The sequence below is a fragment of the Halosimplex marinum genome (genome assembly GCF_051414075.1).
GTDB lineage: Archaea > Halobacteriota > Halobacteria > Halobacteriales > Haloarculaceae > Halosimplex > Halosimplex marinum.
In genome coordinates this window covers 109,918-161,622 of the sequence record NZ_JBLKNY010000008.1, presented here as the reverse complement: position 1 = coordinate 161,622, position 51,705 = coordinate 109,918, and the positions used below count along the sequence as shown (strand labels likewise).

Annotated in this window: 44 protein-coding genes and 1 pseudogene (1 of these 45 only partly in view); 15 read left to right on the top strand and 30 right to left on the bottom strand. The window is 68.9% G+C overall.

Annotated features, from left to right (window positions below):
* Positions 1 to 107 (top strand): annotated as a pseudogene (locus tag ACMGFI_RS20590) (IS630 family transposase); the annotation flags it as partial.
* On the opposite strand, the gene ACMGFI_RS20585 reads toward ACMGFI_RS20590, so the two are convergent.
* The gene (locus ACMGFI_RS20585; protein WP_436912188.1) at positions 104 to 367 is read right to left on the bottom strand and encodes an MTH865 family protein; all 264 of its coding nucleotides are present in this window, start codon (positions 365 to 367) and stop codon (positions 104 to 106) included. The pseudogene ACMGFI_RS20590 and the gene ACMGFI_RS20585 overlap by 4 nt on opposite strands.
* Positions 368 to 516: 149 nt before the next feature.
* Here ACMGFI_RS20585 and ACMGFI_RS20580 point away from each other — a divergent pair, with 149 nt between their 5' ends.
* Entirely contained in the window at positions 517 to 2,007 is a 1,491-nt protein-coding gene (locus ACMGFI_RS20580) for a PQQ-dependent sugar dehydrogenase (protein WP_436912186.1), read from the top strand.
* Positions 2,008 to 2,092: 85 nt separating this feature from the next.
* Here ACMGFI_RS20580 and ACMGFI_RS20575 read toward each other — a convergent pair whose 3' ends face one another.
* From ACMGFI_RS20575 to ACMGFI_RS20505, 15 genes are all read right to left on the bottom strand, one after another.
* Positions 2,093 to 2,677, bottom strand: a complete 585-nt coding sequence (locus tag ACMGFI_RS20575; RefSeq protein ID WP_436912185.1) for a DJ-1/PfpI family protein — start codon at positions 2,675 to 2,677, stop codon at positions 2,093 to 2,095.
* Positions 2,678 to 2,797: 120 nt separating this feature from the next.
* On the bottom strand, positions 2,798 to 3,607 hold the full coding sequence (locus ACMGFI_RS20570) for an HAD-IIA family hydrolase (RefSeq protein WP_436912184.1): 810 nt from the start codon (positions 3,605 to 3,607) through the stop codon (positions 2,798 to 2,800).
* A gap of 101 nt (positions 3,608 to 3,708) precedes the next feature.
* Positions 3,709 to 5,178: a hypothetical protein gene (locus ACMGFI_RS20565; protein WP_436912183.1), complete on the bottom strand. Its 1,470-nt coding sequence runs from the start codon at positions 5,176 to 5,178 to the stop codon at positions 3,709 to 3,711.
* Complete coding sequence (locus ACMGFI_RS20560; protein ID WP_436912181.1) at positions 5,175 to 5,969, bottom strand: ABC transporter ATP-binding protein; 795 nt, start codon at positions 5,967 to 5,969, stop codon at positions 5,175 to 5,177. Before ACMGFI_RS20560 ends, ACMGFI_RS20565 begins: the two co-directional genes overlap by 4 nt.
* 203 nt (positions 5,970 to 6,172) lie before the next feature.
* A complete protein-coding gene (locus ACMGFI_RS20555; RefSeq protein ID WP_436912180.1) occupies positions 6,173 to 7,096 on the bottom strand; it encodes an NAD-dependent epimerase/dehydratase family protein in 924 nt (307 codons plus the stop codon).
* Between the two features lie 48 nt (positions 7,097 to 7,144).
* On the bottom strand, positions 7,145 to 8,887 hold the full coding sequence (locus tag ACMGFI_RS20550; RefSeq protein ID WP_436912179.1) for a PH domain-containing protein: 1,743 nt from the start codon (positions 8,885 to 8,887) through the stop codon (positions 7,145 to 7,147).
* 3 nt (positions 8,888 to 8,890) lie between these two features.
* Positions 8,891 to 9,574: a PH domain-containing protein gene (locus tag ACMGFI_RS20545; protein WP_436912178.1), complete on the bottom strand. Its 684-nt coding sequence runs from the start codon at positions 9,572 to 9,574 to the stop codon at positions 8,891 to 8,893.
* A gap of 114 nt (positions 9,575 to 9,688) precedes the next feature.
* Positions 9,689 to 10,663: an aldo/keto reductase gene (locus tag ACMGFI_RS20540; RefSeq protein WP_436912175.1), complete on the bottom strand. Its 975-nt coding sequence runs from the start codon at positions 10,661 to 10,663 to the stop codon at positions 9,689 to 9,691.
* A 94-nt stretch (positions 10,664 to 10,757) separates the two neighbouring features.
* Positions 10,758 to 11,810, bottom strand: coding sequence for an ABC transporter permease (locus ACMGFI_RS20535; protein ID WP_436912191.1), 1,053 nt, complete (start codon positions 11,808 to 11,810; stop codon positions 10,758 to 10,760).
* Positions 11,811 to 11,910: 100 nt separating this feature from the next.
* Positions 11,911 to 13,941 carry an ABC transporter permease subunit gene (locus ACMGFI_RS20530; RefSeq protein ID WP_436912174.1) on the bottom strand — a complete coding sequence of 677 codons (2,031 nt, stop codon included), beginning with the start codon at positions 13,939 to 13,941 and terminating at the stop codon, positions 11,911 to 11,913.
* Entirely contained in the window at positions 13,938 to 14,837 is a 900-nt protein-coding gene (locus ACMGFI_RS20525) for an ABC transporter ATP-binding protein (RefSeq protein ID WP_436912173.1), read from the bottom strand. The genes ACMGFI_RS20530 and ACMGFI_RS20525 overlap by 4 nt, the downstream gene beginning before the upstream one ends.
* A 155-nt stretch (positions 14,838 to 14,992) precedes the next feature.
* Complete coding sequence (locus ACMGFI_RS20520; protein ID WP_436912171.1) at positions 14,993 to 15,979, bottom strand: DUF4129 domain-containing protein; 987 nt, start codon at positions 15,977 to 15,979, stop codon at positions 14,993 to 14,995.
* 74 nt (positions 15,980 to 16,053) lie between these two features.
* Positions 16,054 to 16,788, bottom strand: coding sequence for a DUF7979 domain-containing protein (locus tag ACMGFI_RS20515; protein ID WP_436912170.1), 735 nt, complete (start codon positions 16,786 to 16,788; stop codon positions 16,054 to 16,056).
* A 131-nt stretch (positions 16,789 to 16,919) separates the two neighbouring features.
* The gene (locus ACMGFI_RS20510; protein ID WP_436912168.1) at positions 16,920 to 17,378 is read right to left on the bottom strand and encodes a VOC family protein; all 459 of its coding nucleotides are present in this window, start codon (positions 17,376 to 17,378) and stop codon (positions 16,920 to 16,922) included.
* 285 nt (positions 17,379 to 17,663) lie between these two features.
* Positions 17,664 to 18,395, bottom strand: coding sequence for an ATP-grasp domain-containing protein (locus tag ACMGFI_RS20505; RefSeq protein ID WP_436912166.1), 732 nt, complete (start codon positions 18,393 to 18,395; stop codon positions 17,664 to 17,666).
* A gap of 206 nt (positions 18,396 to 18,601) precedes the next feature.
* Between ACMGFI_RS20505 and ACMGFI_RS20500 the strand changes: the two genes are divergently transcribed.
* Positions 18,602 to 19,216, top strand: a complete 615-nt coding sequence (locus ACMGFI_RS20500; RefSeq protein ID WP_436912165.1) for an RDD family protein — start codon at positions 18,602 to 18,604, stop codon at positions 19,214 to 19,216.
* Between the two features lie 296 nt (positions 19,217 to 19,512).
* Here ACMGFI_RS20500 and ACMGFI_RS20495 read toward each other — a convergent pair whose 3' ends face one another.
* Complete coding sequence (locus ACMGFI_RS20495; RefSeq protein ID WP_436912163.1) at positions 19,513 to 20,676, bottom strand: NAD(P)/FAD-dependent oxidoreductase; 1,164 nt, start codon at positions 20,674 to 20,676, stop codon at positions 19,513 to 19,515.
* A gap of 183 nt (positions 20,677 to 20,859) precedes the next feature.
* Positions 20,860 to 21,393, bottom strand: a complete 534-nt coding sequence (locus tag ACMGFI_RS20490; protein ID WP_436912161.1) for an HTH domain-containing protein — start codon at positions 21,391 to 21,393, stop codon at positions 20,860 to 20,862.
* A 238-nt stretch (positions 21,394 to 21,631) separates the two neighbouring features.
* Between ACMGFI_RS20490 and rocF the strand changes: the two genes are divergently transcribed.
* Positions 21,632 to 22,546, top strand: coding sequence for an arginase (rocF, locus tag ACMGFI_RS20485; RefSeq protein ID WP_436912160.1), 915 nt, complete (start codon positions 21,632 to 21,634; stop codon positions 22,544 to 22,546).
* 46 nt (positions 22,547 to 22,592) lie between these two features.
* Here the strand turns inward: rocF and ACMGFI_RS20480 are convergent, their stop codons facing one another.
* From ACMGFI_RS20480 to gyrB, 3 genes are all read right to left on the bottom strand, one after another.
* On the bottom strand, positions 22,593 to 24,773 hold the full coding sequence (locus ACMGFI_RS20480; RefSeq protein WP_436912159.1) for a DUF7282 domain-containing protein: 2,181 nt from the start codon (positions 24,771 to 24,773) through the stop codon (positions 22,593 to 22,595).
* Positions 24,774 to 24,965: 192 nt separating this feature from the next.
* The gene (gene gyrA / locus ACMGFI_RS20475) at positions 24,966 to 27,512 is read right to left on the bottom strand and encodes a DNA gyrase subunit A (protein WP_436912157.1); all 2,547 of its coding nucleotides are present in this window, start codon (positions 27,510 to 27,512) and stop codon (positions 24,966 to 24,968) included.
* A gap of 112 nt (positions 27,513 to 27,624) precedes the next feature.
* Positions 27,625 to 29,541 (bottom strand): DNA topoisomerase (ATP-hydrolyzing) subunit B, encoded by a 1,917-nt coding sequence (gene gyrB / locus ACMGFI_RS20470; protein ID WP_436912155.1) that lies wholly within the window; start codon positions 29,539 to 29,541, stop codon positions 27,625 to 27,627.
* A 225-nt stretch (positions 29,542 to 29,766) separates the two neighbouring features.
* Here gyrB and ACMGFI_RS20465 point away from each other — a divergent pair, with 225 nt between their 5' ends.
* Together ACMGFI_RS20465 and ACMGFI_RS20460 are read left to right on the top strand one after the other, a co-directional pair.
* Entirely contained in the window at positions 29,767 to 32,205 is a 2,439-nt protein-coding gene (locus tag ACMGFI_RS20465; RefSeq protein WP_436912154.1) for a DNA topoisomerase VI subunit B, read from the top strand.
* Positions 32,206 to 32,207: 2 nt separating this feature from the next.
* On the top strand, positions 32,208 to 33,305 hold the full coding sequence (locus ACMGFI_RS20460) for a DNA topoisomerase IV subunit A (RefSeq protein WP_436912152.1): 1,098 nt from the start codon (positions 32,208 to 32,210) through the stop codon (positions 33,303 to 33,305).
* A gap of 99 nt (positions 33,306 to 33,404) precedes the next feature.
* Here ACMGFI_RS20460 and ACMGFI_RS20455 read toward each other — a convergent pair whose 3' ends face one another.
* Together ACMGFI_RS20455 and ACMGFI_RS20450 are read right to left on the bottom strand one after the other, a co-directional pair.
* On the bottom strand, positions 33,405 to 34,454 hold the full coding sequence (locus ACMGFI_RS20455) for a hypothetical protein (protein WP_436912151.1): 1,050 nt from the start codon (positions 34,452 to 34,454) through the stop codon (positions 33,405 to 33,407).
* A gap of 161 nt (positions 34,455 to 34,615) precedes the next feature.
* Positions 34,616 to 35,362, bottom strand: coding sequence for an MBL fold metallo-hydrolase (locus tag ACMGFI_RS20450; RefSeq protein ID WP_436912150.1), 747 nt, complete (start codon positions 35,360 to 35,362; stop codon positions 34,616 to 34,618).
* 133 nt (positions 35,363 to 35,495) lie between these two features.
* Between ACMGFI_RS20450 and ACMGFI_RS20445 the strand changes: the two genes are divergently transcribed.
* Both ACMGFI_RS20445 and ACMGFI_RS20440 read left to right on the top strand, forming a co-directional pair.
* Complete coding sequence (locus ACMGFI_RS20445) at positions 35,496 to 35,759, top strand: AbrB/MazE/SpoVT family DNA-binding domain-containing protein (RefSeq protein ID WP_436912148.1); 264 nt, start codon at positions 35,496 to 35,498, stop codon at positions 35,757 to 35,759.
* Complete coding sequence (locus tag ACMGFI_RS20440) at positions 35,756 to 36,169, top strand: putative toxin-antitoxin system toxin component, PIN family (protein ID WP_436912147.1); 414 nt, start codon at positions 35,756 to 35,758, stop codon at positions 36,167 to 36,169. Before ACMGFI_RS20445 ends, ACMGFI_RS20440 begins: the two co-directional genes overlap by 4 nt.
* A 9-nt stretch (positions 36,170 to 36,178) precedes the next feature.
* Here the strand turns inward: ACMGFI_RS20440 and ligA are convergent, their stop codons facing one another.
* Genes ligA through ACMGFI_RS20425 form a run of 3 tightly spaced genes read right to left on the bottom strand, consistent with a single transcriptional unit; the run spans position 36,179 to position 42,216 of the window.
* Positions 36,179 to 37,891: an ATP-dependent DNA ligase LigA gene (gene ligA / locus ACMGFI_RS20435; protein ID WP_436912146.1), complete on the bottom strand. Its 1,713-nt coding sequence runs from the start codon at positions 37,889 to 37,891 to the stop codon at positions 36,179 to 36,181.
* Positions 37,892 to 37,918: 27 nt separating this feature from the next.
* Positions 37,919 to 40,492 carry a type II secretion system F family protein gene (locus ACMGFI_RS20430; protein ID WP_436912145.1) on the bottom strand — a complete coding sequence of 858 codons (2,574 nt, stop codon included), beginning with the start codon at positions 40,490 to 40,492 and terminating at the stop codon, positions 37,919 to 37,921.
* Positions 40,489 to 42,216 (bottom strand): type II/IV secretion system ATPase subunit, encoded by a 1,728-nt coding sequence (locus tag ACMGFI_RS20425; protein WP_436912144.1) that lies wholly within the window; start codon positions 42,214 to 42,216, stop codon positions 40,489 to 40,491. Before ACMGFI_RS20425 ends, ACMGFI_RS20430 begins: the two co-directional genes overlap by 4 nt.
* A gap of 218 nt (positions 42,217 to 42,434) precedes the next feature.
* Here ACMGFI_RS20425 and mntA point away from each other — a divergent pair, with 218 nt between their 5' ends.
* Positions 42,435 to 42,854 (top strand): type VII toxin-antitoxin system MntA family adenylyltransferase antitoxin, encoded by a 420-nt coding sequence (gene mntA / locus ACMGFI_RS20420; RefSeq protein ID WP_436912143.1) that lies wholly within the window; start codon positions 42,435 to 42,437, stop codon positions 42,852 to 42,854.
* Between the two features lie 11 nt (positions 42,855 to 42,865).
* Here mntA and ACMGFI_RS20415 read toward each other — a convergent pair whose 3' ends face one another.
* Positions 42,866 to 43,150, bottom strand: a complete 285-nt coding sequence (locus ACMGFI_RS20415; RefSeq protein ID WP_436912141.1) for a DUF357 domain-containing protein — start codon at positions 43,148 to 43,150, stop codon at positions 42,866 to 42,868.
* A 158-nt stretch (positions 43,151 to 43,308) separates the two neighbouring features.
* Here ACMGFI_RS20415 and ACMGFI_RS20410 point away from each other — a divergent pair, with 158 nt between their 5' ends.
* From ACMGFI_RS20410 to ACMGFI_RS20400, 3 genes are all read left to right on the top strand, one after another.
* Positions 43,309 to 44,013 carry a DUF2270 domain-containing protein gene (locus ACMGFI_RS20410; protein WP_436912139.1) on the top strand — a complete coding sequence of 235 codons (705 nt, stop codon included), beginning with the start codon at positions 43,309 to 43,311 and terminating at the stop codon, positions 44,011 to 44,013.
* Positions 44,014 to 44,124: 111 nt separating this feature from the next.
* Positions 44,125 to 45,171, top strand: a complete 1,047-nt coding sequence (locus ACMGFI_RS20405) for an NAD(P)/FAD-dependent oxidoreductase (protein ID WP_436912138.1) — start codon at positions 44,125 to 44,127, stop codon at positions 45,169 to 45,171.
* 88 nt (positions 45,172 to 45,259) lie between these two features.
* Positions 45,260 to 45,550, top strand: a complete 291-nt coding sequence (locus ACMGFI_RS20400; protein ID WP_436912136.1) for a DUF7545 family protein — start codon at positions 45,260 to 45,262, stop codon at positions 45,548 to 45,550.
* Positions 45,551 to 45,687: 137 nt separating this feature from the next.
* Here the strand turns inward: ACMGFI_RS20400 and ACMGFI_RS20395 are convergent, their stop codons facing one another.
* On the bottom strand, positions 45,688 to 46,350 hold the full coding sequence (locus tag ACMGFI_RS20395; RefSeq protein WP_436912135.1) for a 2,5-diamino-6-(ribosylamino)-4(3H)-pyrimidinone 5'-phosphate reductase: 663 nt from the start codon (positions 46,348 to 46,350) through the stop codon (positions 45,688 to 45,690).
* A gap of 98 nt (positions 46,351 to 46,448) precedes the next feature.
* Positions 46,449 to 46,904 (bottom strand): hypothetical protein, encoded by a 456-nt coding sequence (locus ACMGFI_RS20390; RefSeq protein ID WP_436912134.1) that lies wholly within the window; start codon positions 46,902 to 46,904, stop codon positions 46,449 to 46,451.
* A gap of 171 nt (positions 46,905 to 47,075) precedes the next feature.
* Here ACMGFI_RS20390 and ACMGFI_RS20385 point away from each other — a divergent pair, with 171 nt between their 5' ends.
* From ACMGFI_RS20385 to ACMGFI_RS20375, 3 genes are read left to right on the top strand one after another with little or no spacing between them, the layout of a single operon-like run.
* On the top strand, positions 47,076 to 48,344 hold the full coding sequence (locus tag ACMGFI_RS20385) for a Single-stranded DNA binding protein (protein ID WP_436912133.1): 1,269 nt from the start codon (positions 47,076 to 47,078) through the stop codon (positions 48,342 to 48,344).
* Positions 48,341 to 50,128: an RPA family protein gene (locus ACMGFI_RS20380; protein WP_436912132.1), complete on the top strand. Its 1,788-nt coding sequence runs from the start codon at positions 48,341 to 48,343 to the stop codon at positions 50,126 to 50,128. The genes ACMGFI_RS20385 and ACMGFI_RS20380 overlap by 4 nt, the downstream gene beginning before the upstream one ends.
* Positions 50,128 to 50,880, top strand: a complete 753-nt coding sequence (locus ACMGFI_RS20375) for a metallophosphoesterase (RefSeq protein WP_436912131.1) — start codon at positions 50,128 to 50,130, stop codon at positions 50,878 to 50,880. The genes ACMGFI_RS20380 and ACMGFI_RS20375 overlap by 1 nt, the downstream gene beginning before the upstream one ends.
* Before the next feature lie 347 nt (positions 50,881 to 51,227).
* Here ACMGFI_RS20375 and ACMGFI_RS20370 read toward each other — a convergent pair whose 3' ends face one another.
* Positions 51,228 to 51,705, bottom strand: the 3' portion of a protein-coding gene (locus ACMGFI_RS20370) for a GNAT family N-acetyltransferase (RefSeq protein ID WP_436912129.1). It continues 74 nt past the right edge of the window; the window shows 478 of its 552 coding nt (coding positions 75-552); its start codon lies beyond the right edge, outside the window; it ends in the stop codon at positions 51,228 to 51,230.

Sequence of the window (51,705 nt, the reverse complement as noted above, 5' to 3'; positions counted from 1 at the left end):
AAAACGCTCTCAGCAACCGGTTCTTCGACTCGCTTGAGCAACTGACCACCGCGATCGATACTGCTCTCGACCAACTCTCGCTTCCAACAGTGAGCAATTATTTCTAACGACTACTATAGAGAAGGTCCTGCTCGTCGAGCTGCTCCATGATGTCGTCGACGAACGCGTCGACGTTGTCGTACGGGAAGTTGCCGCTCCCGAGCTTCGTGTTGAGCTCCATCGCTGTCATGGAGAAGTCGCCGGACTCGAACTTCGTGCCCGGGCCGTTCGGCAACGCCGGCACCAGGTCCATCGGGCTGGAGATCGGGTAGTCCGCGCCCTCGAACGCCTCGGTGAACTGTTCGCGGAGGTCTTGCCTGTCAACCATACGCGTACCATGTCCGTTTGACCGTAAAAAAGGTTCGAGATTCACATTTTCAAACCAGTTGCTCGTTTATCGCTCCGTCGGTCTGCTGCCCGTTCTCCACCTCTCCATCCGAACCCAAGATACCTATCACTGGGGGACAAATTCGGCCCATGGCCGACGACGACAGACTGACACGGCGACGCGCACTCGCGGTGAGCGGGCTGGCGCTGACCGGCGGGCTCGCCGGGTGCGGGAGCGACTCGAACGGCGGCGGTCCGGGAGACGAAGCGTCGAGCCCCGACGATACAGCGACCGAAGACCCGGACGACGACACCACCGGCGACACGGACGGCTCGACGGACCCCGGCGGATCGGAGACGGACGGCGACGACTCGACCGGGACATCAGACTTCGGGGACCTGACTGTCCGGGCCGAGCGCGTCGCCTCGGGGTTCACCTCGCCGCTGGCGCTCGCCATCCCCGAGCCGGGGCGACGCTTCGTCGTCGACCAGAGCGGGCAGGTCTACCTGCAGGAGGACGGGACCCTCCGCGAGGAGCCGTTCCTGGACGTGTCCGACCGGATGGTCGACGTGAGCGGCTACACCGAACAGGGGCTGCTCGGCGTCGCCTTCCACCCCGACTTTTCGGACAACGGGCGGTTGTTCGTCCGGTACAGCGCACCGGCCCGCGAATGGGTGCCCGACGACTACTCGCACACGTTCGTCCTCTCGGAGTTCCGCGCCGACCCCGGCGCGGCGACCGCCGACCCCGACTCCGAGCGGGTCGTCATGGAGATCGCCGAACCCCAGTGGAACCACAACGCCGGCGCCGTCGCGTTCGGCCCGGACGGCTACCTCTACGTCGCAACGGGCGACGGCGGCGGAGGCAACGACCAGGGCGCCGGCCACGTCGACGACTGGTACGACGCCGTCGACGGCGGCAACGGGCAGGACATCACCGAGAACCTCCTCGGGAGCATGCTGCGGATCGACGTGGACGGCGAGGGATCGACGGCGGGGACGCCGACGGGCGACGGTGGGGGCGGCGCGGACTCCGACGGCCCGGCCCGGAACTACGCGGTCCCCGACGACAACCCGCTCGTGGGGAGCGAGGGGCTCGACGAGCACTACGCCTGGGGGTTCCGGAACCCCTGGCGGTTCTCCTTCGGCCCGGACGGCCGTCTGTTCGTCGGCGACGTGGGTCAGAGCGCCTGGGAGGAGGTGTCGGTCGTCGAACGCGGCGGCAACTACGGCTGGAACGTCAAAGAGGGGACCCACTGCTTCCGGGCCGACGACTGTCCGTCGGAGAGCCCGCGCGGCCGACCCCTGCGCGATCCGGTGATCGAGTACCCCCACGGCGGTGCTGACGTGAGCGGTATCGCCGTCATCGGCGGGTACCGCTACGACGGCGACGCGATGCCCGACCTCCAGGGCCACTACCTGTTCGCTGACTGGCGGGCGGGCGGGCAACTGTACGCCGCCCGCGAGACCGACGAGGAGCTGTGGCCGACGACGACAGTCTCCGTCGACGCGGACGAACAATTCGGCCCGATGGTCCTCTCGTTCGGGCGCAACCCCGACGGCGAACTGTTCGTCTGTACGACGGCGCAGGGACAGGTGTCCGGCGACAGCGGCGCGGTGTTCCGACTGACGGATGCGTGACGGAGTTCCGGCTGGCGGAAGTGTGGCGGAGTTCCGGCTGGCGGAGGCGTAGCGGTCGAAGAAACGGTGGGTGACGGGGCCGCGGTCAGTCCGCGGTGACGGGCTGGCCGTGCTGGATATCGGTGCCGAGCACGTCGAGGAACGCGGCGATCCACTCGGGGTGGTCGGGCCAGGCCTGCGCGGTGACGAGGTTGCCGTCGGTGACGACACCTTCGGCCCACTCGCCACCCGCGGCGCGCACGTCGGCCTCAAGTGCCGGGTAGGCTGTACAGGTCCGTCCCTCGACGGCGTCCGCGGCGACGAGGATCTGCATCGCGTGGCAGATGGCCGCGACCGGCTTGTCTTCCGCGAAGAAGTGCTCGACGGCGTCGATGACGGCGTCGTAGTTGCGGATGTACTCCGGCGCGCGGCCGCCCGGGAGGACGAGCCCGTCGTAGTCGGCGGGGTCGACCTCCGACAGGGTCGCCGTCAGCTCGAAGTCGTGACCGCGCTCCTCCAGGTAGGTCTGGTCGCCGCGGAAGTCGTGGACCGCGGTCTTGACCGTCTCGCCCGCCTCCCTGTCCGGGCAGACGGCGTCGACCTCGTGGCCGACCGCCTGCAGCGCCTGGAACGGTACCATTACCTCGTAGTCCTCCCCGAAGTCGCCGGTGATGAGCAGTAGCTTCGCCATGGTTGTGAACCCCCTCGGAGTCCACGTAGTGGTTAGTCTCCCGACAGCATAAGCGTATCTCGACCTGTCGGGATCCGGACCCGAGCGCCGTCGGTCCGGGGACGAGAGCGGTTCTCTCGGTCAATCGAGCACGGCGGGCAGGTCGGCCAGCGAGTCGAGGACGGCGTCGGGGTCGACCGCGCCCTCCGCGGCGTCGCCCCGGGTCGAGACGCCGGTGAGCACCAGGGCCGTGGCCATCCCGTGGTCGGCGCCCATCCGGAGGTCCGTGTCGAGGCGGTCGCCGACGACCAGGCAGTGCTCGGCGGGCACGCCCAGGCGTGCGAGCGCGTCCTCGGCGGTTTCGGGCGAGGGTTTGCCGAGCACCCGGTCCGGTTCCCGTCCCACCGTGCGGGCGACGGCGCCGATGATCGCCCCCGACCCGGGGACGAACCCGTCTTCGGCGGGGATCGTCCGGTCGGGGTCGGTCCCGAGGAAGGCGGTGTCGTCGTCGATGGCGGCGAGCGCGTCGCGCATATCGCCGTAGCCGAACCGCTCGTCCCACGAGGCGACGAACACCGAGGCCGCCCGCGGGTCGTCGACGAGGTGCTGACCCGACTCACGGAGGTACGCTGCGAGCGAGTCCGACCCGAGGAGGTAGGTCGGTTCCTCCGGGTGGTGGTCGCGGAGGTAGTCCCGCGTGACCGTCGACGCGGGGAGGATCTCCGACTCGTCGGCGTCGATCCCCATCCCAGCGAGGCGGTCGACGTACTCCGCGGGCGTCTTCGTCGGGTTGTTCGAGCAGAAGCAGACCGAGATACCGCGCTCCCGGAGCGCGGCGACCGCCTCGGCCGCGCCGGGGACGGCCCCCTCGCCGCGGTAGACCGTCCCGTCGAGGTCGAGGACGACGCCGCGTACGTCGTCGAAAGTCTCGGAGTCGGACGTGGTGGACATTCGGTAGCTCGGCCGGCGGTTGGGACCGTCGCGGCAAAAGGGGGCCGGTCGGGGGCCGACACCGCGCGACGATCGGCGGTCAGCGGTCGGTCACGGCCGCCTCACCGCAGTTTCCGGCCCCAGCGCGGCCCGGCGCGCCGCGAGAGTCCGACGCCGACGGCGGCGGCGACGCCCGAGACACCCACGGAGACCCCGACGGCGACGGTCGGCGCCTCGGTGTAGGCGAGCGCGGCGACGACCAGCGGGACGGCGACCGCCGCCAGCGCCGCGCCGAAGGCGACGAACAGCGGCGTGTCGAAGAGTAGCTCGTTCGGCGAAAAGCCCGTGACGTAGGCCGTCACGCCGAAAACGTAGACCGCGACGAGCGGGAAGACGACCGCGCCGACCGCGACCTGGACCGGGGAGAGCCAGGCCAGCGACCCGAGGAGGTAGACCAGCCCGGCGGGCACCGAGAGGACGAGGAACGCGGTCCGCTTGCCGGCGAACGCGGCCGACAGCGAGAGCGGCAGGCGCAGGTACTCCTCGGCGGAGTCGAACTGCGTGACCCAGCTGTAAGTCGTGAACGCGCCCAGTCCGAGCAGGGTCCCGACTGCGATGCCGTAGGACGGCGCGAGCGTCGTCGCCCGTGCGACCTCCCGGACGAGCAGGACCGTGACGCCGAACAGCACGCCCATCGAGAAGAGGACTTTCCAGACCGACCCCGACGAGCGGACGACCTCCAGCAGCGTCCGCGTGGCGACCCCGTCGCGGTCGCGGATGGCCGACCGGACCCGCTCGTACCGCTCGGGCGCAGACCGCGCGCCGCCGCTCTCGACCGGCTCGAACGCCAGCGGCCCGGCGACCGCCAGCGCGAGGGCGGGGCCGAACCCGGTGACCGCCGACCGGAACGACGGATCCAGGTAGAAGCCGTAGGGGGACAGCGCGACGGCGTCGAGTCGGCCGGTAAATATGCCGGCGGCGACCGCGAGGACGAGCGCGAGCACTGCCGCTCTACTCCGGGTTCCGACGCCGGTGAGCGTCAGACTAGTCCCGACGCCGAGCCCGAACGCGCCGGTCGTCGTCAGCCACAGCAACGCGACGCGGGCGGCCGGCTCGCCCGCCGAGAGCGCGACGGCCGCGTAGCCGACCGACAGCGGCGCGAGGAACAGCGCCGAGTAGTACAGCAGGTCCTTGACCACGAAGACCGCGAGTAGCCGCCGCCAGGTGACCGGGAGCGTCCGCGCCGAGAACACGAGGAGGGTCACGTCGCCCAGCACGTCCCGCAGCGCGTCACGCCCGACGAGGCCGATGGTGCCGGTCTGGAGCCCGAAGAAGAAGACCAGGCCGTGTAGCCCCGCCGCGACAGCGTCGATGGAGGTGCCCGCCACCGTCAGCAACCAGACCCCGAGGCCGCCGAAGACGGCGATCACGAACGGGAACGCGGCGAACCGGTCGCCGAACAGCTCGGCCTGGAGGCGCCACTCCTCGCGGATCATCCGCACGAGCAGGCGGGTCGACAGCCCGCCGCGGCGGTTCGGCGCCGATGAGTCCGTCGCCCCCGGGTCCGCTGTCGGAGAATCCGCGCCGCTCATGGCTCGGACTCGCCGGAGGCCCCCCCGGCCGAAGTCGCCGCCGGTCCGGCGGTTGCGCCGCGGTCGGCCCGTTTCTCGTCCGCGCCGGATTCGACCTCTCGACGGAAGTAGTCGAGCAGTTGCTCCCCGTTGTCGAGGTCGCGGGGGTCGCGCTCGGCGACGAGTTCGCCGTCGCGGACGATGCCGACGGAGGTACACAGCTCCTCGGCGACTTCGAGGAAGTGCGTCGAGAGAAAGAGGGTGTTGCCCCGCTCGCAGTAGTCGCGCATGTGGTCTTTGACCTCGGCCTGCATGATCGGGTCGAGGTTGACCAGGGGCTCGTCGATGAACACGAGGTCGGGCTCGTGGATGAACGTCTGGGCGAGCATCACGCGCTGGCGCTCGCCCTCCGAGAGGTCCGTCGAGATGGTGTCGAGCGTGTCGGCGAAGCCCAGCCGGTCGGCCCACTCGGCGATGCGGTCGTCGACGGCCGACAGGTCGCGCACGTCGCCGACGAACTGGAGGTACTCCCGCGGCGTGAGGAAACTCGGCGGATCCTCGCGCTCGGGGAGAATCCCGACCGCCTCGCGGACGGCCAGCGGGTCGTCGACGGGGTCGTGGCCCAGCACGCTCGCGGTCCCCCCGGTGGGGTCGAGCTGTCCCGTGAGTATCTCGATGGTCGTCGTCTTGCCCGAGCCGTTGGGGCCGAGCAGGCCGAACAGTTCGCCCTCGGGGACCGACAGCGACAGCCCCTCCAGCGCCGTCACGTCCCCGTATCGCTTCGTCAGTCCGTCCGTCTCGATTGCGCCCATAGTGGTGTCCTCCGGCCGCTCGACGGCGCGCCCGCCGGGCGGTCCCTGCGTCTGACGTACCTCTCGCGGCCGCCCCCTTAGTGGTTCTGTCGGCGCTATCGCCGACGAGACCCGGAGGCGGACCGTCGAACGCCGACTGCGTGACGCCGACGGCGGCCGACCGGGGACATCGACCGCGGGACGCCGACCGCGTATCTCCGTCTTCAGCGCCAGTCGATCCCGGGAGACGGCGACTCGTCGGCCTCACGCCAGGAGTAGGCCGGCTCCCAGCCGAGTCGCGCTTTCGCCTTCGCGTTCGAGAGGGCGGCCTGCTGGCCCTCCAGGTCGCACTCCTCGGGGAGTTCGCCCGCGACGGCCTCGATGATCTCGGCGGTGGGCTGGCCGAGGTAGTTCTCGTCGGCGACGCAGTGGTAGACCTCGTGGCCCCGCTCGTCGGCCGCCAACGCCGCCTCGACCATCCGGGCCACGTCCCGCACGTCGACGTACGACCAGAGGTTCCCGCTCAGTTCGCCCTCCTCCAGGTCGAACCCCTCGCGCTGCGGGCGGGCGCGCTCGGCCTCGGGCCCGTAGACGCTCGCCGGCCTGATCGTCGTGACCGGCACGTCGTAGCGCCGGGCGACCGTCCCGGCGACCACCTCGCCGCAGTACTTCGAGGCGCCGTAGGGGTCCTCCGGGCGTCGCTCGTGGCCCTCCGTTATCGGCAGCGAGTCGGGCAGCCACGGCTCCTCGGCGAACAGCATCCCGTAAGCTGCCTGCGAGGAGGTCCAGACCACCTCGGCGTCGGCCCGCCCGGCCGCGACGAGCGTGTTGTACGTGCTCGTCGTGTTGTTCTCGAAGACGCGCGTCCCGGGGTCGTCCAGCGGACCGGAGATGGCCGCCGCGTGGACGACCGCGTCCGGGTCGACCTCGTGGACCGTCTCCCATGTCTCGCCCATGTCGGTCAGATCGACCGCGCGGAACTGCGCGTTGGGCCTGTCGCCCTCGGGGCGCTCCAGGTCGACGCCGACGACTTCGACGCCGTCGTCTGCCAGTCTGTCGACGATCCACGCCCCGACGCCGCCGAGCGCACCGGTCACGACCGCGCGGTCGACGCCGTGGTCGAACTCGCCTGGCCCTGCGTGTGCCATGCGGTACCGTGGAACGCCCACCTCCGAAACCCTTTGGCCGAACGGGGGTCAGTCGTCCGCCGGCGTCCCGCCCGGGTCCAGTTCGCCGGAACGACTGTCGGAGCCGGGGTCGGGACCGCGCCCGTGATCCCCGCGCCGGCGGCGTGCGAGCGCCCCGTAGAGTTCGTCGGAGACTTCCTCGCGGATCTCCTCGGCCCGCTCCGCGTCGATGTCGACGGCCTTCGCGTCCTGGCCGGTGAGGCTCTGGGACCCGGCGGTGTCGACGGTGACCGTCGCGAGGTCGCGCCGCCGCTGGAAGATCGTCTGGGAGCTGAAGACCGTCTGGACGCGGTGGTAGGGGACCACTTTCTGCCGGCGGACCCAGAAGCCGTTGCGCGTGATCACGTGCTCGTCGCCGAGCGCGTAGCCGCGATTCTTCCACTTGTAGTGGGCGGCGACGGGCACGAGCGGCGCGGCGACGAGCGGGACGTACCAGTACAGCTGGAACTCGGTGAGCACGGACCCGGCGTACAGCAGGGCGACGATGATTGCCAGGCCGATCGCGTAGCGGAAGCCGTAGCGCAGGCGCGCCCGTTTCGGCGGCCGTTCGAGCGCCGAGTCGTCGAACGCCTCCAGCGAGCGGGCCAGCGAGACGACGCGGTCGCGCTCGGCGACCGGGATCGCCGACTGGGAGCCGTTCGACTCGCCGCTCGTCGGCGTGTACCCCGCCGTCTCGATGGTCAGCGCGGCGTACCCCAGCGCCCGCGCGAGGACGTTCTCCTCCAGCGTCAGCGTCTGGACCTTCGAGAGGGGGATCGTCCCGCGGAACTTCTGGAGCAGTCCCCGCTCGTAGCGCAGTTCCTCCTCGCCGCGGTCCAGGCGGAACCCGTAGTAGCGGGCGGCGTTGAGCACCCCCGAGACGAGCGCGAGCAGAGCGATAGCCCCCAGCGCGGCCAGCGGCCCCAGGAACGCGCCGACGAGGCTGTCCAGTCCGACCCCGTACTCCCACCAGTTGTCCGGTTCGGCCATCGAGACCGCCGACGGCGCGAAGATCGACGCGCCGAAAAAGAGGAACGAGGCGATCCGGAGGTCGACGGAGATCAGCGCGAGGATCCCGAGCTCGCGCTCGGTGATCGAGAACACCGTCTCGAAGCGCTCCTCGTCGGTCGCGGTCGTCTCGCCGTCCTCGGCCTTCGCGGCGCGGCTCAGCCGGCTGATCTCCGACTGGAGCCGCTCGGCGTCGTCGACGCCGACGTACTGCAGTTGCGCTTCCGTCCCACCGCCGCCGGCTGTCTCAAGGCCGACCTCGGCGATCCCGAGGACGCGCTGGACGACGTTCTGACTGATGTCGACGTTCTGGATGCGCCGCAGCGGGATCTCCCGCTTGCGCCGCGAGAGCACACCCGAGCGGATGTCGAAGGTATCGGCGGTGAGTTCGTACTCGAAGCGGCGGTAGCGGGCGACGAAGTAGCCGACGAACGCCGCGATCCCGAGGACGACGGCGACGATCGCGCCGATCGCTAGCAGGCTCCGTCCCGAGCCGAACAGCGCCGAGGCGCCGCCCCCGCCGAAGACGAAGATGGCGATGACGATGCTGATCCCCTGCTGGGCGATCTGGTAGGGGACCGTCAGCACGTTCAGTTTCTGCGGCCCCTCGATGCGGGGCGTCGCCGCCGAGGGACCGGCGCTCTCGGCCTCCTCGGCGGCCGCCTCGCTGACCGTCTCGCGGTCCGTAACGTCAGCTTGCGAGTCGTCGGTCGGTTGGTCGTCGGGGTTCGACGCCGGGTCGTCCCCCGTGGAGTCGTCGCTCATTGGCTACACCGCGTCTTCGTCCTCGGAGGCGATCGCGAGCCGTTCGAGCCGGGACTGGAGGTCCTCGGCCGTGTCGGGCGTGAGTCCGGGGACCGTCACGTCGGCGCCGCGGGAGCCGGCGGTGTAGACGACCAGCGTCGAGAGGCCGAGCACCCGCTCGAACGCCGAGCGGCGCGTGTCGATGTGCTGGACCCGGACGTAGGGCACCACGGTCTGGACTTTGGTGAGGACGCCGCGGGTGAGATACAGCGACTCCTCGCGGACGACGTAGCGCCACGACCGATAGAGGAAGACGGCGCGGACGGCGCCGTACACCGCGAACAGGAGGAACAACCCTGCACCGACGGCGACCGCGCTCGTCGTCCGGTCGACGGGGAAGTACTCGAAGACGACCGCCCAGGTGATGAACCCGGCGACGGCCGCCGTCAGGAGCGCGCCGACGAGCGGGCCGACGATCCACTCGACCCGGACCTTCGGGTCGAGCGTCCGCGGTTCGCCCGGCGTCTCGACCGACTCCGCGACCGGCCGGTCCGTCCCGTCGGCCGCAGGTTCCTCGGCGGGGCTTTGGGGGTCGTCCGACGGCGACCGATCGGCGCCGGCCGCCGGGTCGCCGGCCGACTCCGCGTCGGCAGCGACGCCTTCTGTGGACGGGTCGGCCCCGTCGCCGTCGTCGCGGGGATCTGTCATCGCCTCAGTCGTGGGCCGGGCGCGGTTTAGTGGTATCGCCACCGCACGCGGACGCGGGTCGCCCCGGCCGACCGGTCCGGGTCCCAACTCGTCCGGACGGCCGGGCCGCGGTTCTCACTCGTGGCCCGACACTTGGACCGGCTCGTACGGCTCTTCGAGGTACTCGGTGTCTGAGTCCGACAGCGAGATGTCCAGCGCCTCGACGGCCTGTTCGAGGTGTTCGACGCTCGTCGTGCCGACGATGGGGGCATCGACCCACTTCTTGTCGAGCAGCCACGCCAGCCCGATCTGGGCCATCGTCGCGCCGTACTCGTCGGCCAGTTCCTCGACCCGTTCGTTGATCTCGCGGCCGCCGCCCTCGAAGTAGGGGTGTTCCCGGGCGTAGTCGTCGGTCTCGCCGCGGGTCGTCGCGTCGTACTCCTCGTGCGGACGGGTGAGGTAGCCACGCGCCAGGGGACTCCAGGGGATGACCCCGACGTTCTCCTGCTGGCAGTAGGGTAGCATCTCCCGCTCCTCCTCGCGGTAGAGGAGGTTGTAGTGGTTCTGCATCGTCTGAAACCGTTCGAGGCCCAGTCGCTCGCTCGTGTGCAGCGCGTCCGCGAACTGCCGGGTCCACATCGACGAGGCGCCGACGTACCGGACCTTCTCCCGGCGGACGGCGTCGTCGAGCGCCCGCAGGGTCTCCTCGATGGGCGTGTCGTAGTCCCAGCGGTGGATCTGGTACAGATCGACGGTGTCCATGCCCAGCCGTTCGAGTGAGTTGTCCAGTTCCTGCTCGATGGCCTTCCGCGAGAGGCCCCCCGAGTTCGGGTCGTCGTCGTCCATCTGGAAGAACCCCTTCGTCGCGACGACGCTCTCCTCGCGGTGGCCCTCCAGCGCCGTCCCGAGGACGCGTTCGGACTCGCCCCGCGAGTACATGTTCGCGGTGTCGAAGAAGTTGATCCCCAGGTCGCGGGCTCGCTCGACGAGTTCGATCCCCTCCTCCTCGTCCAGGACCCACTCGCGCCAGTCCGACGAGCCGAAGCTCATGCACCCGAGGCAGATGCGGCTGACCTCGACGCCGGTCGATCCCAGTGTGGTGTACTCCATACGCTCGCGAGGGTCGCGCGGCGCAAAAAGGTGGGTTCCCCGGGTGCTGTCGCCGGCTCTCGGGCTGTGACCGGGAATCGGCCACTTCAGCGACTCAGAGCCCCTCGGGGTCGGTCCGGGCGACGAGCCGCCGGGCGCCGACGAACAGGGCGACCGCGGCGACGGCGTAGGCGGCGACGTGCAACGTCGTCGTCGTGGTCGGGCTGTCGACGGCGAGTTTCGCGACGGTCGTCGCCGGGTGTTCCGGCACGAAGGTCAGCAGGCCGAACCCGAAGATCACAAGCACCGAGTACAGCAACTGCGCCTGTCGGCGCTTTGCGGTCAGGACGCCCAGCGAGAGTCCGAGCGTAACGACCAGCGTCGTCAGCGCGGTCACGACGAGCAGGATCCCCGGGACGTTCGAGACGGCGATGCCGTTGAACCCGAGCAGGCCGATCCACAGCGCGGCCTGGGCGGGCGCGATGAGGACCATCGCCAGCGCCTTCCCGTCGACGATGTCGACCAGCGACAGCGGCGCGACCCGCAGGAGATCGAGCGTGCCGCGCTCGATCTCCTCGGTCAGCGCGTCGACGGCGACGGAACCGCTGATGAACGGGGGGAGGAAGAGCAACAGCGGGACCAGCACCGTGTAGGTGAACCCGAAGTAGGGGCTTGCGTCCACGTCGTCGGGCAGCGGCACCGGCGAGCGGTCCAGCGAGTCCGCGCGGGCGATCCGCTCGGTGCGCTCGACCGACTCCAGCAGTGTGCGCACCTGGTCGACGATCAGCGTCGTCTCGATGCTCTCCTGGGGCGCGATCACCTCCACGTCGATCCGGTTCCCCGAATCCCCGGCCAGCAGCGTCGCGTGGACGTTCCCGTCGTGGTAGGCCTCGCGGGCGGCCTCGGCGTTCGGATAGACGATCGTGCGGACCCCTTCCTGGTCCTCGGCCGCGCGGACCAGCGCGTCCTCGTGCTCGCCGGCGACGCCGAGGACGACCTCGCCGGCCGAGACGGAGCCGGGACTGTACAGCGAGGTGAGCCCGACGACGAGGAACGACGAGAACGCGGCGACGAACAGCTGGATCAGCAGCGCGAGGACGATCGTCTTCTCGCGGCTGAGCGACGCCAGGTCCCGCTTCGCGACGGTGAGTCGCGGGTCCGAGAGCAGCGACCGCGCCGCGGAGTCGTCACCGCCGCTCGGTCCGCCGCCTCTCGACTCGTCGCCCGATTCGGCGGCCGTCGACCCCGGTTGCGGGGCGGGCGCGTCCTCACCGGACAAGGGTACTCACCACCGTGAGGTTGTAGGCGACGTGAACGACGACTGCGACCGCGAGCGCTATCGCGTACGAGCGCGGCCCTCGTCGCGCGCCGAGCGCGGAGATCGACGCCGTGACGACGTGCAGCGCCAGCGGCGCCAGCAACAGCGCCGCGACGAGTATCGGAATCGGGACCCCCGTCGCCACGAGCGCCTGTTCGCCCATCGCGGCCTGGCCGACGGGGAGCGTCTGCAGGTCCGCCAGCCGGACGATCAGCGTCAGCTTCTCCGCGAGGAAGAACCCGAGGCCGCTGAAGGCGCCGACGACCAGCGCCGTCCGCAGCCGGTCGTCGAACAGCGCGTGGGCGTAGCCGGCGTAGACGTGCAGGCTCTTGGCGAGTTCCTCGACGACGGCGATGCCGGCGAGCAGCGCGATGACGATGATCCCGACCGGGAGGTCCGCCTGCCAGAGCGGGTAGGCGAACGCGACGACGACGAGTTCCGCCACGAGGACGAACGGCAGCAGGACCGCGGTCACGAGCGCGACGCTCCGGCGGCGCTCGATCGGCCCGGCCAGCGCGTCGAGCACCTTGTAGGGGATCGGCCGCTGGGTGAACATGTCCTCCTCGCGGTAGAGGCCGGCGCCGAGGCCGAAACAGACCAGCGCCGTCAGCGTCGGCGGCAGCGTCGAGAAGACGAACTGGCCGAGGCCGATGGCCTGGCCCTGCAGGTCCCGGACGACGAGCGTCAGCGGCGAGATGAGCGCGATGGGCGTCACGTCCGTGAAGATCGCCGGCACGAACGCGTAGGAGGTGAGCGTGACGGTGATCGTCACGGTGACGAAGGTCAGCTCCTTGAACGACCGGGCGAACATCGCGCCGAGGAAGGTCGCGGCGAGAAAGAGGAGCGCCAGCGGGACGATGGCGAGCACGGAGACGACCGAGCCGGCCAGCCCGAGGCCCGCCTGCAGCGCGACGGTGATCGCCGCCGCGACGCCGACGGCCGCTGCGAAGTACGGCAGTGTCTTCCCGACGATGATGTCACCGCGGGAGACGGGCGCGACCAGCAGGAGTTCGCCCCGGCGGTTGATCCGCTCGCTGAGGATCGTCGACCCGTAGGCCTGGATGACGAAGTTCAGCGGCAGGACGAACACGAACGCGAGCACGAGCGACCGGAAGGGGAACGGGGGCGTGATGTCGGAGGGCGCACCGGTAGAACTCCCGCCGGTCAGCCGCGCGCCGATGCTCGACCCGGCGACGTTGGAGCCGTCGCTGGGTCGGCTCACGTCCGAGGAGCCGTCGCCGCCGCTCCCGCCGTCGTCCGACCCGTCGCTCGCGGCTCCGTCGGTCCCGTCGCCCGCGGACCCGTCACCGGCCTCGTCGCTACCGTCCCCGCCGTCACTGGCCGTTCCGTCGCCGCCCCCGGCCTCGTCGCCGTCGTCGCTCTCGATCGGGATCGTCCGCGTCTGCGAGGCCGTGACCCGGGTTGACTCGCGGTCGACGTAGGTCAGGTTCACCACGACCGGGAACGCCGCCGACTGGTTGTCCTCCAGGTCCATGATCCCGTCGTTGTACCGCTTGACGGTCGACCGCAACTCGGAGACCGCGGCCCGGCCCTTCGTCGAGTCGGCGTACTCGCGGACCTGGGGGCCGACGATCCTGATCTCCTGATAGCCCGCCTCCACGGCGGCCGAACTCGGGTCCTGTACCCGGAAGGTCGGGTCGAGGTAGGCGGGGTCGTAGAGGGGGTCCTCCTGGACGACGCCGACCCGGTAGATCCCCTGGTCGAGCGCGACGCCCTGGCTGACGGCCACCGGGGCCATCGCGCCCAGCCCGAGCACCGCCAGCAGCGCGATGGCGGCCGTCCGCCGGTCGACGCCGCCGGCGTTTTTCGTCACCTCCCAGCGGGCGATCCGGGCGACGTTCTCGACGCGCGTGCGGAGCCAGCGGGCGAATCGACGGCCGCGGGACCCGCCGTCGGTGCCGCCCGCACCCGGCTTGCTCCGGGAGCCGTCGTCGCCGTCGACCGGCGGTTGGCCGCTCACGGCCGCGGCCCCGAGGTCCGCTCGGCCTCGGGGTCGGACTCGGCCACGTTGAGAAACACCTCTTCGAGACTCGACTCCTCGGTCCGGATGTCGACGACCTCGCCGCCGGCCTCGCGGGCCGCCTCCCGCGTCTCGTCGACCGCGTCCATGCTCTCGACGACGCGCCGGTAGTGGCCGTTCTCGCGGGCGCTGTCGGGCACCTCGACGGTCGTGTAGACGTGGTACTCCGTCCGGCCGTACTCGGCCTGGAGTTCGTCCAGGTCGCCCTTGGCGACGACGCGGCCCTCGTTCATGATGGCGACGCGGTCGCAGATGCTCTCGACGTGGTAGAGATTGTGGGCGCTGAAGACGATGGTCTTGCCCTGTTCGCCCAGCTCGCGCGTGAAGTCGATGATGTAGTTGGTCGTCAGCGGGTCGAGGCCGCTACCGGGTTCGTCGTAGACCAGCACGTCGGGGTCGTTGATGAGCGACCGGGCGATTGCGACCTTCCGTTTCATCCCCTTGGACATATCGCCCAGCGGGCGGTCGCGGTGGTCGAGTTCCAGCCGTTCGAGCGTGTCGTGGATGCGCCGGTCGGCGACTCCCTCCGGGACGTCGTAGAGGTCCGCGAAGAAGTGCAGATATGAGACGGGCGTCATCTCCTCGTACAGCGGCGACTCCTCGGGGAGAAAGCCGAGGCGTTTCCGCATCTCGGTCTCGCCGGCGTCGTAGCCGGCGACCGAGACCTCGCCGTCGGTCGGTTCGACGAGGCCCGCGAGCATCTTCAGCGTCGTCGTCTTCCCCGCGCCGTTGGGGCCGATGATGCCGAAGACCTCCCCCTCCTCGACCGTGAACGTGCTCCCCTCCACCGCGACGAAGCCGCCGTACTCCTTTCGCAGGTCGCGGGCCGTGATCATTCGACCGACCCTTGCGGGTGGGGGATTGTATAGGTTCGTCCCCGGTTATCGTATCTGGAGACGGCCCGACCGTCGACCGGCGGGCTCCCAGTGGGACCGACGACTGAAACGGTTCCGGCGCAGTGGTATCCCCGGCTACTCCGAAGTCGACCTGGCTAGCGGTCCTCGCCGTCGGAATCGTCGGTTCGCTCCCCGTAGGCGTGCTCGATGGAGCGGAACACCGAGAGGGCGACCTTCTCGCGGCTGGCCGGGTCGCGCTGGCCGTAGCGGACCTCCTCGAACAGCCGGGTGAGCTCGGCCACGTCGTCCTCGGCCATGCCGGCGGCGACGGCGGCGTCGGCGAACTCCCCGGGCGTCGCGGTGTCGGGGTCGGGCACGTCGAGCATGCTCGTCATCTCCCACCACGCGCGGTAGACCTCGTTGTCCACGTCGGCGTTGTGGTCCTCGAGCCGGTCGGCGGCGCGGCCGGCCGCGGCCGCGAGATCCCGCGGCGTGAACGGGTCGGCGTCGTCCGCCTTTGCGTCGCGCTCCTCGATGTTCGAGATGGTGTCGCCGCCCGACGCGCGGTACAGCGCCGCCGCGGTCCCGACGAGGACGACGCCGAAGACGCCCAGCACCGCCTCCGCCGGGAGGTTCGTGACCAGCGGGTCGCCGCCGTTGCCGGGGAAGGTATCGCCGGTGACGTTCCCCGGTCCGATGCCCGGGCTGTCGTAGCTCGGACAGTCCGTCGAGAGGAAATAGGAGAGCAGCGCGGGCGGCGCGAGCGCGTACAGGCCAAGGAACGAGGCGCCGAACGAGTAGCGGCGCTTGATCATCCCGACGGCCGCCGCGAGCGCGCCGAAGTAGGCGAGCCCGCCCCACCACGTCGTCAGCGGCTGGACGCACCGGGTCAGTTCGAGCGGCTCACCCTCCGGTTCCTCGGGGTATCCCGGGTCGTCCGGCGGCCCCTCGTTCGGATCCGACGGCGTCTCCAACGGCGGGTCACCGGTCACCTCGGGCGGTTCCTCGTCCGGAGCGTCGGCTACCGGCGTCCCGGCGTCCAGGGCCGACGCCACGGTCGCCGCGCCGACGGCGACCGCCGCCATCGCCACGACGCCGACCACGACCACTCGCAACGACGTCCGGTCGAAGTAGTCGTCCATGGGTGTGTCATTGGCTACCGATTGTAAATGTCTTTCGTACACATAGACTACCTAACACGACAGTCAGGACGGAGCTACGCCGTCGAATCGACCCGCTCGACTGTCAGCGTCTCCGCCCAGTAGTCCCCCACCGCGTAACTCAGTCGGTAGGCCTCTCCGTCGTATCGGACGTGTGAGGTTTCCTGGAGTTCCTCGGGAAGCGAGTCCCACTTGCCCATCGGCACGTCGTGCGAGCCGTTCTCGACGGCCCACCGGACCTCGTCGCGGACCTCGGTCGAGAGGTTTCCGTAGGCGGTCACGGTGGCGTTCTCGTCGGGCGAGGCCCGGTCGGCGTAGATGCTGTAGGAGGCGTACAGTCGCCCGTCCATGGCCGTGTCGATCCGGTAGAGGTGGTCGCCCTTGCGGACGAACGCGTGGCCGCGGAACGGCCCCGCCGCCTCGACGGTGTGGTTGCCCTCGACGTACGGCGAGTCGGGGACGAAGGAGATCTCGCCGTCGAGCGCGTCGTCAAAGGCGGCCTGCGACGCGGGCGGCAGTGCGGAGTAGTCGACCGTGTTCGCGTCCGTCGGTTCGCTCGGCGTCGGCGACGCGCTCGGCGGCGCCGGCGTCGGCGTGTCAGTCGACGCGGCCGGATCTGTCGTCCCGGTCGGCGACGAATCGGTCGGCGTGGCGGTCGGCGACCCCGCGGGCGCGTCGGTCGGGTCGGCGGAGTCGGTCGCCGTCCCGCCGTCGCCGGGGCCGGGCGCGGCGAGACAGCCGCCGACGGCCACCAGGGCGAGCAACGCGGCGATCAATCGGATCCGTTCCATACCCGGAGGGCGGTCCCAGACGGGAAAGGGCCTTGTCGTGGCTCAAAGGGGCCTTTGATCGGTCGGCGGCGGGGGCGGTCCGGGACTGGTCCGGCCGGTCGGTCCCGACCCGGTTCGGCCCGGTCGCGTCCTCACTCGGACGCCATCCCCTTCGCAGCGAGTTCGTCGAGCGCTGCGTCGGTCTTGTCCAAGTCGAGGTCCATCCCGTCGAGGACGCCCTCGGCCTTGGTGAACTGCACCGTGTCGTACTGGACGACCTGGATCCGGTTGCCCCACGGGTCGCGGAAGTCCAGCCCGCCCTGATCGAGCCGTTCGACCCCCTCCTCGGCGAGACGCCGCTCGACGAGTTCGGCGTCGTCGACGACGAGCCCGAAGTGGCGGTGCCCGTCGGTCGTCTCCCCGGCGTCGTCGTCCTCCGAGAGCGCGAGGAACTGGTCGCCCATGTCGAGGAACACGGCCGAATCGGTCTCGCCGCGGACCGGGAAGTCGAATATCGACCCGTAGAACTCGCGGGCCGCCGCAGCGTCGCCGACCGACAGGGCGACGTGGTTGATCCCCACCATCCGGGCGCGGTCGCTGTCGTCACTCATACCTGGCCGTTTGAGCGCCCGTCAAATCAACTGTCGGGGACGAAGCGGCGCTGTTCGGTCTTTGTGCGTATTGACCACTGTGAGTTCTTCCAGTTCAGCGAGGTATTTCGACACCCGTGCGAGATACAGGGCGCGTCTATAGCACAACCACGTCGATCGCCTCGGCCCGGACCAGGCAATACTGAGCGGTAGGGCAGACTGCTTTGGTGAAATCCTCAAAAAGAAACAACTCCAGCCAGTCATTCAACGAGGTGGGGTCCCTCCTGATGTCGGAGTTACCCCTTCTCACTCGCTTGGCAGACTCTCGATAATCGATTCGGTGAGAGCCGGCTCTAGTCCCGTGTCCCGGTATCCAGCCGCGAGGTTGACATCGACAGCCCAATACTGGCCTTCGTCATCCTTGACCAAGTCCACCCCCACACCCCTGAGGTCGAACCGTTCAACAAGTGCTCGGAGCGACGCCGCAAGCGCTGGCTGAATCTCTATCTGGCCGAGGAACTGCTTCTCCATATAGAGCTTCGAGGTGACGCGCCTCCCCGCGACGTGTATTTGTGACCCGTCGTTGACGGCGTAATACTTGTAATCGACTGGCTCCGTCGGGATCAGTTCTTGATAAAAATCTCCCTCGCCGTTGAGTTCGGGTTCGTCGTTCCAGATATAGCAACCTTTTGCGACGTACTCACCATCGGGTTTCTCGAAGGTGACTTCAGGTGTACGAAATCCCATCTCCGAGAGTGCGCGAAGCCCGACCAGCCGTGAACTGAACAAAATCGTCGCCTGAATGTTGTTCCACAGTGGTGTCCCCGTCCGTCGAGCATGCCTGAGAGTGGGGAACGCACTCGGGAGTGTCTTCTTGTTAACGATCAACGAGAGATCGGCGATGTGATCTGGTGAGAACGTAGATTGAGGATGAAAGAATCGAACCTGAATGCCTGCGTTCTGAAGACGCTCGGCTACGTCGCTAAACACTGGCTTATTCCTTTTGCACAGGATACCGATACTGCGATCACTTCCCATCAGGATCTACGTTGGTGTTCGAGCGTGAGTCTGAATAGCATTCTGGTGTCTGGTTGAACAAGTTCGGTAACCCGTAAAGAGTGTCGCGGAGAGTGGGAGATGGCCCGACGGATGTGACACACACTGAACAGTCCCCTGTACTCAATATGGCTGGCGAACTGGACAGTACCCAAAGATAGATAACAACCCACTGAAGGTGTTATATAGTGCAAAAATCGGTTTCTGGATATCTCGGAACACAACATGACGTAATTGGGGGCCGAGTTATCGCATTCATCATTGATCACATATTATCGCTCATCCTCGCAACTGTGCCCGGATTCGTTGCAGCAGTCGCAACCGAATCGACGTTCATTATCTACCCTGTATTTTTCGCAACCGTGTTTGGGTACTTTACTATCTTGGAAGGGTTGTATGGACAAACAGCCGGAAAGCGTTTGGTAGGTGTTATTGTTGTGAGCAGCGATGGGAGTCCGGTTACCTTTCGTCAAGCTCTATCCAGAAATCTTTGGCGACTAATTGATGGGTTGTTCAGTTATGCTGTCGGATTAGTTGTAATGCTGGTGAGCGAAGATCGGCAGCGAATTGGAGATCACGCTGCAGGGACACTCGTCGTTCGAAGGAAACGTGAGGGACACGATACGGACAATCAGCAAAATCAATTCGGAGATAGCGAGGGTACTACTGGACAGAATAGTGGATCCAGGCGAAAAGATCCAAGTCATGTCTGTCAGTCTTGTGGCGAGAAGTATTACAGTGATCCACTGTCTGAAATCAGCACATGTAGAAATTGCGGTGGTATTAAAGTTGAAAAACAATGATGTGATGAGTACTCGTTTAAGCCACTACCCCGATATTTGCACCTACTATACTGAGCATCCTCGCGAACGCAGTGAGCGGGATCCACTGGCAGGACAGAGCTCTGCCGAGCCCACGTCGTTCGCGGTGCTCACTCCTTCGGATAGCGGGATCTCGCTTCCTCGATTCCGGCCTCTTTCCCCGAGTTTTTCGCGGAGGGCTACCCGCAGGAAGCGTGCGAGGTCAATCGAAGGGAGACCTGACGCGAACGGCGAAGCCGTGAGCGTCGCGACCGATGACACCTCTCGCGAGAAAGTGGTTACATGTCGGGCCAGGCATCGATGGCGTTGCCGACCGAGGACACGTCGGCGATCCAGCGGGCGGCGATGCCCTTCTTGAGGAGCTCGGCGGCCTTGCCGCCGAAGGTGGAGACGGGGAGGAACTTCACGTCGTGGGCGACGGCCTCGTCGCCGACGGAGACGACGGTGCCCTTGTCGTCGTAGGTCCACTCGCGGAGCGGCTGGCCCTTGACGCGCCGGGCGAGGTTCTCGCCGGCGACCTCGGCGGCCTGCCAGGCGGCCTGGGCGGTCGGCGGCGCGGGGTCGTCGCCGGGCTGGTCGACCAGGGCGGCGTCGCCGATGGCGAACACGCGGTCGTCGTCGGTCTCGAAGGTCATGTCGGCGAAGATGCGGTTGGAGCGGTCGTCCTTGTCGACGTTCGCGTCGGCGACGGCCTCGCGGCCGGTGATGCCGCCGGTCCAGACCAGCACGTCGTAGTCCATCTCCTGGTCGTCGCCGATGTAGACGGTCTCGGCGTCGACCTCGCCGATGAACTCGCCGGTGTGGATGTTCACGTCGGCGGCTTCGAGGCGCTTGCGGAGCGCCCCCTGCAGTTCGGGGTCGCTGTTGGGGAGCACCCGGTCGAGCCCCTCGACGAGTTCGATATCGACGTTGGCGCCGTAGTCGTCGCGGTACTCGGCGATCTCGCCGGCCGTCTGGATGCCCGAGAGGCCGGCGCCGCCGACGACGACCGTCGCGGGGTCGTCCCGGGTTGCGGCCGCGGCGGCCTCGGAGACCGCGTCGTGGATCGAGAGGGCGTCGTCGAGGCTCTTGAGCGTGTGGGCGTGCTCGCGGAGGCCCTCGATGCCGAAGAAGGCGGTGCGCGAGCCGATGCCGACGAGGAGGTAGTCGTAGGCCACCTCGTCGCCGTCCGCGAGTTCGACGACGCGCTGGTCGGTGTCGACGCCCTCCACGGTGGCCTGGCGGAACGTCGTCGACGGGGACTTGACCTCCTCGACCGGGATGGTGACCTTCTCCCGGACGCTGGGGTCGCGGATACAGCGGTGGGACTCGTGGAGCACGAGGTGGTAGTCCACGTCGGAGATCCAGGTCACGTTGGCCCGCCCGTCGAGGTGGGATTCGAGGCTCTTGACGGCACCCGCGCCCGCGTAGCCGGACCCGAGCACGACGACGTTGTCGCTCATGCCGACGACTCGGGAGGCGGGTGATACAAACCCTACGAATCCGTCCCGCGGATCCGCCGCTTCGACGGTTGTCCTTCACGAAAATACAGGATCGACGCCCGCTATCGAGTCAGCCGAGGGGAACGACGGGCGGGAGTCCGGGCGGATCCGCGCCGCGGGTAGGTGGGCGGGAGTCCGGGCGGATCAGTGCTCGGGCTCGCCGGCCGGCGCGCGCATGTCGTCGATGGTGAGGATGAGCTTGTTGTTAGTGTCGTCCTTGCCCTCGAGCGTGCCGATGATCTGGAGCTTCGAGAGCGGCGTCGGGCCGACGGTGATGGTGTCGCCCTCGTGGAAGTCGGCGATCGACCCCTGGAGCTTGATCTCGGCGCGGCACTCCTCGGGGTGGTGGACGCTGGTGAGGTCGATCTCCTCGACGTTGGCGTCCTCGATGTCGGACCCCTCGTGGGCCAGGGGCACGTCGGCGGCCTGGTCCATGTCCTGGATCTGGAGGGCGTCGTAGGCGGTCGCGGTCGGTTTGTACCCGCCTTTCGGACCCGGGACGCCTTCGACCAGCTGGAGGGCCTTGAGACTCTGCATCTGGTTGCGGATCGTCCCGGGGTTGCGGTCGACCTTCTCGGCGATGTCCTCCCCCTTCACCGCGCTCTCGGACTCCCGGTAGAGATTCACGAGCTCCTGCAGGATGTTTTTCTGACTGGGCGTCAACTCGATTGATGACATACACAGGTTTTGGTCATAGATTTTATTAAAGCCGGCGGTGGCCGGCCGCCCCGGCGGCAATTTCCGCCGCCACCCGCTCCGAAGTCGCGGCAGTCAGTCCCTCACACGACCGATCCGGTGGCCGGCCGGCGGTCGGTTCGGGACGGCCCGGTCATCGCGCGTGGCGCCCGGCCACCGAGTGGTCGGGCGATCGGTCGCCGCCCCCGACGGTTTTGTCGACCGGGGACGAACCGCGGGTATGGACCGACCAGTGCGCGTGTTCGGCGTCCCGATGGACCTGGGCGCGGACAGGCGCGGCGTCGACATGGGACCGTCGGCCATCCGCTACGCGGGCCTGGCCGACGAACTGGCGTCGCTGGGGATCGACTGCGACGACGGCGGCAACGTCGCCGTCCCGAGCCCCGAGCGGACCGAAGCGGACGCCGGCCGCCCGCCGGAGGGCCGAGCGAAGTACCTCGCCGCGACCGAGCGGGTGTGTCGCGACCTCGCCGACGAGGTGGCCGCGGCCGTCGCCGACGGGGCGGTCCCGCTCGTCCTCGGCGGCGACCACTCCATCGCCATCGGGACGGTGGGCGGCGTCGCCCGCGACCGCGACCTGGGGATCGTCTGGTTCGACGCCCACGGCGACTTCAACACCCCGACGACCACGCCCAGCGGGAACGTCCACGGGATGTCGCTGGCCGCCGTCCTCGGCCGCGGCGCGTTCGCCGACAGCGACTGGGCGGCGGCCCCCACGGTCGACCCCGAGAACGTCGCGATGGTCGGACTCCGCGACCTGGACGACGAGGAACGCGACGCCCTCCGCGAGAGCGACGTGACGACGTTCTCCATGACCGACGTCGACCAGCGGGGGCTCCCGGCCGTGACGCGCGAGGCCGTCGAGACCGCGACCGACGGGGCCGACGGCGTCCACGTCAGCCTCGACATGGACTTCCTCGACCCGACCGAGGCCCCCGGCGTCGGCACGCCCGTCCGCGGCGGTGCCTCCTACCGGGAGGGCCACACCGCGATGGAACTCGTCTCCCGAACTGCGGGGGCCGACCTCGCCTCGCTGGAGATCGTCGAGGTCAACCCCATCCTCGACGACCACAACAGGACCGCGGAACTCGCCGTCGAACTCGCGGCGAGCGCGCTCGGCAAGCGGATCATCTGACGCGGGTCGACGCCCGAGCGGGCGCGTCGACCTCGATCCCGGGCCGCTACTCCCGACGCGACAGCGCGACCGCGCCGAACAGGACGACGGCCACGACGACCGCGGTCACTCCGAACCCGGGACCGAACCCGTCCGTCGCACCGTCGGTGACCGTCGCGGTCCCGTTCGCGGCCGTGCCGTTCGGCCCGACGGTGCCGTTCGCGGCGGTCGGCGCGGCGGTCCCGTTCGAGGCGGTCGCCCCGGCGGGCGTCTCGGTCGGGGTGGCCGTGTCGCGCAGCGTCGGCGGCGGGAGGTCCGTCGTCGCGACCGGCCCGCCCGACCCCGTCGCGGTCGGCGTCGGCGACGGGGTCGCGGTCGGCGTCGGTCCCTCGGTGGCCGTCGGCTCGTCGGTCGGCGTCGCCGTCGGGACCGGCGTTCCCGTGATCTCCTCGGCCGGCGGGAGCCGCACGCCGAGGTACTGCGGCCTCCGCGGCGGGTTCGACCCGCCGTCCGCGAGGAGGACTCGGCCCACGCCGTAGACGGGGTCGCCGCCGATCCGGTAGGGGCTGTCGTCGGCCGGGTAGTCGAAGCGACCGTCGCCGTCGTCGTCGCGGTGGGCCGCGAGGACGACGTTCCCGCTCTCGGTCAGCGGCCGGTCGAGCGACACCGTCGGGTCGTGGACGCCGGGCTGGAGGTACTCCGAGCGGCCGATCAGGTCCTCGCGGGTCACCTGCTCGTCCGGCGGCACGAGGTAGACCGCGAGGAAGCCGCCGTCTTCGAGCGCGACGCGGGCGTCCTCGACCCGGTCGGCCTCGCTCGAACTCGCCGACTCGTACTCCTCGAAGAGGACGGCGGTCGCCTCGGCCGACCCCGTCGTCAGCAGCGTCTGCGAGTCGTCGATCTGGGCGATCGAGGCGGTGAACCGGCTCCCGTTGGGCGCGTCGCTCAGGTCGAGGTCGACGCCGAAGCTCCCGTCGTCGTCGACTGTCGTCCGCGCCCGCGTCTCGTAGTCGCTGTCGAGGCCCGTGACGGTGACCGTCAGGTTCGTCCCCGGCGCCAGGTTCGTCTCGCCGGCGACCCGCTGGCCGGGTTCGGCCGCCCGGACGAGGATCCCGTCGTCGGCGTCGTAGCTGTACTCCCTGTCGGCGACCGCGTACTCGACGGCCGTCGTCGCGTTCGACTCGACGACGTGGCTCGCTCCCGCGAAGGCGTACGTCGCTCGTCCCGGCCCGAGGAACCCGCGGTCGAGCCCCTCGCGGACGGCCACGCGGCGCAAGTCGGCGGTCACGTACAGCGTCTCGTTGGTCGCGTCGGGGATCACGCGCGCGCTCCCGTCCGCCACGCTCCCGCGAACGTCGACGGCCGACTCGCAGTCGCCCGAGGAGGTGATAGACAGGTCGAAGACGCCCGTTCGGCTCGTCGCGAGGAAGTTGTCCTCGCTGGTCGCGCCGCCCTGGGCGGCCATGACCCCGTAGAACCCGCTGGCGTTCAGCCGGTAGACCATCGTGTCGCCCAGCGCGGCCGCCGGGCCGCGGTCGGTCATCGGCGGCTCCGTGATCAGCCCCGCTTCGCGGGCCGCGACGATGTCAGCGTCGGTGTCGAACTCGCCGAACCGGTCGCCGGGCGCCCGCAGGAGCGTCAGGTCGCCGACTTCGGGCTCGTCGACGGTCAGCCGTTGCGTGGTCGTCCCCGACCGCGTCTCGACGGTCACGTCGTAGGCGCCGACCGGCATCGGCGCGCCGGTGACCGACTCCCTGTCGGCGACGGCCACGCGGTCGCTGTCGCCGGCGGTGTACGCGAGGCCGGCGACCGCCGTCTCGTTGCCCGCGAGGTAGGTGTTGACGTACAGCTCCGCCGGCTTGCGCCCGTCGTTGTTCGCGAACGTCAGCGAGACGTTGAACTCGCCGTCGACCGACTCGATCCGGACGGTCCCGGTCCGACCGTTGGGGATCCCGGTCTCGATGGCCGCAACGTCCCCCCGGGCCACGTCCATCTGCGGCGCGTCCGGATAGCTGGCGAGCGAGTGGCCGCTCGCGCTCCCGGATACGGCCGCACTCTCGCTCGCCCCCGCGTCGGCCGGTCCGGCCGCCGCGACGCCCGCCAAACACAGTCCCCCGTCGGCGTTCGCCGCCTGCGCCGGCTGTGGCCCCGTCCCCGCCGCGAACGCCGGTACCCCCGCGAGACCGGCGACCGCGACCGCGAGGACGAACAGTACTCCGAGCGTCGAACCTTCGCGTCTGTCGAGCATAGCGGTCGTGGCTTCCCCCGTGCTGTCCGGCACTCCTCCCGACTCCGGCAAAGTTCTTGTGCCCTTTCACGGGCGAGCGGCGCGCTCGACGGTGAGATCTCCGAGAGAAGGAATTCGGCGGGAGCTCGGCGCTCGACGGTGAGAGCGCCGGAGGGAGAGCGCCGAGGGTGAGAGCGCGACGCGAGGGCGGCGCTACTCGGCGTCGACCTCGTCGACGGACGCGGGCACCACGTCGACGCTGGCGACGCTGTCGCCGTCCTCCAGTTTCATCACGACGACCCCCTTCGTGTTCCGGCCGACCTCGCTCACGTCGCCGGCGCGGATCCGCATGATCTGCCCGCGCTCGCTCATGATCATCAGGTGGTCGTCGGCGCCGACGGCCTTGACCGTGCTGACCGGGCCGTTGCGCTCGTCGGTCTTGATGTCGATGAGCCCCTTGCCGTAGCGGGACTGGCGGCGGTACTCCGAGAGGCGGGTCCGCTTGCCGTAGCCGTTGCGCGTCACGGTCAGCAGACACCGGTCGTCCTCCTCGTCGGTGGCGACCATCCCCGCGACCTTGTCGTCGCCCTGGAGGTCGATCCCCCCGACGCCGCGGGCGTTGCGGCCCATCTCGCGGGCCTCGCTCTCGTCGAAGCGGATGGTCATCCCCTGCTCGGTGGCGATGACCAGGTCCTTCGTCCGGTCGGTCACCTCCACGTCGACGAGTTCGTCGCCCTCCTCGAGGTCGGCGGCGATGATCCCCGTCGAGAGGATGTTCTCGAACTCCTCGGCGTTGGTCCGCTTGACGTAGCCGTTTCTGGTGACCATCGCGATGGACTCCTCGGGCTCGAACTCGTCCGTGTTGACGACGGCGGTGATCTCCTCGCCGTCGTCCAGGTCGATGAGGTTCACGGCCGACTTGCCGCGGGCGGTCCGGCTCATCTCCGGGATCTCGTAGGTCTTGAGCTTGTAGACCTGCCCCTGGTTCGTGAAGGAGAGGAGGTAGTCGTGGGTGTTGGCCCGGAAGACCTTCGAGACGCGATCCCCTTCCTTGGGGTCGGCGCCGATGATGCCCTTGCCGCCCCGGCCCTGGGGGTCGAAGCGGTCGACGGGCATCCGCTTGATGTAGTCGTCCTCCGTGATGACGACGACGACGTCCTCCTCGGGGATCAGGTCCTCGTTGGTTATCTCGTCGCTCTGGACGAAGTCCGTCCGGCGCTCGTCGTCGTACTCGGCCTTCATCGCCTCCAGTTCCTCCTTGATGACCGCCAGGAGCTCGGACTCGTCTTCGAGGATCGTCTCCAGGCGGTCGATCTCCGCCTGCAGGTCCTCGTACTCCTCCTCGATCTCCGCCGACTCCATCGAGGTGAGCGAGCCCAGTTGCATCCGGACGACGTGGTCGGCCTGGTCGCCCGAGAAGTCGAAGGCGGTCTGTTCGTCGAGGTGCTCGAACTCCGCGTCCAGCTCGTTCAGGTCGACCTCGCCCTGCAGGGCGGCCTTGGCCTGGTCGCGGTCCTCGGAGTTGCGGATGAGGTCGACGACCGCGTCGACCTGCTCTAAGGCCTTCAGCCGGCCTTCGAGGATGTGCGCGCGGTCCTCGGCTTCGGCGAGTTCGTACTCCGAGCGCCGGCGGACGACCTCTTTGCGGTGGTCGAGATACTCCTCCAGGGTCTCCTTGAGCGTGAGCACCTGGGGCTGGCCGTCGACGAGCGCGAGGTTGATGACGCCGAAGGTCGACTCGAAGTGGTGTTTCTTCAGCTGGTTCTCGACCACGTCGATGTTGGCGCCCCGTTTCAGTTCGATGACGACGCGGACGCCGTTGCGGTCGGACTCGTCGCGCAGGTCGGAGACGCCCTCGATCTTCCCCTCGTTGACGTCCTCGGCGATGCGCTCGACCATCCGGGCCTTGTTCTCCTGGAAGGGGATCTCCGTCAGGACGATCTTCCCGTCCTCCCGGTCGAGTTCGTACTTCGCGCGGACGGTGACTCGCCCGCGGCCGGTCGTGTAGGCGGAGTGGACGGCCTCGCGGCCGACGATGGTGCCGCCGGTCGGGAAGTCGGGCCCCTTGATCGGGCCGGCGGTGCCGTTGCCGCGGCCGTCGCGGGTGTCGACGAGGTCGTCCACCTCGCAAGCGGGGTTGTCGATGAGGTGGACGACGGCGTCGACGACCTCGCCGAAGTTGTGCGGCGGGATGTTCGTCGACATGCCGACCGCGATGCCCGACGAGCCGTTGATCAGCAGGTTCGGTACCTTCGCGGGCAGGACCTCCGGCTCGGTGAGCCGGTCGTCGTAGTTGGACTGGAAGTCGACGGTGTCCTTCTCGATGTCCGCGAGCATCTCCTCGGCGATGGGGGCCATCCGGGCCTCCGTGTAGCGCATGGCCGCGGCGGGGTCGCCGTCCATCGAGCCGAAGTTCCCCTGGCCGTCCACGAGGGGATAGCGCATCGAGAAGTCCTGGGCCATCCGGACGAGCGTGTCGTAGATCGGGTTGTCGCCGTGGGGGTGGTAGTCACCCATCGTCTCGCCGACGATCGACGAGCACTTGCGGTGGGAGGTGTTGCTCGTCACGCCCATCTCGTGCATCGCGTAGAGGATGCGCCGGTGGACGGGCTTGAGCCCGTCGCGCACGTCCGGCAGCGCGCGGCCCGCGATGACGCTCATCGCGTAGTCGATGTAGCTCTGCTCCATCTCGTTCTCGACGCGGACGCGGTCGACTTCCGCGGCCGGCGTCGCGTCGGTGTCGGGTACGTCTGAACTCATTGTCGCTGTGTCACCTGGGTGTTTTCGACGGTGGTGTCGCTCGTTGCGACGGTCCTCGGGACCGCCGCGTCACTTCGAGGCGAACGGCTCGGGTCGCCCGGGCGGGTCGACATCAGATGTCCACCCACTCCGCTTCGGGCGCGTGGTCTTTGATGAACTGCTTGCGAGGTTCGACGGCGTCGCCCATGAGGACGGAGAACATCTTGTCGGCGGCGGCGGCGTCCTCGATGGTGATCTGCTTCAAGATGCGCTGTTCGGGGTCCATCGTCGTGTCCCAGAGCTGCTGGGGGTTCATCTCGCCGAGGCCCTTGAACCGCTGGACCTGGGTGGGGTTGCCGTCGCACTTCTCCTCGACGATCCGGTCGCGTTCCTCGTCGCTCATCGCGTCGTAGGTCTCCCCGCGGTAGCGCACCCGGTAGAGTGGCGGCTGGGCCGCGTAGACGTAGCCCGCCTCCAGCAGCGGCCGCATGTGGCGGTAGAAGAAGGTGAGCAGTAGCGTCCGGATGTGCGCGCCGTCGACGTCCGCGTCGGTCATCAGGATGATCTTCTCGTAGCGGGCGTCGTCGATGTCGAACTCGTCGCCGATGCCGGTGCCGATGGCGGTGATCATCGCGCGGATCTCGTTGTTCTCGAGGATGCGGTCCAGCCGGTGTTTCTCGACGTTGAGGATCTTGCCGCGGATGGGGAGGATCGCCTGGAACTCGGGGTTGCGGCCCTGCTTGGCCGACCCGCCCGCGGAGTCGCCCTCCGTGATGAACAGCTCGGCCTCGTCGGGGTCGCGGGTCTGACAGTCCGACAGCTTGCCGGGTAGCGCCGTCGAATCGAGCGCGGACTTCCGGCGGGTCAGCTCCTTGGCCTTCTTCGCTGCCTTGCGGGCTTTCGCGGCCTCGACGGCCTTCTGGACGATGACCTCGGCGGTGTCGGGGTGCTCCTCGAAGTAGGTGCCCAGCTGTTCGTGGACGGCCGACTCGACGATCCCCCTGACCTCGCTGTTGCCGAGTTTCGTCTTGGTCTGGCCCTCGAACTGGGGGTCGGGGTGTTTGACGGAGATGACGGCGGTGAGCCCCTCGCGGATGTCCTCGCCCTTGAGCGTGCCGTCGATCTCGCCCAGCAGACTGTTGTCTTCGGCGTAGTCGTTGACGACGCGGGTCAGCGCGGTCTTGAAGCCGGTGAGGTGGGTGCCGCCCTCGCGGGTGTTGATGTTGTTGGCGAACGCGTGGATCGACCCCTGGAGTTCGTTGGTGCCCTGCATCGCCACCTCGACGTGGATGTCCTGGTCCTCGTCCTCGAAGTAGACGACCTCCTCGTGGAGCGGCTCCTTCGTCTCGTTGAGGTACTCGACGAACTCCTTGATGCCGCCCTCGTAGCGGAAGGTGTCCTCCGTCTCGTCGCGCTCGTCGGCCAGGGTGATCTCGACCCCGGAGTTGAGGAAGGCCAGCTCGCGCAGCCGCGACTCCAGCGTCGAGTAGTCGTACTCGGTGGCTTCGAAGATCTCGGTGTCGGGCCAAAACCGGATGTTCGTGCCCGTCCCCTCGTCGGCCTCCATGTCGCGGACGCGTTCGAGTCCGTCCTGGGGGACGCCCCGCTCGAAGGACTCGCGGTAGACGGCGCCGTCGCGCCTGACCTCGACTTCGAGCCGCTCGGAGAGGGCGTTGACGACGGAGACGCCGACGCCGTGGAGCCCGCCCGAGACCTGGTAGGACTTGTTGTCGAACTTGCCGCCGGCGTGGAGGATGGTCATCACCACCTCGACGGCGGGCTTGTCGTACTTCTCGTGGGTGTCGACCGGGATCCCCCGGCCGTCGTCGGCGACGGAGACCGACCCGTCGTCGTGGATCGTGACCGAGATGCTGTCGCAGTATCCCGCCAGCGCCTCGTCGATAGAGTTGTCCACGACCTCGTAGACCAGGTGGTGCAGCCCCCTGTCGTCCGTGGACCCGATGTACATCGCCGGGCGTTTGCGCACGGCCTCCAGCCCCTCCAGGGCCTGGATCTGCTGTGCGCCGTACTCCTCAGACTCCCGTGACATAGAACTGTGTCCCGATAGTACACCGGCTCCCTTAAAGCTCTCGCACGCGCGCTCGCGCGCATCCCGTCGCAGTCGGCTTCACCACCGTCGCCCTCACGCCGCCCGGACCGCCCCCGGCCGACACCCCATCTCCGGGGTCGAACCCCCGGGGTTGCCCCGCCGGGTTTCACTTTCACCCTGCTGGCGAACGCCTTTTAAGCCGTCCGCCAGTAGGGGGTCGCACGGATGACATCGGAACAGTCGGAACTGGGCGAGGAGGAGGAGATCGCCGAACGGTTGGCCGAGAGCCAGCGGTCGATCTCCATCGCCGAGTTCTTCGAGAAGAACAAGCACATGCTCGGGTTCGACAGCGGCGCCCGGGGGCTCGTGACCGCCGTGAAAGAGGCGGTCGACAACGCGCTGGACGCCTGCGAGGAGGCGGACATCGCGCCGGACGTCTACGTCGAGATCCAGGAGGCGGGCGACTACTACCGGCTCATCGTCGAGGACAACGGGCCGGGGATCACCAAGGAACAGCTCCCCAAGGTCTTCGGGCAGTTGCTCTACGGGTCGCGGTTCCACAAGCGCGAGCAGAACCGCGGCCAGCAGGGTATCGGCATCTCCGCCGCGGTGTTGCACGCCCAGAAGACGAGCGGCAAGCCCGCCAAGATCACCTCCCGCACGCAGGGCGACGAACAGGCGCAGTACTTCGAGCTCATCATCGACACCGACGACAACGAGCCGGAGATCGACGTCGAGGAGACGACCACCTGGGAGCGGCCCCACGGGACCCGCATCGAGCTGGAGATGGAGGCGAACATGCGCGCCCGCAACCAGCTCCACGACTACATCGAGCACACCGCGGTCGTCAACCCCCACGCCCGCATCGAGCTCCGGGAACCGAACGAGCACATGAAATACGAGCGGGTGACCGACCAGCTCCCGGCCGAGACCGAGGAGATCCGCCCCCACCCCCACGGGGTGGAGCTCGGGACGCTCATCAAGATGCTCGAGGCCACCGATTCGTACTCGGTGTCGGGCTTCCTCCAGAGCGAGTTCACCCGCGTCGGCGGCAAGACCGCCGACTCGGTGATCGACAACTTCCGGGACCGGGAGTTCGGCCGCGAGATGGCCTGGACGCCGCCGAAGGCCCACGAGCCGGCCGACGTGGCCCGCGCGCTCGACGCCGCGGTCGCCAACAAGGGCGCCGAGGCGACCGCCGAGTTCGCCGACCGGGTCGCCGACGCCCTCGACGGCTACGACCGGGTCGCCCACCACGAGTTCCGCGACCTGGTCGACGACGTGGCCGACGACATCGAGGACAAACACGACGCCACCTTCGGGGCGACCGTCCGCGAGAACGCCGTCGAGGCCGGCTGGGCCGCCGTCGTCGGGACCGGCGAGGCCGTCGACCCCGGCGGGGACGCCGACGAGTACGACCACCTGCGGGGGGACCTGTACGCCGTCGTCGACGAGGTGACGACCACCCAGAAGGACGACGCGACGGTCCAGGGGGTCGCCGACCGGCTCGCGCCGAAGTTCGGTGACAGCGAGGACTCCCGTCATCGGTTCACCCGCGACGAGATCCGCGAGTTCGTCCGCCGCGCGGCCGACGCAACCGAGGAGTACGACGACGCGACCTTCGGCGAGACGGCACGCGAGAACGTCGTCGAGGCGCTGTGGGAGCGCGCCCGCCGCGTCCCCGACGACCCGCCGAGTGTGAACGAGATCACGGGTGACCGCGACGCCGCCAGCGAACTGCTGGAGGCGATGCGCGAGACGGACATCATCTCGCCGCCGACGGACTGCCTCTCGCCCATCCAGTCAGACCTCATCGAGGAGGGCCTGCGCAAGGAGTACGACGCCGACTTCTACGCCGCGTCGACGCGGGACGCCTCGGTCCACGGCGGCGACCCGTTCGTCGTCGAGGCCGGCCTGGCCTACGGCGGCGACATCGAGGCCGAGGGCAAGGCCGAGGTGATGCGCTTTGCCAACCGCGTCCCGCTGGTCTACCAGCGGGGCGCCTGCGCGACGACGGACGTGGTCAAGTCGATCAACTGGCGCAACTACAACCTCGACCAGCCCGGCGGGTCGGGCATCCCGAACGGCCCGGTCGTGGTCATGGTCCACGTCGCCTCGACGAACGTGCCGTTCACCAGCGAGTCGAAAGACGCCGTCGCGAACGTCCCCGAGATGGAGTCGGAGATCGAACTCGCGGTGCGCGAGGCGGCCCGCGAGCTGAAGTCGTTCCTGAAGAAGCGCCGGTCGATGCAGCAGCGCCGCCAGAAGCAGGACAAGCTGGCGACGATCCTCCCGGAGATGGCCGAGAAGCTCTCGACGGTCACGGACAACGACGAACTCGACATCGACGACACGCTCGCGCGGATCATGAACAACGTCCTGATCGAGCGCCAGCGCGACGGCGACACCGTCCGGCTGGTGGTCGAGAACAACTCCGACCGGACGGCGGACGTGGAGATCACCGACATCGTCGCCGGCAGCGAGCCCGCCCTCGCCAACGGCGACGCCAGCGTCGTCGAGATGGACGGGGAGTGGTTCGTCAAGTGGTCGACCTCGGTGTCGGCCGGCGACGAGGCCGCACTGGAGTACGACGCGGACACCGACGCGGAGTTCGACATCTCCGTCGACGGGATCGAGGACGAGCGGGTCACTATCGACGCATAACAATGAGTGCAGACACAGACACCGACGCCGACGCGCGAGAACAGCTGATCGACCTGGCCGAGGAGTTCTACGAACAGTTCGAGGGCGGCGACGTGCCGAAGATGAAGATTCCGACCCGGACGAAGTCCAACATCGAGTACGACGAGGACAAGAACGTCTGGGTGTACGGCGACCGCGAGAGCACGCGCACCGCCAAGACCATCTCCGGCGCGGAGAAGCTGCTGAAGGCCACCTACACCATCGACTTCCTGGCCCGCCAGCTCGACGAGGACCGCTCGTCGACCCTGCGTGAGCTCTACTACCTCAGCGAGTCGTGGGACGTAGACGAGGCGCAGTTTTCGAGTCAGGACGAGTCGAACAACCTGATCGAGGACCTGGAGATCGTCTCCGAGGTCAAGCGCGAGGACTTCCACATGCGCCCGGAGGAGTCGGGCGCGAAGGTGATGGGCCCGCTGTTGCTCCGCGAGCAGACCAACCGCGGGGATCGGGAGATCCACTGTCAGGACGACGTGGGCCAGGGCGGCTACCAGATCCCGAACAACCCCGACACCATCGAATTTCTCGACAACGACGCGGAGTTCGTCCTCTGCGTCGAGACCGGCGGCATGCGCGACCGCCTCGTCGAGAACGGCTTCGACGACGAGTACGACGCCCTCGTGGTCCACCTCGGCGGCCAGCCCGCCCGGGCGACCCGACGGCTGACCAAGCGCCTGCACGACGAACTCGACCTCCCGGTCACGGTCTTCACTGACGGTGACCCCTGGTCGTACCGCATCTTCGGGTCGGTCTCCTACGGCTCGATCAAGAGCGCGCACCTTTCGGAGTACCTCGCCACGCCGGAGGCGCAGTTCATCGGCGTCCAGCCCGAGGACATCGTCGAGTACGACCTGCCGACTGACCCGCTCTCCGACTCGGACGTCAACGCCCTGGAGAGCGAGCTGGAGGACCCGCGGTTCCAGTCCGACTACTGGGAGGAACAGATCGAACTGCAACTCGAGATCGACAAGAAGTCCGAACAGCAGAGCCTGGCCTCCTACGGCCTGGACTTCGTCACCGACACGTACCTGCCGGAGCGGCTCGACGAGATGGGCGTGCTGTGACGACAGGGACACCCCGTCTCCGACGGCGTTCGAATCCGCGCACGTGATGGTCACGCCGACCAAAGCCAGCACCGACCGGTCCCCCGAACGGAGACCGCATCACAAAGCCGACTGCACGGCGAGCTGTAACAGCTGTGGGAGCAGGACGCTGACTGCGATCTGACTCCACATCGTAAACGTTGCCGGATACACCCGCGTGTTCCGCACCTGTTCGAGCCGTCGGCGAGCATCCTCCAGTTGCTCCTGGTCGGCGATCCTCGAGTTGTTTATGTCGTACGGGTTCTCCAGGGCGGCGTGCAGTTCGCCTTCGAGTTCACGGATCCGTTCTTCCTTCTCGTCGGACATGAACTGATGGATGGAGTACATCGAATGACCGATCGAGAGGAGCCCGACGAACCAAGCAGTCGAGAAAAACACCAGCTCGAAAACCCCGGGGACGTAGCCGTCTGACGGGAGGAACACCGCACCGTATACGAGGAAAAAGAACAGGAGCAAGCCGACCGTGTAGAGATAGTACGACCGCTTCAACAGCTGTCCGACCGCGGCGAATCCGCCCATGTTCCGCGGGTCGTAGAAGAACATGTTGAGATCAGCTTTCCTGATCTGTCGCGGCAAACGGAAGTGGATACCGTAGTAGGTGAGCGCAAACTCAACGATGACCGGGAGAAAGACGAATTCCCACGTGAACAGGAAGTTAATCGCCGTGACCCGGTTCGGAATTCCGACGTTGAGAACGGTGTTCGCATACAGGACGACGACAGCAGTGACGTAGATGATCACCTTCGTTCGCCGGCTGACCGTCTGTCGAAACCGGTCGACCTCCGATCTGTCGATTCTATTGCGTATCCTGGCCGCGGAAAGAGCATCCTCGTAGCCGTTCGACATGTATCGGACGCCGTAAACCCCCAGTAGAACCGCGGCGTATCCGGCGACGACGTTCGGAGAATCGATCAGTACGTGCGTCCCGCCGTTGAAGTGGACGTACACCTGCAGGACGGCCAGGTCCAGGAAGCTAAAGAACCCGACAAACAGATACGGCGGATAGATATCTCTCGCAGGGAGCGCCGCCGATAGCTTCGAAAAGCCGAAGAAGTCCGCCATAAATTCGATCAGGTTCGTTTCCTCAGTTGCTTCAAAATCATCGGACATGGCAGAGGTTGTTGTTTAATTTCATCTTAGTTCTATCGCCTGACGCCGTGAAACACAACTGGAGCGTCCCCGCATGGCGTTCGGTCGGCGCGGGTCGAGGGTAGATACTGTCCGCGGATCCTGTCCTGGAGACTAACGAGCGACTCCCCGCCTGCCGAGGACTACCGCTCGTCCAGCACGACCGGGACGCCTCGCTTCGCGACATCTTCTGCGAAGGCGCCGCTGTCGGCTTCGAGCGCCTCGAAGGTGTTGTAGTGGATCGGGAGCACCAGGTCGGGATCCATCGCCTCGGCCAGGTCGGCGGCGTCGTGGCGGTCCATCGTGAACGACTGGGCGATCGAGGGGACGAACAGCGACACGTCGAGCGCCTCGTGGCCCTCCAGCGCGTCCGAGTCGCCGGTCCAGAAGACGTTCGTTCCGTCGACGGTGACGACGAACCCGCAGCCGATTCCCCTCGGGTGGATCGGCTCGCCGTCCTCGTCGACGTTCTCCCCGTCGGGGTCGTTGTAGGCAGGGACGGTCGCGATCGGTACGTCGCCGACGACGAGTTCGTCCTCCATCCCCACCTCGACGACCTCGTAGGGGAGTTCGTCGACCGGCGTCAGCTCGCGGTCGGTGTCTCCCACGTCGATGCCCTCGAAGGCGACGACCGTGGTGTCCTCGTTCGAGACGCGCTCGACGCCGTCGCTGTCGTAGTGGTGGATGTGGGTGACGCAGACCACGTCGGCGTCCTCGGCGCGGTAGTCCTGGCCGGGCGGGTGGCCGACGCCAGGCGTGTCGGGCTCCCACTCGCCGGTCAGCGTGCCGTAGCGGCCGGGGTCGAGGTAGACGACGGTATCGTCGCTCTGGATGCGCAGCGTGGCGTAGCCGAGCCAGTTGACCGTCAGGCCGTCGTGTCGGACAGTCATACCCGCGAGTTCCGCCGAGACGCGGTTAAGGGTTCGGCTTCGGGTGGCGCCTTCCGGCTCTCGGATCCGGTGGGGACGGTGCGGCGATCTCGACGACAGATTCATGCGTCGGCGTAAGGAATCCTTACGTGAGATGAGCACGGACGACCCGGAGCTGACGACGGTGACCTCGAAGGGTCAGGTCACGATCCCGAGCCGTCTCCGCGAGGAGTTCGGGCTAGAGAAGGGGACGAAACTGATGGTCGTTCCGACGGACCACGGGCTGGTCCTGAAGAAGGTCGAACTCCCGTCGGTCGAGGAGTTCCACGAGCGGGTCGAACGCCGTTCCGACGAGGTCGCTCTCTCGATGAGCGAGGTGAACCGGCTGGTTCACGAGGCGCGTGACGACGACGAATGAGGGCGGTTCTCGATACGAACGTCCTCATTTCGGGAGTGATCGCGACCGGCGTTCCGCACGACGTTCTCGTGGCCGGGTTCGATGGAACCTACGACCTCGTCGCCTCGACCGAAACGCTCGCGGAGTTCCGCGAGACGCTCCGCAAGTACCCGGACCGGTTCGGGATGTCCGACTCGGAGATCCGTCGCGAAGTCGAGACTGTCCGGTACTTCGCGGAGTTCGTCGACCCGGACCCGGACATCGCGGCCGTTCCGGCGGACCCGGACGACGACAAGTTCGTCGAAGCGGCAGTCGCGGGTGACGTGGCGTATCTGGTCTCGGGCGACCAGCACTTGCTCGACCTCGACGAGTTCCGCGGTGTCGATATCGTCACGCCCAGGACGTTCTACGAACGACTCGATATCGACTGAAATACGCCCTCACTGCCGCTCGGCCAGCCGCTCGACCCGCTCCAGCGAGTCGGCGTCGTCCGGGTCGATGTCCTCGCGGACGCCCAGAAACCGCGGGAACCGCAGGGCGTGGCCCGCCGCGTAGGTGGAGGAGGTCTGGATCTCCTCGTACCCCACCTCGAAGACGACGGCGGGGTCGACGTCCACGTCGGCACCGTCCTCGCTCAGGACGTGGGGTTCGAGCAAGGCGGTCAGGTCTTCCAGTTCCTCGTCGGTGATGCCGGTGGCGACCTTGCCGAGGGGAGCGAAGCCGTCGTCCGTGCGGGCCGATACCTCGAAGGTCCCCAGGAGTTCGGCCCGCCGGCCCTCGCCCCACTCGGCGCCGGTGACGACCAGATCCAGCGTCTCCACGTCGGGCTTGCGCTTCAGCCACTGTTTCCCGCGCCGGCCCGGGGTGTATGCAGACTCGGGGTTCTTCAGCATGATCCCCTCCTGGCCCGCGTCCAGCGCTTCGGCCTCGATGTCGGCGATCTCGTCGGGGTCCTCGGAGACGGAGAGGGTCGAGAGCGCCTCGGCTCCCGCCTCGCCCAGCACCGCTTCGAGCCGGTCGTGGCGCTCGGCGAGGGGGTCCTCCAGCAGGTCGTCGCCGTCGGCGTGCAGGCAGTCGAACGCCCGGAACTCGACGGACACGTCCTCGCGGGCCTTCGCCACGTCGTGTTTCCGGCGGAACCGCCGGAGGACCTCCTGGAAGGGGAGCGGCGAGCCGTCCTCGGCGACTGCCACGACCTCCCCGTCGAGGATGGCGGGGGCGTCAAGGCTCTCCTCGACGAATTCGACGACCTCCGGGAGCGGGTCGGTCACGTCCTCCATGTTGCGGGAGAAGAGGGCGGTCGTGGCTCCGTCGTCTATCCCGTCGGGATCGTGGTGCACCTGGACTCTCGCGCCGTCGAACTTCCACTCGACGGCGGCTGTCCCCCAGTCGTCCAGCGCGTCGGTGACGGTCCCGGCCTGGGCGAGCATCGCGCCGACCGGCCGACCGACTTCGAGCCCGAGCGATTCGAGCCCGTCGACCCCGTCGTCGCGGGCGACGACCGCCACCTCGCCGTGGTCGTTGGTGACCTGTAGTGCCCGTTCGACGGCCTCGACGGGCACGTCGAACGCCTCGGCGACCGCGTCCCTGACGGTCCCGTCGCCGACGCCGATGCGCATCTCCGAGAGGACGAGCCGGGCGAGATAGCGCGCCTCGTCGCCCTCCGTCCGGTTGAACAGGCCGAACAGGATGTCGCGCTTGGTGTCGTGACTGCCCGACCCCTCGGTCGCGGCGAGGTCGCGCAACTCGGCGTCCACCTCGGAGACGGTCAGGCCGTCGCTCCCGCCGTGTCCGTCCCCGCTGTCGTCGCCACCGCCACCGGCCCCGAACGCGGCGAGGCCCCGCTGGCCGCCGAAGTCGTAGCTCCCGGCGACCTCGCCCACGTCGCCCACGTCGGCGACCCGGTCCTCCACGTCGTCGGCGGTGACGTTCCGGCCGGCCGCTTTCGCGATGGCCTCGTAGCATAGCGCCGGGCCGATGTCGAGTTTCGTCGAGTCGTGGGCGGGGAACACCCGCCCCTGGACGTAGCGGGCGACGACGGACAGGTCCGGGCCCGCCGCCGCCAGCAGGTCGGTCACGCGCTCGCGCACGTCGGAGTCGGCGCTCTCGGCTTCGATCGCCCGGGCGCGCCCGGCGAAGGCGGCAAACTCCATCGCCTCGTCGGTAGGTCCCCCGCCGGTCTAAAAGCTGCCGACCCCGAGTCGACCCGCCAGTCCCGACCGCTCCGCCGACACCGCCGGTTCCGAGGTGGGCTGGAGTGACTGGGTCCCGCCGGTTCCGGGCCGCCGGACGGTCGCCACGTCGTAGATCCGCGTGCGCTCCTCGGGGTAGGTTCGGTCGACGGCCCCGCCGGTGTAGCCGAACCGCTCGTCGCCGTCGGTGTCGAGGTGGGGGACGGCGTACAGTTCCATCTCGTCGCTGTAGGTCGATCCGAGGCGTATCCGCACGTCCTCGTGGCCCCCCGCGGCGAGGTACTCGCTGTGGCCGACGATCTCGCCGTCGGCGCCCCGGGCGCGGACCGTGACGTAGCCGCCCTCCGAGAGCGACACCGAGTCGACGGTGACGGTCTCGCCGGCCACCGTCTGGTCGTCGAAGGTGACCTGCGCGACCGGGGAGGAGAGCAGCAGGAAGGCGCCGTAGGCGACCGCGAGCATGATCGCCGCGTGTTTGGCGCCGTGTTTGAGCGAGCCCTCGCCGAGCTGGCCGGCGATGAACCCCGAGAGGACCGCCTGGACGATGGCGGTGTGGAAGAAGACGAGGGTGTAGGCGGCCTTGTTCACCTGGCCGAAGCGGGCGAACGCGTCGACGTTGACCGCGAGGCGCTCGGTGTTCTCGGGGGTCGGGACGTTGTTCGGGAGGCTCGGCACGAGCACCTCCTGGACGGCAGCGATGATGACGAGGAAGACGAGGAAGGAGATGTAGATGACGATCAGGTAGGTGAACATCTGCTGGCGGCGCTTGCGCCGGAGCTTGAGCTCGGTGGACGCCTGCTCGCCGGCGATCCGCAGGACGGGCGCGAGGTCGCCGCTCGCCCGGAGGGCGTTCGTCAGCAACGTGACGACGCGGGTCGTCGCCGTCGTGCGGACGCGGAGGCCGAACCGCCGTAGCGCGTCGTCGACGTTCGCGCCGTAGGTGAGGTCCCGGCAGATGCGGTCGACCTCGACCGAGAGGACGCCCAGGTCGCTCTCGCGGACGCGCTCGAACCCCTCGACGACGGACATCCCGGCCTCGTTGAGGCTCGCGAGCCGTTCGAGCAGTTCCGGGAGCGCGGCCTCCATCTTCCGGATCCGCCGGCTGTACACCTCCCAGACGACAGCGAACGAACCGACCACCAGAAGCGTCGCCTGGATCAGCACGTCGTCGAGCGCCCTGATCTGGACGCCGGTGGTCCCCACCAGGTCCGGCGCCCGGAGCGCGATAGACAGCACCGCGATCGGGACGGTCACGTAGAGGATCGCGGTCGGCCGCTGCATGAGCCCGCGAAACGGCCGGTCGAACAGCGCCCGGACGCGGGCGAGCGAGTCGTACGCGGCCAGTTGCTCGCGGAGCGTCGACGACGCCGCGTACCCGCCGTCGGTCACCGCCCCGTCGGCCGCCGAACCGTCAGCGGCCGCCCCGTCGGCCGCCGGATCGGCCCCGGACCCGCCGGCGTCCGGGAGCCCGCCCCGTCCGCGGATCGACGCCGCGAGCGCCCCCGTCTCGCTCCCGCCCCCGACGCCCAGCAGGTCGAGCTTCCCGGAGAGGTATATCACGAACAGGAGATTTGCCAGCGGGATCATCACGTAGGCGAGCAGGCGCAGGAAGTTGATGGTCTGAGCCGTCGTCAGCCCGAAGACCAGCAGGATGGTCATCAGGAACAGCGTCCCGGCGACGAGGACGGTGACGTAGGCCTCGGCGATGGTCGCCAGCAGTTCGAGGATCTCCTCCTGGCGGTCGGCGGCCTCCTCGCGGTAGCGCTCGTACTGGTCGCGCAGGAACCCAGGGAGGTTCTGCCCGCTCTGGAGGACGCTCGCGAGGTTCTCGCTGAAGGTCTTGAACTCCTCGCTGGGCGTCCGCTTCGAGACGTTCCGGACGGAGGTGATGATATCACGGCCGAACAGATCCATCTCGCGGACGGCGACGGAGATCTCGTCGGCGCCGTGGCCGTACACGTCGCGGTTCTCGGCCAGCGTCCGCATCACCGCGGGGGTGGACATCCCGCCGCGCGACAGCGCGTAGACGAACGCGACCGTCCGCGGCAGCCCCTCGTTGATGCCGCGCCGGCGGACCTCCGCAGTACTCCGGGGGCTCTCCCAGCGGTACCAGTAGGTGAACCCGGCGACGGCCAGCCCGGAGACGGCCCCGCCGGCGGTCAGCACGCCGAACACCTGGTTCGGGGTCAGGTCGGGCTCCAGTTCCGGTCGCCCGAGCGTGTTCGCGATGGCGTCGGGCAACTGCTGGATGAACTCGCCGACGGCCGGGAGCACGAGCAGGACACCGCCGAAGACGTACACGCCGACGATGGCGCCGGCCATCGCGGCGAGGACCGTCACGAGGTACGTCTCGGCCGCGTAGGCGCGGTACGTCTTGTCGACGTACGCTTCCCTGAGCCGCCGCCGTCGGTCGGGCGCCTCGTCGGGGACGTACCGGCCGAAGTAGCGGCGGGCGACCCGGGTGAACCAGGTGCCGAGGCCGGGCCACAGCGACGACAGCGGGACCAGCGCGGCCAGTCCCAGCGCGACGACCAGCGGCGCGAGTCCGACGACTGAACTCATTGCTGGTCGCCGGTCGCCGGGTCGGTCCCCTCGCCGGCCGCCCGGTCGCCCCTCTCACCGACCGCCGGGTCGGCCCCGTCTCGGGCGCCCGGGTCGGTCCCCTCGTCGACGGTCACGTCGGCCTCGTCGATCATGGCGACGACCTCCTCGGGGTCGGCGTAGTACTTGTTGACCATCGCCGTGAACCGCCGGTAGTCGGTGATGTCGTTGTCCCGGAGGTACGTCAGGAACCGCCGGCGGTTGCGCAGTTCGCGGAGCAACTCGGCGCGAGTCCACCCCTGCTCCTCGCGGATCTCCTCCAGAAGTTCGCTGTTGTTGCGGGAGAACGTGTCGGCGGTGCCGTCCCAGTTGTAGGTGTTCGAGTAGTCGAGTTCGCCCGTCCGCTGGTCGATGCCCTCGATCTCCGCGATGGTCCTGGCTCGGCGGACCCGCTCGCCGCCCGAGCGCGTCAGGACCTGCACGCTCAGCACGTCCAGGCTCTGGACCATCGGCCGCGGGACGTTGATCGGCTCGTTCTCCAGCCGGTTGATGACCGTCTGCACGGAGTCGGCGTGCAGCGTCGAGAAGGTGGTGTGGCCGGTGTTCATCGCCTGGAACAGCGTGATAGCCTCCTCGCCGCGGACCTCGCCGACGACGATGTACTCGGGGCGGTGGCGCAGCGACGACCGCAGGAGGTCGTACATCGTGATGTCGCCGTCGCCCATGCGCTCGCGCGTCACCGACGAGAGCCAGTTCTCGTGATACAGCGAGAGCTCGCGGGTGTCCTCGATGGTGATGACCTTCGACCGCGGCGGGATGAACATCGAGACGGCGTTCATCGAAGTGGTCTTGCCCGCCGCCGTCCCGCCGGCGAAGATGAGGCTCTTGTTGTTCTCGATGCAGAGCCACAGGAAGGCTAACATCCGGGCGTCGTATGTGCCGTAGTTCATCAGGTCGACCGGCGTGAACGGCTCCTCGGCGTACTTCCGGATGGTGAACGCCGACCCGCGCGGCGTGACCTCCTCGCCGAGCGCCAGCTCGATCCGGGAGCCGTCGGGCAGCGTCGTCGAGACGACGGGGTCGGAGACGCTGACGTGACGGCCCGAGCGCTGGGCGAGCTGGACGACGTAGTCGTCGAGTTCCTCGCGCTCGAAGACGACCGTCGTCTCCACGTCGGTGTACTCCTCGTGGTAGACGAATACGGGGAGACCGGCCCCGTCGCAGGAGATGTCCTCGACGCGAGGGTCGTGCATGACGGGGTCGAGCTTGCCGTACCCCAGAAACGAGCGGTGGAGGTAGTAGAAGAGGCGGTAGAACGTCTCGGTGGCGACGGAGACGCCGTACTCCTCGAGGCGCTGGCGGAGTTCCTCGCGCAGGGCGTCGGCGGGGTCGTCGCTCACGTCGTCGCGGTAGAGCAGCGGGTCGCGGATGTCGTCGAAGACGCGGCCGAGCAACTCGCGTTCGGTCCCGTCGAGGGTCGGCTCGACGACGCGGTAGCGGTGTTCGTTCTCCTCGTCGTCGTAGGCGATGGAGACGTAGGCGAAGGGGGCGTTGAGCCAGTAGCGGTCGACCTCGCGGCCACCGCTCGGCGGGTCGTCGGCGACCAGCCGCCCGTGGCGAGCGGGGTCGTAGTCGGGGACGTGGATCCGCGACCCGGTGAGCGCGCCGGCCGCCCGCGAGAGCCACCGCTGGAACGCCGCGAGCCGCCCGTCCGCGCCCGGTCCGTCCGTCGCTTGCCGTGCCATGAGTACCCCGGAGGGTGTTACTCCAAGTCCCCCGGCGAGTCACTTAAACCCGAACCCCCAGGAATCACGGTTGAAATTCGCGAGGGTGCGGTGTCACACCGGACGTTGACTGACGACACGTAGATCGATGGGATCCGCTTCACGAAGGGCGCCGCGGAAGCGGGGAACCACGCCCCCTTGCTCGAACGTTTATTACCGTCGCCTGACAACGGACGGGCATGGAGCGGCGAGACGATATCTCCGGCGTGGATCTGGACGCCGTTCGCCGTGTTCTCGACGCCGCCCCCGTGTCGGTCGGGGTCCTCTACGGGTCGGTCGCGCGCGGCGATGCCCACGGTCGGAGTGACATCGACCTCGGAGTCGCATTCGAGGACGTGCCCTCCCCGTCGGAACGGACTCGCGAACGCCTGTCGCTGATCGACGCGCTGTCGGCCGCGCTCGGCACCGACGACGTCGATGTCGTTCCGATCACCGACTCGCCGCCCGAACTCCGGCGCTCGATCCGTCGTGACGGCGTGGTCGTGTACGGGTCGCTGGACCGGGCTCGCGACCTGCTCGCGACGCCGGACTCCGAGGCCGACGACGCACCGCTCGACTCGTTCGACAAAATTCTCCGGGACATCGAGCGAGCCGTCTGAGACAGGCACGTTCAGACTGTGAACAGATGGCCCTCATCGGGCACGTCGAACAGGCCGATCCGGGCGCCGGCGTCGAGCCAGGCGTGGCCGTAGGAGAACGACGCCAGCGCGTTGACGGGGTCGTCCTCCTCCCGGAAGTGGCGGCCGTCCTCCAGGTACGAGCGGGCCATCTCCTCGCACTCGGCGGCGGCGTCGGCCATCGGTGTTCCCTCGGGCGGCGCGACCTCGGCGGCGTCGAGCGCCTCGGCGAGCAGCCCCTCGTAGCGGTCGGTCTTCTCTTCGAGGTCGGCGGGCATACGCGACCCGAACGGCGGGCCGGTCCTAAGTGTTCGGTCGTCGGCCGGCGCCGCCCGGCGGCGCGTCGGCTGCCGAGAGCCGACCGCCCGACTGCCGGGTACTCGCCGGATGGTCACGTTCTCTGAGGAGTATTGGTCGTCGAGGGCGAACGGGAGACATGGACGACGACCTCGGCGACAGCCGACTCGACCGCGGCGACGAAGAGGTCGCCGCGGAGATCGCCGGCGACACGGAGGCGCTCCTCGGGGCGCTCCCGCACTTCTACCGGGGCGAGGTGAGCCAGGCCAACAGCGCCCAGGACCGGATCGACCGCACGACCAACTGGGCGATAACCCTCCTGGCGGCGCTGTTGTCGCTCGTGTTCGCCGGGCCCGAGATGCCAGCGTACCTGCTGCTCATCGGCCTCGCCGCGCTCGCCGCCTTCCTCTCCTACGAGGTGCGCCGCTACCGATTCTACGACCTGTATCGGTCGCGGGTGCGGATCCTCCAGGAGAACGTCTTCGCAAACGCGCTCTCGCCCGAAGGCGTCGAACACGTCGAGTGGCGCGAGGAGCTGAGCCGGGACCTGCGTTATCCGACGTTCAAAGTGTCCACCCTCGAAGCGCTCTCGCGGCGGCTCCGGCGGATCTACGGGTTGCTGTTCGCCGTGGTCGGCGTCGCGTGGGTGGCGAAGGTCACTCTGTTCACGCCGGAGAACCGCTGGACCGAGGCGGCCGAACTCCCGGGGGTCCCCGGCGTCGTCGTCGCGGGCGCGCTCGGGGCGTTCTACCTCGCGGTCACCGCGCTCGCGCTCTGGCCGATCGAACGGCAGGCCAAGGGCGAAGTACACGGCGAGCGGGTAGGCGAGTGGAAAGAGGAGTGAGGGGCCAGCTCGGGACCTCGATTCGAGCGCGCTCGACGGCGTGCCGCCGCCTCGCGGCCGGCCGGTGCGACAGCGCAAGGTAAATACCCCATCCTCCGCTATCGGTGAGCAATGAGTTCAGAGACGGCCGACCACCGACGACTTATCATCGCGGGATCGGGGATCGCGGGGCTGACAGCCGCCATCTACGCGGCGCGGTCGAACCTCGACCCGCTCGTGCTGGAGGGCGACGAGCCCGGCGGCCAGCTGACGCTGACGACCGACGTGGAGAACTACCCCGGGTTCCCCGACGGCGTCGGCGGGACCGAGCTGGTCAACGACATGAAGGAGCAGGCCAAACAGTTCGGCGCCGAGATCACCCACGGGATCGTCGAGGACGTCGACGACGAGACGCGCCCGTTCGAAGTCGAGGTCAACACGGGCGACACGTACACGGCCGACGCCGTCATCGCCGCCAGCGGTGCCAGCGCCCGCACCCTGGGGGTCCCCGGCGAGGACGACCTGATGGGCTTCGGCGTCTCGACCTGCGCGACCTGCGACGGCGCGTTCTTCCGCGGCGAGGACATGCTCGTCGTCGGCGGCGGCGACGCGGCCTTCGAGGAGGCCGACTTCCTGACGCGCTTTGCCGACACAGTCTACCTCGTCCACCGCCGCGAACAGTTCCGCGCGGAGGACTACTGGATCGACCGGCTGATGGACAAAGTGGACGACGGCGACGTGGAGATCATGCGCAACACCGAACTGCTGGAGGTCCACGGCTCCCAGGAGGAGGGCGTCGACCACGTCACGCTCGCGCGGAACGAGTCGGGCTACCCGAAGGACAACCTCGACGACGACGAGACCGAACAGTTCGACTTCGACGTGGGCGCCGTCTTCGTCGCCATCGGCCACACGCCGAACACCGACTACCTCGAAGACACCGGCGTCGAACTCGACGACGAGGGGTACGTCAGCACGCTCGGCGGCGAGGGCGGCAACCAAACCGCCACGGGCGTCGAGGGGCTGTTCGCCGCGGGCGACGTGGTCGACCACCACTACCAGCAGGCGATCACCGCGGGCGGCATGGGCTGCAAGGCCGCGATGGACGCCGACGCCTACCTCGAACGCGAACTGTCGGCCGAGAGCGGCGCCGAGGCCGCGGCCGAGGCCGACGATTGAGCGGTCGCGAGCACCGATTTTTCCGCGGGACGGCCCCGAGAGCGCACGCTTCCACCAGAGTCATACGTCGGCTCTCCCAACGGAGGCTATGGCAGAATCCGAGACGGTCACGCTGACGCTCGAAACCGAGGACGCGACAGACGAACTGGAAGTCCCGACGACGCTGGTCGAGATGCTCGCCGAGAGCGAGGACGAGTCGGCGCCCGAGGTCGTCGGTGACATCGCGATGTTCGGCCTCGCCCAGCGCATCCACAGCGCCGCCCACCACAGCGAGGGCGAGCCCAGCGACGAGGTCGCGGAGACCGAGAAGCTGACGCTGGACCTGTTCGAGAAGCGGTTCGGCCGCTCGTTCGCGGAACTGACCGGCCACAGCCACTGATACGGATTATTGCAAGCGTTTACCGGGTCGACCGCACGACTGCGTGCGGTCGATCCCGGAATGACTTGCAAGAATCCGTATGAGACATCTCTCCCGGTAGTCGCGGTAGTGTACGACCGACGGCGCCCCGGAGCCGCTCAGGGAACGTCCCAGCGGATCAGGACGCCGTCGTCGATCCGTTCCACGTCGCGCAGCGACAGCTCCGGGAAGTCGGAGACGAAGCCGTCGCCGTCGGCGAGGGTGGGGGCCTTCCACCCGCCGATGACGGCGGGGCCGACGAACGTCGAGAGCTCGTCGACCAGATCGGCGGCGAACAGCGAGAAGATGAGTTCGCCGCCGCCCTCGACCATCAGCCGTTCGACCCCCCGCGACTCCAGTTCCGCGAGCGCCTCGGGCAGGTCGACCTGCTGTTCGCCGGTCGAGATAACTTCCGCGCCGGCCTCGGTGATCTCGGCGACGAAGTCCTGGGGAGCGGCCTCGCTGGTCAGGAGGATGGTCTCGGCGCGGTCGTCGAGGACGCGCGCGTCGGTGGGCGTGCGGATCCGCGAGTCAGCGACGATCCGGGCGGGGTTCTCGGGTTTGCCGGCGTCGCGCCGGCGCTCGCGGCGGGCGTCGTCGTCGACGGTCAGCGAGGGGTCGTCGGCCAGCACCGTGCCGACGCCGACCATGACGGCGTCGCTCTCGGCGCGCAGGGCGTCGACCCGGTCGAAGTCCTCGGGGCCGCTGATCTCGACCTGTTCGCGCTCCCGGGTCGACAGCTTCCCGTCGGCGCTCACGGCCGCGTTGACGACGACGTGCATACCCGGTAGCTACGCGCTCGCGGGAAAACCGCTTTCGATGTGAGACGCCGCGCTCGGCCGACGCGCGACCGTCGGGGCCACCTCGCCCGGCCCGGCGGTCACTCCGGTCGCCCGGTCAACTTCCGGGCGTCGAGGCGTTTGGCCCCGTCGGCCCCGGCGGCGCGGAAGACGAGGGCGTCGCAGTCGGTCCACAGCTCCTCGATGTCGAAGACGTACTCGTCGGTCCAGCTCTTCAGCCGCGCCTCGCCGGCGTCGTCGATCTCCAGGAAGGTTCGGGGCGTCTCCTGGGTGGCGATCTCCCACTCGTCGTCGCCCACCGCGAACGACTCCCGCTCCTCGTCGGCCCACGCGAAGACACACCGGTACTGCTCGCGCGGCTCGTCCGAGCGTCCGTGGTCGACCCGCCTGTCGGTCTCGAAGTCGATGCCCCTGGCCGAACACCACTCGCGGAGGTACGCCTCGTCGAACCGCTTGGGCCCGCCCGCACCCGCCCCCGACCGCCGCCAGAGCGCGTGGGCGTCCGACGGCTTCCCCCGGAAGGTCGGAGGTTGCATACACCCGTCTCGACCGTCGGCCGGTAAATAGCTGCCGCGAAAGTCGCCGGAGATGACAGCTCCGCCGCGGCCGACGCGGCTCGCGACGGGCGGGTCGGCCGGGGGGAGGGCGTGCGCGGCGTCGACGACCCGACGGGAACGATTTTTACCGGGGCACCACAAGGTCCGGTGATGAGCTTAGACGACCATGCCGAGGAGCTCGCCTCCGACCTCGGCGTCGACAAAACGGAGGTCAAACGCGACCTGGAGAACCTCGTGGAGTACAGCGTCCCCGTCGAGGAGGCCAAAGACAGCCTCCGCCGGAAGTACGGCGACGGCTCGGACGACGGCGGCCCCACCACCAAGTCCATCGCCGAGATCACGACCGGCGACTCGAACGTGACCGTCACCGGGACGGTCCTCACCGTGGGCAAGCGGTCGATCCGCTACCAGGGGTCCGACCACGTCATCTTCGAGGGCGAGATCGCCGACGAGACCGGCAAGATATCCTACACCGCGTGGGACGACTTCGGCCTCCAGGCCGGACAGACGATCACCGCCGGCAACGCGGGCATCCGCGAGTGGGAGGGCGAACCGGAACTCAACCTCGGGGAGAGCACGACCATCCAGCTGGCCGACGAGGACCTCGACGTGGAGTTCCCGGTCGGCGGCGACTCGACGCTCGCCGAACTCGAACCCGGCGACCGCGGCCGGACGATCGAGGTCACGGCCCTGGAGGTCGAGACCAAGACCATCGACGGCCGCGACGGCGAGACGGAGATCCTCAGCGGCATCCTCGCCGACGAGACGACGCGGCTCCCCTTCACCGACTGGGAGCCCCACGACGCGATCACCGAGGGCGCTTCGGTCCGTCTGGAGGACGTGTTCGTCCGCGAGTTCCGCGGCGCGCCCTCGGTGAACGTCTCGGAGTTCACCGAGGTGGAGGCGCTCGACCGGCCCGTCGAGGCGACCGAGGACGCCCCGCGACTGGCCGTGCGGGACGCCATCGAGTCGGGCGGCCTCTTCGACGTGGAACTGGTCGGCAACGTCATCGCGGTCCGGGACGGCTCGGGCCTCATCGAGCGCTGTCCCGAGTGCGGCCGCGTCGTTCAAAACGGCCAGTGCCGGACCCACGGCGCCGTCGACGGCGTCGACGACCTGCGGATCAAGGCGATCCTCGACGACGGCACCGGCACCGTCACCGCCATCCTCGACGACGAACTCACCGAGGCGATCTACGGCGGCGACGTCGAGGACGCGAAGGAACACGCCCGCGAGGAGATGGACCAGGAGGCCGTCGCCGACGCCATCCGCGAGAAACTCGTCGGCCGGGAGTTCCGCGCCCGCGGGTCGCTGTCGGTCGACGAGTACGGCGCCAACCTCAACGCCCGGTCGTTCGACGAGACCGACGACGACCCGGCGAGTCGCGCCGCCGACCTGCTGACGGAGGTCCGCGGATGAGTGGGTCCGAGGACCAGGGCGGCGCGGGCCGCCGCGAGGTCGCCTACCGCCTGTTCGCCGCGGAGTTCGAGGACGCCGACTTCTCCTACTCCGAGAGCGACGAGGAGCGGGCGCCCAACTACGTGGTCTCGCCGACGGGCGGCCGCGTCAACCGGCTGTTCGTCGTCGGCGTCCTCACCGAGGTCGAGAACGCCAGCGAGGACGTGCTCCGCGCCCGGGTCGTCGACCCCACCGGCGCGTTCGTCGTCTACGCCGGCCAGTACCAGCCCGACGCCCAGGCCTTCTTCGACCGCGCCGAGCCGCCGATGTTCGTCGCCGTCACCGGGAAGGCCCGCACGTTCCAGCCCGACGACTCGGACGTGACCTACACGTCGATCCGCCCGGAGAACGTCAACGAGGTCGACGCCGAGACCCGGGACCGCTGGACGGTCGGCACCGCCCGGCAGACGCTCGACCGCGTGCGGACCATGGCCGACGCGCTCGCCCGGGAACAGCGGGGCGACGAACTCCGCGCGGCGCTGGAGGCCGAGGGCGTCGACACCGGCCTCGCCGCGGGGATCCCGCTCGCTATCGACCACTACGGCACGACCGGGGCCTACCTCGACGCGGTGCGCGACACCGCCGTCCAGGCCATCGAGGTCGTCGCCGGCGAGCGCGAGGAGGTCGAACCCCACTCCGCCTCGCCCGACGCGCCCGGCGACGCCGACCTCGGCTCGCTGGCCGCGCTCGACGTGGCCGCGACCGTCGGCGGCGAGACGACCGACCTCGGGGAGGGACCCGACGAGACTTCGGCGGCGACCGCCGACGCCGGGACCGCCGACACGGACACCGCGACTGCCGAGAACGATACGACTGCCGCCGCCGAGACCGAACCTGACGAGACTGTGGACACCTCCGCTACCGCCGACGCGGGAACCGAATCCGCGGCCGGATCCGAGTCGGAACCCGAAACCGCGGAAGCGGTGGAGACCGATCCTGCGGGAGGGAGCGAGTCGAAACCCGCCGAGACCGAATCGGAACCGGCGGAGACCGAACCCGCAGCCGTCGACGCCGAACCCGCCGGGGCCGGAGCGGAGGGCGACGCCGGGACTGGAGTCGCCGAGACCGGCGCCGAGTCGGCCGACGCGGCTGGTGACGACGCGGACGCGGACGACCTCGACGACTTCGACGGCGAGTTCGAACTCGACGAGGACGAGCGCGAGGAGATCGAGGAGGAGTACGGGACGGGATTCACCAGCGGCAACGAGGTCGACGAACCGGGCGAGGCCGGCATCGAGACGCCCGACCCCGAAGAGCTGGCCGAGGCCGAAGCGGACGCCGAGGCTGAAGCCGGGTCGGGAGCCGACGCCTCCGCGACCTCGGCGGCCGAGACCGGCACCGAGACGGTCGAACCCGAGCCGGAGGCGGAGGCGACCGAGTCCGGGTCCGAGCCCGAGTCCGGAACTGCCGAGACCGCGGACCCCGCGGCCGACTCCGGGCCGGAGACGGGGCCGGAAACGGCCGACGAGGGCGAATCCGCCGGCGAGGACGGATCCGCCGACGACGAATCTGCCGATGACGAAGGCGAGGAGGCGGAACCGGCCGAAGACGTAGACATCGAGGACGCGGTGATGGACGCGATGGCCGAGCACGACGACGGCGAGGGCGCCCACGCCGACGAGATCGTCGACGCGGTGACCGCCCGGACCGGCGCCGACGACGAGGAAGTTCGGGAGGCCATCCAGGACGCGCTGATGGGCGGCCGCTGCTACGAGCCCGAGGACGACGTGTACAAGCCGATCTGATGGGCGTCGAACCGATCCCCGACGAGCCCGCGGCGGTCGCGACCTGCGGCGGCGAGCGGGTGCTCGTCGTCGCGGACTTCCACGCCGGCATCGAGGCGGGCCTACGCCGCGACGGCGTCGAACTCCCCGACCACGCGCCCGACCGCCGCGAGTCGCTGTGCGCCCTCGTCGACGCCGAGCGGCCGGACCGGCTCCTCTTCCTCGGGGACCTCGGCCACGCCATCGGCGACCCCGGCCGCGACGAGCGCGAGGAGGTCCTCGCGCTGTTCGACGCACTCCCCGATCTGCCGGTCACACTCGTCAGGGGCAACCACGACGGCGACGCCGAATCGGTCCTCGAACGGGTCGACCAGCCCGTCGAGGTCACCCCCGGTCACGGCGTCCGCCTCGGCGAGGTCGGCTTCGCCCACGGCCACACCTGGCCGAGTCCGGAGGTGCTCGCTGCGGACGTGGTCTGCGTCGGGCACGAACACCCGGTCGTCCGCCTCGAAGACGAGGTCGGCGGCGCCCGCGTCGAGCGGGTGTGGCTCCGGGGCGGCGTCGACCCCGAACCCTTCCGGGAGTTCCACGGCGAGGACCTCGCTATCGACGGCGAACTCGTCGTCTGCCCGGGGTTCAACGACCTCTCGGGTGGGACCTGGGTCAACGTCGCCGGCCAGGAGTTTCTCGCGCCGTTCCTCCCCGACGGGCTGGTCGACGGCGAGGCGTACCTCCTCGACGGCACCCGCCTCGGCGACTACCGCCGGGTCTGAGTCGACGGCCAGCGCGACGACACCGGGCGATCTGCCGTGTTCAGTTCGAATTGCGAACCCACTTTTTCCGGCGGAGAGCTCCTCGCGGCCCTGCGGGCCGCTGCGGGGATCCTCCGCCGGAAAAACTTGGGGAAAAAAGGCCGGACGACGCGCTCGCTTCGCTCGCTTGCGTCCGGCGAACCGCCTCGCTCACTTCGTTCGCTCGGCGGATGCTGGCGTGGTAAGTCCATCCCCTGTACTGAACACGACGACCGGTACCGAGGCGGGAGGCCCGTCGGATCGGGAACCGGGCGAGCCCGCGGTCGGACGGATCGATTCCGCGACCGGCGTGAGGCCGTCCGGTCGCCTCAGTCGACGCGGCGCCAGTACAGCGCGAGGTCGAGCGTCGCGTCCTCGAACTCGACGGTCTCCTCGCGGACGAGGGCGTACCCGAGCGACTCGTAGAACCCGCGGGCCTGCTCGTTGTCCGCGCCGGTGTTGAGGACCAGCGCCCGGTAGCCGCGCCGTCGGGCCCGCCGGGCGAGTTCCTCGACGATCCGGGTCCCGATCCCCCGGCCCTGCATCGCGGGGTCGACGCGGACGCGGGAGAGTTCGCCGGTGCCGGCCGCCGCGTCGAAGCGCTCGGCCATCCAGCCGTCCAGCGGTTCGAACGCGCCCGTGGCGACGATCTCCCCGTCGTCCGGGTCGGTCTCGCTCGCTCCGCCGTCGAGTTCGCCGACGAGGAACTCTCCGCCGGCGTCGAGGTAGTGGCCCCGCACGTCTCCCAGATCCGTGTCGGGCGCGTCGACCACCCGCTCCGGCGTCCCGGCCATCGCCTCGCGGTTC

Coding starts and splice junctions, on each gene's coding strand:
- ACMGFI_RS20515 (WP_436912170.1), bottom strand. CDS start 16,788: ATGGAACGGATCCGATTGATCGCCGCGTTGCTCGCCCTGGTGGCCGTC.
- ligA (WP_436912146.1), bottom strand. CDS start 37,891: ATGGAGTTTGCCGCCTTCGCCGGGCGCGCCCGGGCGATCGAAGCCGAG.
- ACMGFI_RS20555 (WP_436912180.1), bottom strand. CDS start 7,096: ATGGCACACGCAGGGCCAGGCGAGTTCGACCACGGCGTCGACCGCGCG.
- ACMGFI_RS20395 (WP_436912135.1), bottom strand. CDS start 46,350: ATGCACGTCGTCGTCAACGCGGCCGTGAGCGCCGACGGGAAGCTGTCG.
- ACMGFI_RS20495 (WP_436912163.1), bottom strand. CDS start 20,676: ATGAGCGACAACGTCGTCGTGCTCGGGTCCGGCTACGCGGGCGCGGGT.
- ACMGFI_RS20385 (WP_436912133.1), top strand. CDS start 47,076: ATGAGCTTAGACGACCATGCCGAGGAGCTCGCCTCCGACCTCGGCGTC.
- ACMGFI_RS20540 (WP_436912175.1), bottom strand. CDS start 10,663: ATGGAGTACACCACACTGGGATCGACCGGCGTCGAGGTCAGCCGCATC.
- ACMGFI_RS20375 (WP_436912131.1), top strand. CDS start 50,128: ATGGGCGTCGAACCGATCCCCGACGAGCCCGCGGCGGTCGCGACCTGC.
- ACMGFI_RS20480 (WP_436912159.1), bottom strand. CDS start 24,773: ATGCTCGACAGACGCGAAGGTTCGACGCTCGGAGTACTGTTCGTCCTC.
- ACMGFI_RS20380 (WP_436912132.1), top strand. CDS start 48,341: ATGAGTGGGTCCGAGGACCAGGGCGGCGCGGGCCGCCGCGAGGTCGCC.
- ACMGFI_RS20425 (WP_436912144.1), bottom strand. CDS start 42,216: ATGGCACGGCAAGCGACGGACGGACCGGGCGCGGACGGGCGGCTCGCG.
- gyrB (WP_436912155.1), bottom strand. CDS start 29,541: ATGTCACGGGAGTCTGAGGAGTACGGCGCACAGCAGATCCAGGCCCTG.
- ACMGFI_RS20405 (WP_436912138.1), top strand. CDS start 44,125: ATGAGTTCAGAGACGGCCGACCACCGACGACTTATCATCGCGGGATCG.
- ACMGFI_RS20490 (WP_436912161.1), bottom strand. CDS start 21,393: ATGTCATCAATCGAGTTGACGCCCAGTCAGAAAAACATCCTGCAGGAG.
- ACMGFI_RS20505 (WP_436912166.1), bottom strand. CDS start 18,395: ATGGGAAGTGATCGCAGTATCGGTATCCTGTGCAAAAGGAATAAGCCA.
- ACMGFI_RS20580 (WP_436912186.1), top strand. CDS start 517: ATGGCCGACGACGACAGACTGACACGGCGACGCGCACTCGCGGTGAGC.
- ACMGFI_RS20570 (WP_436912184.1), bottom strand. CDS start 3,607: ATGTCCACCACGTCCGACTCCGAGACTTTCGACGACGTACGCGGCGTC.
- gyrA (WP_436912157.1), bottom strand. CDS start 27,512: ATGAGTTCAGACGTACCCGACACCGACGCGACGCCGGCCGCGGAAGTC.
- ACMGFI_RS20415 (WP_436912141.1), bottom strand. CDS start 43,150: ATGCCCGCCGACCTCGAAGAGAAGACCGACCGCTACGAGGGGCTGCTC.
- ACMGFI_RS20525 (WP_436912173.1), bottom strand. CDS start 14,837: ATGATCACGGCCCGCGACCTGCGAAAGGAGTACGGCGGCTTCGTCGCG.
- ACMGFI_RS20450 (WP_436912150.1), bottom strand. CDS start 35,362: ATGACTGTCCGACACGACGGCCTGACGGTCAACTGGCTCGGCTACGCC.
- ACMGFI_RS20400 (WP_436912136.1), top strand. CDS start 45,260: ATGGCAGAATCCGAGACGGTCACGCTGACGCTCGAAACCGAGGACGCG.
- mntA (WP_436912143.1), top strand. CDS start 42,435: ATGGAGCGGCGAGACGATATCTCCGGCGTGGATCTGGACGCCGTTCGC.
- ACMGFI_RS20545 (WP_436912178.1), bottom strand. CDS start 9,574: ATGACAGATCCCCGCGACGACGGCGACGGGGCCGACCCGTCCACAGAA.
- ACMGFI_RS20440 (WP_436912147.1), top strand. CDS start 35,756: ATGAGGGCGGTTCTCGATACGAACGTCCTCATTTCGGGAGTGATCGCG.
- ACMGFI_RS20465 (WP_436912154.1), top strand. CDS start 29,767: ATGACATCGGAACAGTCGGAACTGGGCGAGGAGGAGGAGATCGCCGAA.
- ACMGFI_RS20445 (WP_436912148.1), top strand. CDS start 35,496: ATGAGCACGGACGACCCGGAGCTGACGACGGTGACCTCGAAGGGTCAG.
- ACMGFI_RS20565 (WP_436912183.1), bottom strand. CDS start 5,178: ATGAGCGGCGCGGATTCTCCGACAGCGGACCCGGGGGCGACGGACTCA.
- ACMGFI_RS20410 (WP_436912139.1), top strand. CDS start 43,309: ATGGACGACGACCTCGGCGACAGCCGACTCGACCGCGGCGACGAAGAG.
- ACMGFI_RS20390 (WP_436912134.1), bottom strand. CDS start 46,904: ATGCAACCTCCGACCTTCCGGGGGAAGCCGTCGGACGCCCACGCGCTC.
- ACMGFI_RS20560 (WP_436912181.1), bottom strand. CDS start 5,969: ATGGGCGCAATCGAGACGGACGGACTGACGAAGCGATACGGGGACGTG.
- ACMGFI_RS20430 (WP_436912145.1), bottom strand. CDS start 40,492: ATGAGTTCAGTCGTCGGACTCGCGCCGCTGGTCGTCGCGCTGGGACTG.
- ACMGFI_RS20460 (WP_436912152.1), top strand. CDS start 32,208: ATGAGTGCAGACACAGACACCGACGCCGACGCGCGAGAACAGCTGATC.
- ACMGFI_RS20455 (WP_436912151.1), bottom strand. CDS start 34,454: ATGTCCGATGATTTTGAAGCAACTGAGGAAACGAACCTGATCGAATTT.
- ACMGFI_RS20575 (WP_436912185.1), bottom strand. CDS start 2,677: ATGGCGAAGCTACTGCTCATCACCGGCGACTTCGGGGAGGACTACGAG.
- ACMGFI_RS20510 (WP_436912168.1), bottom strand. CDS start 17,378: ATGAGTGACGACAGCGACCGCGCCCGGATGGTGGGGATCAACCACGTC.
- ACMGFI_RS20585 (WP_436912188.1), bottom strand. CDS start 367: ATGGTTGACAGGCAAGACCTCCGCGAACAGTTCACCGAGGCGTTCGAG.
- ACMGFI_RS20550 (WP_436912179.1), bottom strand. CDS start 8,887: ATGAGCGACGACTCCACGGGGGACGACCCGGCGTCGAACCCCGACGAC.
- rocF (WP_436912160.1), top strand. CDS start 21,632: ATGGACCGACCAGTGCGCGTGTTCGGCGTCCCGATGGACCTGGGCGCG.
- ACMGFI_RS20520 (WP_436912171.1), bottom strand. CDS start 15,979: ATGGACGACTACTTCGACCGGACGTCGTTGCGAGTGGTCGTGGTCGGC.